Annotated in this window: 53 protein-coding genes, 2 tRNA genes and 1 pseudogene (2 of these 56 cut by a window edge); 29 read left to right on the forward strand and 27 right to left on the reverse strand. The window is 55.4% G+C overall.

Features of this window, described 5'->3' with window-relative positions; genetic code table 11:
- The 5 genes from HKD42_RS00460 to HKD42_RS00480 all read left to right on the forward strand — a co-directional run.
- On the forward strand, window positions 1-3307 hold the 3' portion of the coding sequence (locus HKD42_RS00460) for a TonB-dependent receptor (protein ID WP_170009297.1). It extends 215 nt beyond the left edge of the window; the window shows 3307 of its 3522 coding nt (coding positions 216-3522); its start codon lies beyond the left edge, outside the window; it ends in the stop codon at window positions 3305-3307.
- Between the two features lie 116 nt (window positions 3308-3423).
- Window positions 3424-4149 carry a TonB family protein gene (locus HKD42_RS00465; protein WP_170009299.1) on the forward strand — a complete coding sequence of 242 codons (726 nt, stop codon included), beginning with the start codon at window positions 3424-3426 and terminating at the stop codon, window positions 4147-4149.
- A 60-nt stretch (window positions 4150-4209) separates the two neighbouring features.
- Window positions 4210-5262: a mannose-1-phosphate guanylyltransferase gene (locus HKD42_RS00470; protein WP_170009301.1), complete on the forward strand. Its 1053-nt coding sequence runs from the start codon at window positions 4210-4212 to the stop codon at window positions 5260-5262.
- Window positions 5259-6065: a class I mannose-6-phosphate isomerase gene (locus HKD42_RS00475; RefSeq protein WP_170009303.1), complete on the forward strand. Its 807-nt coding sequence runs from the start codon at window positions 5259-5261 to the stop codon at window positions 6063-6065. Before HKD42_RS00470 ends, HKD42_RS00475 begins: the two co-directional genes overlap by 4 nt.
- Window positions 6066-6072: 7 nt before the next feature.
- The gene (locus tag HKD42_RS00480; protein WP_170009305.1) at window positions 6073-6513 is read left to right on the forward strand and encodes a DUF2721 domain-containing protein; all 441 of its coding nucleotides are present in this window, start codon (window positions 6073-6075) and stop codon (window positions 6511-6513) included.
- A 24-nt stretch (window positions 6514-6537) separates the two neighbouring features.
- Here the strand turns inward: HKD42_RS00480 and HKD42_RS00485 are convergent, their stop codons facing one another.
- The 3 genes from HKD42_RS00485 to HKD42_RS00495 are packed head-to-tail and all read right to left on the reverse strand — an operon-like array spanning window position 6538 to window position 8847.
- The gene (locus HKD42_RS00485) at window positions 6538-6849 is read right to left on the reverse strand and encodes a polyhydroxyalkanoic acid system family protein (RefSeq protein ID WP_170009307.1); all 312 of its coding nucleotides are present in this window, start codon (window positions 6847-6849) and stop codon (window positions 6538-6540) included.
- Window positions 6849-7622, reverse strand: coding sequence for a hypothetical protein (locus HKD42_RS00490; protein ID WP_170009309.1), 774 nt, complete (start codon window positions 7620-7622; stop codon window positions 6849-6851). Before HKD42_RS00490 ends, HKD42_RS00485 begins: the two co-directional genes overlap by 1 nt.
- 16 nt (window positions 7623-7638) lie before the next feature.
- Window positions 7639-8847: a toxic anion resistance protein gene (locus tag HKD42_RS00495; RefSeq protein ID WP_170009311.1), complete on the reverse strand. Its 1209-nt coding sequence runs from the start codon at window positions 8845-8847 to the stop codon at window positions 7639-7641.
- Between the two features lie 129 nt (window positions 8848-8976).
- Between HKD42_RS00495 and HKD42_RS00500 the strand changes: the two genes are divergently transcribed.
- Complete coding sequence (locus HKD42_RS00500; protein ID WP_170009313.1) at window positions 8977-10551, forward strand: TIGR00341 family protein; 1575 nt, start codon at window positions 8977-8979, stop codon at window positions 10549-10551.
- Between the two features lie 39 nt (window positions 10552-10590).
- Here the strand turns inward: HKD42_RS00500 and HKD42_RS00505 are convergent, their stop codons facing one another.
- Window positions 10591-12360 carry a fatty acyl-AMP ligase gene (locus tag HKD42_RS00505; RefSeq protein ID WP_170009315.1) on the reverse strand — a complete coding sequence of 590 codons (1770 nt, stop codon included), beginning with the start codon at window positions 12358-12360 and terminating at the stop codon, window positions 10591-10593.
- A gap of 128 nt (window positions 12361-12488) precedes the next feature.
- Between HKD42_RS00505 and HKD42_RS00510 the strand changes: the two genes are divergently transcribed.
- The 4 genes and pseudogenes from HKD42_RS00510 to HKD42_RS13240 all read left to right on the forward strand — a co-directional run.
- Window positions 12489-13061 carry a regulatory protein RecX gene (locus HKD42_RS00510; RefSeq protein ID WP_170009317.1) on the forward strand — a complete coding sequence of 191 codons (573 nt, stop codon included), beginning with the start codon at window positions 12489-12491 and terminating at the stop codon, window positions 13059-13061.
- Window positions 13062-13140: 79 nt separating this feature from the next.
- The gene (locus tag HKD42_RS00515) at window positions 13141-13545 is read left to right on the forward strand and encodes a DUF192 domain-containing protein (RefSeq protein ID WP_246236574.1); all 405 of its coding nucleotides are present in this window, start codon (window positions 13141-13143) and stop codon (window positions 13543-13545) included.
- Window positions 13546-13625: 80 nt separating this feature from the next.
- Entirely contained in the window at window positions 13626-14024 is a 399-nt protein-coding gene (locus HKD42_RS00520) for an NADH:ubiquinone oxidoreductase subunit NDUFA12 (RefSeq protein ID WP_170011967.1), read from the forward strand.
- Window positions 14025-14266: 242 nt separating this feature from the next.
- Window positions 14267-14452 (forward strand): annotated as a pseudogene (locus HKD42_RS13240) (DUF2155 domain-containing protein); the annotation flags it as partial.
- A 35-nt stretch (window positions 14453-14487) separates the two neighbouring features.
- Here the strand turns inward: HKD42_RS13240 and aat are convergent.
- Window positions 14488-15249 (reverse strand): leucyl/phenylalanyl-tRNA--protein transferase, encoded by a 762-nt coding sequence (gene aat / locus HKD42_RS00530; RefSeq protein WP_170011969.1) that lies wholly within the window; start codon window positions 15247-15249, stop codon window positions 14488-14490.
- A 116-nt stretch (window positions 15250-15365) separates the two neighbouring features.
- Between aat and HKD42_RS00535 the strand changes: the two genes are divergently transcribed.
- Together HKD42_RS00535 and HKD42_RS00540 are read left to right on the forward strand one after the other, a co-directional pair.
- Window positions 15366-15441: transfer RNA gene (locus tag HKD42_RS00535), tRNA-Trp, on the forward strand.
- Window positions 15442-15607: 166 nt separating this feature from the next.
- Entirely contained in the window at window positions 15608-15757 is a 150-nt protein-coding gene (locus HKD42_RS00540; protein WP_170009319.1) for a hypothetical protein, read from the forward strand.
- Between the two features lie 102 nt (window positions 15758-15859).
- Here HKD42_RS00540 and HKD42_RS00545 read toward each other — a convergent pair whose 3' ends face one another.
- Window positions 15860-17395 (reverse strand): alanine/glycine:cation symporter family protein, encoded by a 1536-nt coding sequence (locus HKD42_RS00545; RefSeq protein ID WP_170009321.1) that lies wholly within the window; start codon window positions 17393-17395, stop codon window positions 15860-15862.
- A 251-nt stretch (window positions 17396-17646) separates the two neighbouring features.
- Here HKD42_RS00545 and secE point away from each other — a divergent pair, with 251 nt between their 5' ends.
- On the forward strand, window positions 17647-17853 hold the full coding sequence (gene secE, locus HKD42_RS00550) for a preprotein translocase subunit SecE (RefSeq protein ID WP_170011971.1): 207 nt from the start codon (window positions 17647-17649) through the stop codon (window positions 17851-17853).
- 91 nt (window positions 17854-17944) lie between these two features.
- On the forward strand, window positions 17945-18481 hold the full coding sequence (gene nusG, locus HKD42_RS00555; RefSeq protein ID WP_170009323.1) for a transcription termination/antitermination protein NusG: 537 nt from the start codon (window positions 17945-17947) through the stop codon (window positions 18479-18481).
- Window positions 18482-18526: 45 nt separating this feature from the next.
- Here the strand turns inward: nusG and HKD42_RS00560 are convergent, their stop codons facing one another.
- On the reverse strand, window positions 18527-20020 hold the full coding sequence (locus tag HKD42_RS00560) for a hypothetical protein (protein ID WP_170009325.1): 1494 nt from the start codon (window positions 20018-20020) through the stop codon (window positions 18527-18529).
- 344 nt (window positions 20021-20364) lie between these two features.
- Here HKD42_RS00560 and HKD42_RS00565 point away from each other — a divergent pair, with 344 nt between their 5' ends.
- The 4 genes from HKD42_RS00565 to rplA all read left to right on the forward strand — a co-directional run bounded on the left by HKD42_RS00565 (window position 20365) and on the right by rplA (window position 24281).
- Complete coding sequence (locus HKD42_RS00565; protein ID WP_170009327.1) at window positions 20365-21744, forward strand: vanadium-dependent haloperoxidase; 1380 nt, start codon at window positions 20365-20367, stop codon at window positions 21742-21744.
- Between the two features lie 2 nt (window positions 21745-21746).
- A complete protein-coding gene (locus tag HKD42_RS00570; protein WP_170009329.1) occupies window positions 21747-22775 on the forward strand; it encodes a hypothetical protein in 1029 nt (342 codons plus the stop codon).
- Between the two features lie 374 nt (window positions 22776-23149).
- A complete protein-coding gene (rplK, locus tag HKD42_RS00575) occupies window positions 23150-23581 on the forward strand; it encodes a 50S ribosomal protein L11 (RefSeq protein WP_170009331.1) in 432 nt (143 codons plus the stop codon).
- Window positions 23582-23585: 4 nt separating this feature from the next.
- On the forward strand, window positions 23586-24281 hold the full coding sequence (rplA, locus tag HKD42_RS00580; RefSeq protein WP_170009333.1) for a 50S ribosomal protein L1: 696 nt from the start codon (window positions 23586-23588) through the stop codon (window positions 24279-24281).
- A gap of 70 nt (window positions 24282-24351) precedes the next feature.
- On the opposite strand, the gene HKD42_RS00585 is transcribed toward rplA, so the two are convergent.
- From HKD42_RS00585 to HKD42_RS00605, 5 genes are all read right to left on the reverse strand, one after another.
- Window positions 24352-24897, reverse strand: coding sequence for a lipocalin family protein (locus HKD42_RS00585; RefSeq protein WP_170009335.1), 546 nt, complete (start codon window positions 24895-24897; stop codon window positions 24352-24354).
- 47 nt (window positions 24898-24944) lie between these two features.
- Entirely contained in the window at window positions 24945-25859 is a 915-nt protein-coding gene (locus HKD42_RS00590) for a GNAT family N-acetyltransferase (protein WP_170009337.1), read from the reverse strand.
- Window positions 25856-26830: a polysaccharide deacetylase family protein gene (locus HKD42_RS00595; protein WP_170009339.1), complete on the reverse strand. Its 975-nt coding sequence runs from the start codon at window positions 26828-26830 to the stop codon at window positions 25856-25858. Before HKD42_RS00595 ends, HKD42_RS00590 begins: the two co-directional genes overlap by 4 nt.
- 114 nt (window positions 26831-26944) lie before the next feature.
- Window positions 26945-27700, reverse strand: coding sequence for a competence/damage-inducible protein A (locus tag HKD42_RS00600; protein ID WP_170009341.1), 756 nt, complete (start codon window positions 27698-27700; stop codon window positions 26945-26947).
- Window positions 27701-27745: 45 nt separating this feature from the next.
- Window positions 27746-29251 (reverse strand): flavin-containing monooxygenase, encoded by a 1506-nt coding sequence (locus HKD42_RS00605; RefSeq protein WP_170009343.1) that lies wholly within the window; start codon window positions 29249-29251, stop codon window positions 27746-27748.
- Between the two features lie 106 nt (window positions 29252-29357).
- Between HKD42_RS00605 and HKD42_RS00610 the strand changes: the two genes are divergently transcribed.
- On the forward strand, window positions 29358-31388 hold the full coding sequence (locus HKD42_RS00610) for a TonB-dependent receptor (RefSeq protein WP_170009345.1): 2031 nt from the start codon (window positions 29358-29360) through the stop codon (window positions 31386-31388).
- On the opposite strand, the gene HKD42_RS00615 is transcribed toward HKD42_RS00610, so the two are convergent.
- From HKD42_RS00615 to HKD42_RS00625, 3 genes are all read right to left on the reverse strand, one after another.
- On the reverse strand, window positions 31385-32431 hold the full coding sequence (locus HKD42_RS00615) for an ACP S-malonyltransferase (RefSeq protein WP_170009347.1): 1047 nt from the start codon (window positions 32429-32431) through the stop codon (window positions 31385-31387). The genes HKD42_RS00610 and HKD42_RS00615 overlap by 4 nt on opposite strands.
- Window positions 32428-34629 carry a thiamine pyrophosphate-dependent enzyme gene (locus HKD42_RS00620; RefSeq protein ID WP_170009349.1) on the reverse strand — a complete coding sequence of 734 codons (2202 nt, stop codon included), beginning with the start codon at window positions 34627-34629 and terminating at the stop codon, window positions 32428-32430. The genes HKD42_RS00615 and HKD42_RS00620 overlap by 4 nt, the downstream gene beginning before the upstream one ends.
- A gap of 82 nt (window positions 34630-34711) precedes the next feature.
- Window positions 34712-34802 (reverse strand) — tRNA-Ser (locus HKD42_RS00625).
- Between the two features lie 232 nt (window positions 34803-35034).
- On the opposite strand from HKD42_RS00625, the gene HKD42_RS00630 reads away from it, so the two are divergent.
- Complete coding sequence (locus tag HKD42_RS00630; RefSeq protein WP_170009351.1) at window positions 35035-35883, forward strand: DUF1134 domain-containing protein; 849 nt, start codon at window positions 35035-35037, stop codon at window positions 35881-35883.
- Between the two features lie 103 nt (window positions 35884-35986).
- Window positions 35987-37162 carry an amino acid aminotransferase gene (locus tag HKD42_RS00635; protein WP_170009353.1) on the forward strand — a complete coding sequence of 392 codons (1176 nt, stop codon included), beginning with the start codon at window positions 35987-35989 and terminating at the stop codon, window positions 37160-37162.
- 105 nt (window positions 37163-37267) lie between these two features.
- Here the strand turns inward: HKD42_RS00635 and HKD42_RS00640 are convergent, their stop codons facing one another.
- The 7 genes from HKD42_RS00640 to HKD42_RS00670 form a co-directional block, all read right to left on the reverse strand.
- Window positions 37268-37771: a hypothetical protein gene (locus HKD42_RS00640; RefSeq protein ID WP_170009355.1), complete on the reverse strand. Its 504-nt coding sequence runs from the start codon at window positions 37769-37771 to the stop codon at window positions 37268-37270.
- Between the two features lie 151 nt (window positions 37772-37922).
- Window positions 37923-38540: a riboflavin synthase gene (locus HKD42_RS00645; RefSeq protein WP_170009357.1), complete on the reverse strand. Its 618-nt coding sequence runs from the start codon at window positions 38538-38540 to the stop codon at window positions 37923-37925.
- Window positions 38541-38581: 41 nt separating this feature from the next.
- Window positions 38582-39526 carry a bifunctional diaminohydroxyphosphoribosylaminopyrimidine deaminase/5-amino-6-(5-phosphoribosylamino)uracil reductase RibD gene (gene ribD, locus HKD42_RS00650; protein WP_170009359.1) on the reverse strand — a complete coding sequence of 315 codons (945 nt, stop codon included), beginning with the start codon at window positions 39524-39526 and terminating at the stop codon, window positions 38582-38584.
- Between the two features lie 10 nt (window positions 39527-39536).
- Window positions 39537-40091 carry a tropomyosin gene (locus HKD42_RS00655; protein WP_211483466.1) on the reverse strand — a complete coding sequence of 185 codons (555 nt, stop codon included), beginning with the start codon at window positions 40089-40091 and terminating at the stop codon, window positions 39537-39539.
- 87 nt (window positions 40092-40178) lie between these two features.
- Window positions 40179-40901: a YgjP-like metallopeptidase domain-containing protein gene (locus HKD42_RS00660; protein ID WP_170009361.1), complete on the reverse strand. Its 723-nt coding sequence runs from the start codon at window positions 40899-40901 to the stop codon at window positions 40179-40181.
- The gene (locus tag HKD42_RS00665) at window positions 40898-41341 is read right to left on the reverse strand and encodes a YcgN family cysteine cluster protein (protein ID WP_170009363.1); all 444 of its coding nucleotides are present in this window, start codon (window positions 41339-41341) and stop codon (window positions 40898-40900) included. The genes HKD42_RS00660 and HKD42_RS00665 overlap by 4 nt, the downstream gene beginning before the upstream one ends.
- Window positions 41329-41934: an SCO family protein gene (locus HKD42_RS00670; RefSeq protein WP_170009365.1), complete on the reverse strand. Its 606-nt coding sequence runs from the start codon at window positions 41932-41934 to the stop codon at window positions 41329-41331. The genes HKD42_RS00665 and HKD42_RS00670 overlap by 13 nt, the downstream gene beginning before the upstream one ends.
- 86 nt (window positions 41935-42020) lie before the next feature.
- Between HKD42_RS00670 and HKD42_RS00675 the strand changes: the two genes are divergently transcribed.
- The 3 genes from HKD42_RS00675 to ssb all read left to right on the forward strand — a co-directional run bounded on the left by HKD42_RS00675 (window position 42021) and on the right by ssb (window position 44076).
- On the forward strand, window positions 42021-42638 hold the full coding sequence (locus tag HKD42_RS00675; protein WP_170009367.1) for an ankyrin repeat domain-containing protein: 618 nt from the start codon (window positions 42021-42023) through the stop codon (window positions 42636-42638).
- Window positions 42639-42641: 3 nt separating this feature from the next.
- Window positions 42642-43298 (forward strand): COQ9 family protein, encoded by a 657-nt coding sequence (locus HKD42_RS00680; protein WP_170009369.1) that lies wholly within the window; start codon window positions 42642-42644, stop codon window positions 43296-43298.
- Window positions 43299-43518: 220 nt separating this feature from the next.
- Window positions 43519-44076: a single-stranded DNA-binding protein gene (gene ssb / locus HKD42_RS00685; RefSeq protein ID WP_170009371.1), complete on the forward strand. Its 558-nt coding sequence runs from the start codon at window positions 43519-43521 to the stop codon at window positions 44074-44076.
- A 35-nt stretch (window positions 44077-44111) separates the two neighbouring features.
- Here the strand turns inward: ssb and HKD42_RS00690 are convergent, their stop codons facing one another.
- Window positions 44112-44630 (reverse strand): YceD family protein, encoded by a 519-nt coding sequence (locus HKD42_RS00690; protein ID WP_170009373.1) that lies wholly within the window; start codon window positions 44628-44630, stop codon window positions 44112-44114.
- Window positions 44627-45142, reverse strand: a complete 516-nt coding sequence (locus HKD42_RS00695) for a ubiquinol-cytochrome C chaperone family protein (protein ID WP_170009375.1) — start codon at window positions 45140-45142, stop codon at window positions 44627-44629. The genes HKD42_RS00690 and HKD42_RS00695 overlap by 4 nt, the downstream gene beginning before the upstream one ends.
- 232 nt (window positions 45143-45374) lie before the next feature.
- On the opposite strand from HKD42_RS00695, the gene HKD42_RS00700 reads away from it, so the two are divergent.
- The 5 genes from HKD42_RS00700 (at window position 45375) to HKD42_RS00720 (ending at window position 51155) form a co-directional block, all read left to right on the forward strand.
- Window positions 45375-45839, forward strand: coding sequence for an outer membrane protein assembly factor BamE (locus HKD42_RS00700; RefSeq protein WP_425500375.1), 465 nt, complete (start codon window positions 45375-45377; stop codon window positions 45837-45839).
- Window positions 45840-45935: 96 nt separating this feature from the next.
- Window positions 45936-46496 (forward strand): ATP-dependent protease subunit HslV, encoded by a 561-nt coding sequence (gene hslV, locus HKD42_RS00705; protein WP_170009379.1) that lies wholly within the window; start codon window positions 45936-45938, stop codon window positions 46494-46496.
- 8 nt (window positions 46497-46504) lie between these two features.
- Entirely contained in the window at window positions 46505-47806 is a 1302-nt protein-coding gene (gene hslU, locus HKD42_RS00710) for an ATP-dependent protease ATPase subunit HslU (protein ID WP_170009381.1), read from the forward strand.
- Window positions 47806-48222: an ACT domain-containing protein gene (locus HKD42_RS00715; RefSeq protein ID WP_170009383.1), complete on the forward strand. Its 417-nt coding sequence runs from the start codon at window positions 47806-47808 to the stop codon at window positions 48220-48222. Before hslU ends, HKD42_RS00715 begins: the two co-directional genes overlap by 1 nt.
- A gap of 92 nt (window positions 48223-48314) precedes the next feature.
- Window positions 48315-51155, forward strand: coding sequence for a M16 family metallopeptidase (locus HKD42_RS00720; protein WP_170009385.1), 2841 nt, complete (start codon window positions 48315-48317; stop codon window positions 51153-51155).
- Window positions 51156-51209: 54 nt separating this feature from the next.
- On the opposite strand, the gene HKD42_RS00725 is transcribed toward HKD42_RS00720, so the two are convergent.
- The 3 genes in view from HKD42_RS00725 to HKD42_RS00735 are tightly spaced (at most 53 nt apart) and all read right to left on the reverse strand, a layout consistent with a single transcriptional unit that may run on beyond the window.
- Window positions 51210-53009, reverse strand: coding sequence for an ABCB family ABC transporter ATP-binding protein/permease (locus HKD42_RS00725; protein ID WP_170009387.1), 1800 nt, complete (start codon window positions 53007-53009; stop codon window positions 51210-51212).
- A 53-nt stretch (window positions 53010-53062) separates the two neighbouring features.
- The gene (locus HKD42_RS00730; protein WP_170009389.1) at window positions 53063-54091 is read right to left on the reverse strand and encodes an aspartyl protease family protein; all 1029 of its coding nucleotides are present in this window, start codon (window positions 54089-54091) and stop codon (window positions 53063-53065) included.
- A gap of 11 nt (window positions 54092-54102) precedes the next feature.
- Window positions 54103-54658, reverse strand: partial view of a lipopolysaccharide biosynthesis protein gene (locus HKD42_RS00735; RefSeq protein ID WP_246236594.1) — the 3' portion only. 1004 nt of this gene lie beyond the right edge of the window; 556 of the gene's 1560 nt are visible here — the last part of the coding sequence; its start codon lies off the right edge, out of view — the gene reads right to left on this strand; the stop codon is at window positions 54103-54105.

The raw sequence follows: 54658 nt of genomic DNA on the forward strand, positions 1-54658 counted from the left end.
TATTAGCTCGCTTGTCCCGGGCGGTCCTTACACTGTCACTGTCACGGCAGACGGCTTTGAAGGTCAGTCAGTCGAAGGTCAGTTCATCACGGTTTCCGGCAACACGGACTTTAAGTTTGAACTTGCTGCTGCGACGGCTGGTGGAGAAAACTTCATCGTCGTGACGGGTGAACGCGCTAACGTCCAGCAATTGGCCGTTGGGCCAGGTTCTGCATTTAGCACTGAGACGCTGGAAACATTCCCGAGTCTGACACGCGACGTTCGCGATATTATTCGCCTTGACCCACGAGTTAGTCTAGAGCGGGCAAACGAAGTCGACCGCATTTCCTGCTTGGGCGGTAATGACCGCTCCAACACATTTACTGTCGACGGGATCGTTCAGGCAGACGTATTTGGTTTGAATGGCACCCCATTCGCAGCTCGTAATGCTCTGCCGCTTCCATTTGATGTTGTGCGCGAGACTTCGGTTGAATTTGCGCCGTTCGATGTTGAGTATTCTGACTTCACTGGTTGTTTGGTCAACGTAGTTACCAAATCTGGTACGAACGAATTCCACGGTAGCGCCTTCTATACATTCCGCAGTGACGATATCCGCGGCACATCGCTTGATGGTGTTGACGACATTGTCTCACCGTTTGAAGAAAAGCGTTGGGGCGCGACCCTTGGTGGTCCTATCATTCCGGACCGTTTGTTCTTCTATGCGGGTTATGAAGAAACCGATTTGGGCAATGCCAATGAATTTGGTCCTTTCGGTGGCGGTTTCGCCAACGAAGCAAACTTTGTTACGCAGGCGCAATTCGATCGGTTCGCGCAAATCGCTAACGACGTTTACGGCCAAGATGTTGGCGGTTATCCGGTGACGCTGGCGGAATCTTCCGTTCGTTATTTCGGTCGTATTGATGCCTACATTTCCGACAATCACCGTTTGGAAGCGACGTATCAGCGTCTTGAAGAAACGAACATTGAGTCTGATACTGGCGGGCAAGAACTGACCGGTTTTAACAGCTTCGAAGATGAAGGTACCGTATCAGATTATTATTCGGTCCGTTTGTATTCTGACTGGAGCGATAAGGTTTCGACCGAATTGCGCTTGAGCCGCGCTGAGGTTGCTGACGTTCAAGGCCCCGTCGGATTTGGTGAAGCGCAGTCAGCCAATCCAACAGTTCGTTTGACCGTTGGTGTCGATAATGAAACTAATGGATTGATTCCTGGGGGCCAAAATGGCCGTCTCAGCACCGGTCCTGGTATTTTCCGTTCGGCTAACGCGCTGAACAGCACAGTTGATCAAGCCAAGTTCCAAATGAACATTGATGGCGGTGCGCACCAGATCAAACTGGGTGCTGAAATCAACTCACTCGACGTGTTCAACTTGTTTGCGATTAACGCAACCGGTACTTTGTTCTTCCGTAATTTGGATGACTTTGAAAACGGTTTGGTTGCTTCGGGCGGTTTCTCCAGCGTGTTTGCTGGTGCTGATGATCTAGTGGGCGGTGGTCTCGGCGGCGGTACAATCCGCGCAACACCAACTGGCGACATCAACGAAGCATCCGCAACATTCAAGCGTCAGATCTATTCGGTTTACGCTCAGGATGAATGGCAGGCTACTCCGCAACTTGGCATTACTGCCGGTGTTCGCGTTCAGTGGTTTGCTGGTGATGCACCGCGGCCAAACCCAGCGTTTCAAGCGCGCTATGGTTTCAACAATGCTGTTGGCTTCGGCTCTCTAGACCCGATTTTGTTGCCGCGTTTGTCTGCGACTTATGAGTTGGACAATACTGGCTTCTTCAGTAACTCACGTGTGACTGGTGGCGTCGGTATTTTCTCCGGCGGCGACCCGGTTGTGTATTTCTCCAATGCCTTTTCAAATAATGGCTTCTCCACTGGTGAAGGCGATACATTTGATGGTCCTTGTAATGGTATCCAAGATGCCAACGGTCAGATCAGCGTGCTGAACAACGGTGCGTTCACTGGTATTCCTGCTTGTGCCGTGACTGCAGCATCAGCGCAGGCCGCTGCCGGTCTTGCAGATACACAGTCAACAGACCCGAACTTCAAAACGCCGACAGTCACCCGGGCTAACATCGGTTTCTCGACTGACTTAGGTACAGATAGTGGTTTCTTCAGCGATTGGCGGTTGAATGTGGATTACATCTACAGCCGTTTCAATAACACGCTGAACTTTGTTGATCTGTCACAAACACCAGACATCCGCACAAACGGTGGGTTCACTGTGGATGGTCGTCCGATTTATGCGGCGATTGATCCAACAGCGACCGGGTGTAATGCAGAACTGCAGGGTACTGGAGGCACACCTCCGACATATACCGGCGTAACTGCAGATTGCTTCAACACACGCCGTGATGATGAAATCCAGCTGACTAACGGCCCCGGCTATGAAAGCCACGTTGCATCATTCTTGCTCTCCAAGAACTTTGACCGTGGTATCTTCACCGAGGGCGGCGGTGTATTCCTCCGTCTCGGTTATGCGTTCACAGATTCGAACAATAACCGTAACGTTGGTTCCTCGACAGCCACATCGAGCTTCGACGTATCGGCAGCGTTTGACCGTCAGAACCCAGCTGTTTCGACATCTAACTTTGAAACACGGCATAACTTTACTGCGGCTGTCAGCTTCCGTGAAGAGTTCTTCGGTGATTATGCGACCACATTGGGATTGTTCTTCCGCGCTCGTGAAGGCCGTCCATACAGCCTGACTTTCGACGGCGGTGGCGTATTCAACGACAGTTCGTCAGGTAACGACAATGCGTTACTATACGTGCCTACAGGTACAGGTGATGCAAATCTGACAGACTTTAGCGGCCAAGGCTTCTCTGCAACTCAAATTGCAGCATTGCAGGCAGCTCAAGATTCAGCGGTTCAGTCGCTCACTAACTACGTGGATGCTTCTGGTTGTTCGTTCACTGCTGGCGCTTCGATCGCTCGTAACACATGTCGGAACCCGTGGTCATACGACCTTGACTTGCGGTTCAGTCAGGAATTGCCATTCATCGGTAGCTTGACCGGTATTGCGAACGATAAGTTGGAACTGTTTGTCGACATGGATAACTTCCTGAACTTCATCGATGATAGTGCAAATATTGTCCGTGCACGCGGTCAATTTGTTGACTTGGTCGACACAGGTGTCCGTGTGGACGACCCTGATAATCCAGGTAGCACTATTTCCGTCGGCGGTGTTGATGATCAAGGTCGCTATGCGATTTCGGGCTTCAACCCTGATGATCGTTTGAATGTCAGCACCACATCATCAATCTGGCGCATGCAGGTTGGTGTTCGTTACGAGTTCTAATTCGTAACCAGCATCGCTGAATAGAAGCGGCGGCCCTCTAGCGGGGGTCGCCGTTTTCTGTTGGGTGTCCAGTTGTGCTATCGTATGAGGGCGCTGCATCAATAGAGAAGGAACCGATGGAACACGCTGGCAAGTTCTCGACCATACGGCGTCGTCCTAAACCGGCGACGCTCATCTTAATCGGTTTATTCCATATTCTGGCAATCTACGGTCTGGCGCGTGCATTTGCGCCGGATATGACGCAATCGGTCGAAACGAGCTTTATTGCCGCATTTACCGTCACCATTACCACGCCAGAAGATCCCCCACCTGAAGAGGTAGAGCCGGTACCCGATGAAGGCGGGGCCGGCGAAGCAGGCAAGAAGGCCGTACCCAAGGAGGTGACTGCGCCAAAGCCCAAGATTGTTACAAAGCCAGATAAGCCGATACCGCAAGCCTCGTCGACTGGTGCAGCCGATAGCTCTGGCGCGAAAGAAGCTGGCGATGGAACGGGCGCTGCGGGCCAAGGGGTCGGCACGGGTAGCGGCCGCGGCGGCAGCGGCATGGGCGGCATTGCCGTTACCAAGCCCGTGCATATCTCCGGATCGATCAATAATGCGCGTGATTACCCTATACCGGAAGGCGGCAGACAGGCGCGTCTGGGCAATGAAGTGATTGTGAAAGTGACCGTGGGAATCGATGGCCGTGCACGCAATTGCAGTGTCTTTAGGCCAAGTCCCGACAGCGAAGCCGACCGGATCACCTGCCAGATTGTGGTCGATCGGCTGCGTTTTAAACCGGCGACAGACGGCAATGGGGACCCGGTGGCAGCGCCATTTTATTGGAGGCAGCGCTGGTTTTAACGCATCAAAATTTCCGGCGGTAACTTGATTGCAAGGCTCGCCGGGTATGGTCGCTAGGCAATGCAACTGAAAGGCACAGCTCAAGTGATCCATCCGGTAATACTATGCGGCGGTAGCGGTACACGCCTGTGGCCGCGTAGCCGTGCCGATAAGCCAAAGCCATTTTTGCCGCTGATTGGCGAGACCAGCCTGTTTGAGCAGACGCTGGCCCGCAGCGCGGATGGTGCAGTGTTTGCGCCGCCTTGCATTGTTACCGGGGCGAAGCATCACACGCTGGTTGCTAGCCAGATTGATCCTTCATCCAGCGCGCAAATCATCGTCGAACCAGCCGCCAAGAATACCGCGCCGGCTATTGCTCTGGCGGCTCTCCGTCTGCCCAGAGACGCGGTAATGTTGGTGTGTCCCAGCGACCATCATATCGACAACACGACAGCTTTTGTCGACGCGGTCCAATCTGCCTCTATCCTGGCGGAACAGGGACATCTGGTTGCGTTTGGTATCAAAGCGCTGACGCCGGAAACGGGCTATGGTTATATCAAACGAGGTGACCCGATTGGCGGCGGATATGCCGTTGAACGCTTTGTCGAGAAACCCGATATCGCGACTGCCAAAGCATTTTTGGCAGATGGCGGGTTCAGCTGGAATGGCGGGATCTTTGTTTTCAAAACCGGCGTCTTTCTAGAAGAACTCCGCGCGCACCGGCCAGAGATGATGGCTGCTGTAGAGCGAGCTGTCGCCAATGGCCGATCTGAGGGGCTGGTCTTCTATCCCGATGCAGAGAGCTTCGGCGGCATCGCGGGCGATTCCATCGATTACGCTGTTATGGAACCAACCACGCGCGCCGCGATGGTCCCGGTTGATATGGGCTGGTCCGATATCGGCAATTGGCAGGCGCTACGCGATGCCAGGCCGCGCGACAGCGAGGGTAACAGCCTGACCGGTCCAGTAGATGCTGTCGATTGTACAAATGTGCTGATTGAAAGCGATGGCCCGCGCGTTTCCGCCATTGGCCTGGATAATGTGATTATCGTCGTCGATGGAGACGAAATATTGGTCACAACGGCGGATGGGGCCCAGCGCGTTGGTACGCTCAAGGGGGCCAGCGCCCAATGATAGAACGGCCGATCTTGCCAACCCGTGCGGTTGAAAAAGTATGGGGGCGAGAGCACTTGTCGGCGCCGTTCAGCGCGCCTGATGGCCAGCGGATTGGCGAGATTTGGTTTGAGCCGGCTGAACCGTGTGAAAACCTGTTGGCAAAATATCTGTTCACGAGCGAAAAGCTTTCCGTGCAAGTGCATCCGTCGGATGCGCAGGCCCCCGATGGACAATCGGGTAAAGAGGAATGCTGGTTGGTTTTGGATGCCGAGCCTGATGCAGTACTCGCTATCGGGTTTAAAGAAGCGATCAGTGCAGCAACCATGCGATCCGCTGCTTTGGACGGTTCGATAGAGCATCTGCTGGAATGGCACCCTGCCAAGCGTGGTGATTTCTTCTATCTGCCTGCGGGCACGGTACACGCGATCGGTCCGGGTCTTAGCCTCGCTGAAATTCAGCAGAACAGCGATATCACATACCGGCTGTTTGATTATGGCCGTCCGCGAGAATTGCATCTTGATGCTGCGATTGCTGTCGCCGACCGAACCCCGCATCCGGCCCATTTGCGCCGCAACATCGCGATGGATCAATCGGTGCAATTGGTCGATGGGCCGCACTTCAAACTTGATTTTATCGTCGGGGAGCCTGACCCAGAGACATTAAAGCGATTTGATGGAGGCGTGCTGGTGATGCCTCTGTCGGGTGACGTCACGATTGCTGACGAATGCATTGCCGAAGGGGAATGTGCTGCGCTCACTTCGCTTGCACCAGCGCGTTTTTCCACGCAAGGATCGGTGCTTCTGGCGCAGTCTTTGAGGTAGGTATCCTATGATCGGTGAAATTATTCAGGTGGCTTTGGCACCGGTGTTCCTGCTCGTCGCTATTGGCAGCATGCTCAATTTGCTGACCATTCGATTGGGTAGGGTGGTTGATAGATCGCGCATCCTGCAAGAACGCCACGGCGAAACAGACGGTATGGAACACGACATGGTGGTGTCGGAAATCCGCAATATCGCCAAGCGGATCGATTGTACCAATCGCGCGATTCTTCTGCTGGTTTTGAGCGGCCTCGCAACTGGTCTGACGGTCGTCTTGCTGTTTGTCAGCAGCTTTATCGAACAAAGCCTAGAGGAAGCCTTGGCCGGAACATTCATCGTCTCCATAGGATTGATGATGACTGCTTTGATCTACTTTTTGAGAGAGACGCGGGAAGCCTCTGCAAGCTTGCGGATTCCGGAAACCTATCTGGAACTAGACCGAAAACTTTAGTCGTCAGGAGGCAGCCTTCCGGCGCTAGTCTTGAGACGGGGCTTCGAGCATCTTTTGCCCTTGTTGGCGAACAGCGCTGGAAATAATCGGCTCGACGAAAGAAAGCGCCAGTGGCAGCGCAATTTCAAATACCAATTCGGTATCTTCGACGTTTACTTTGCCGCTTAAATCTTGACCCATCGCGCTGACATTGATCTGCATCGTGTCTTCACCAGTCCAGTCTGTTGCCACTTGGGCCATTCCGCCAGGGATATGGTCAGCAATTTCATGGCTCCGCTCTCTCAAGCGCTTGCGCACTTCTTCGCGACCAAGGTCGTGGGGGATTGCAACGCGCATCAGCTGGGTTCCTTGTCGTTGCGCAAACCGTCGCTGACGCTGGTGTCTTCACCCTCACCATATTTATATTCGAGGTAACGGGTCTTAATCGCCAGATCATCCAGCGATCCCTCGGCCAATTGCCGGGTTACATGATCAATCTCTTTGCTGATCTTGCCCAAACTTTCGGTAACCTGTTGATCAGGTGTAGAGCCAGCGCGTTTTTCGCTGCGCAGATGTGCCGGAATATTGCGGTAGGAATCGACTGTTTCGGGAAGAACTTCACCCACCAGCTTGCGGACCTCGCGGGCAGCGGGATGTTCCTGATCAATTGTTTCCAATTGCAAACCGAGCGAGTCCAGTTGGACTCCCATATCTTCGACGATTTTGGCGGCTGGTGGCGGCAGGGCCGGGCGTTGATGTTCCAGCCATAATTCCGTCTTGCCAACCATTTGCCGCACATCGCCCTTGGTCAGGTCAGCGCGCTTTGGCGTTTTGACTTTGGGATAGTTGGTGAACACAAAAGCGGCTGCCATCACGGCCAGCGCCATCATCATGATGCCGGTAAAGCCAATCCCTTCGAGCAGCAGGCCGGCCACAGACGCGGATATAAAGATCGTCAGAACCGCGCCGGCAAAATACTTGGCGCGTTTGATCCAGTTACGGCGTTTGATCCGTGCTGATCCATTGCCGATGGAGCCAGCACGGCGATGCCGTCCGCCTTCCCGGTTGTCACGGACAAGCATCTTGCCCTCTTGTAGAAGGCGGTCGGCGTCTTTGGTCAGGTCGTTCATTTCTGGCAAGCTGACCTCAATCTTCCACCGTTAGCAAACTGGATTCGCTGATTTGCTGAGAGGCCTGATTTTGCCCCTCGGCACGCGCGATGTAGCCTTTCGACTTTTCAACCTCGCCAGAGAGCGCATCGACCGTCTGCTTCATGGAATCCAGCGCGCGCACTTTGAATGTGTCCACTTCGTCCATCGTATCATAGATATTTTGGAACGCCCGTTGCAGCGTTTCCAGCGGAATGGTGCTGGCCGCGGCCTGTTCATGGATCTTGCCGGTTTGATCGCGCAACAAGGTGGAAGTGCTGTCAATAATGCCTGCGGTTGTTTCATTCAAAGCGGTAATCTGGCCCAATACCAATCGCTGATTGGTCATGGCTTCCGATACGGTCACCGCAGTGCGCAGCGCGCCCACAGTGGTGGTACTGGCGCGATCAACGCCTTTGACCAGCTCGACATTGTTCTTTTTAACCAGATCAAGCGCGAGATAACCCTGCACGCTGACCGCCATTTGCGTGAGCAAATCCTGTGTCCGCTGACGGACGTAGAACAAAGCAGTTTCACGCACGGCTTTGGCTTTTGCGGGGTCGGTTGAATCAAGCTCAACCGCCTTTTCTTCCAACTTTTCATCAAGCGTTTTGGAGATGTGGATCATCTGTTCCAGATCACCCATCGCTTCCCATAATTTTTGCCGTTCGACGTCAATTGCGGCGTTATCCATCAGCAATTCGTCTTTGCCGTTACCCAGCTTGGACAGGATTTCCTGAATGTGTGTCTGCGCGCTTTGATAGCTGCGGAAATAGTTGGTGAGCTTGTTACCCCACGGGATGATACCGAAAATCTTGCGGGTTCCGGTCAGTTTTCCGCGTTTGCCCGGATCGAGATCCTCCACCACATTGCGCAGTTCCTGAAGGTTGGCGCCAACGCCCTCATCCTTATCCATCGCGCGGATCGGACGATCCAGGAAACGGTTGGACATCTGGCTGGCGGCCATAATTTCCTTACGGCCCATATTGGTCAACTGATCGACCTTCTTGCCAAATTCGGGCGAATTCGCGTCTGACGAAATCAAATCGGTCACGAAGCCATCGACTTTGGCGGCAAGTTTGGACTGAATTTCATCTGAAACCGGGACCAGACCTGCGGCATTGGCCGGTTTAACCTCGGGCACCGGGTCAGGCGGTGTCAGTTCAAGGCCAATATCGGTTGCGGTTTTCGTCTCTGTTGCGCTCATGGCGGGCTGCCGGCTCCTTTATGTCCGCATCCCGTTTGGAAACAGGCCTGCGGAAAATGATATTTCTACTGTATTAAGGTCATAAGACACGAAGTTCAAGATTTGTGCCTGATACAAAGCAATACGTCTATGCTTTCTTATGTGTCTGCAGCAAGCTATGCCGAGGCAGAGCATCAAAAGGACTGCCCGCTTATGGCGAGCGAAGCATCGCAAAAGAACAATCTGAGTTTGGCCAGAGCCGTCTATAATTGGCGGCAATGGTGGCGTGAATCTGTCGTGGGTACCATCGACCAGCAATCGGTGATCGAAAAACGCCGCGCCGAATGCACCATGTCGGCGCGCTATATGTTTATGACAGCTATGTCAGGCGGGATCGCGATCCTCGGCCTTTTGCTGTCTTCCCCGGCGGTTGTCATTGGCGCGATGTTGCTCTCGCCTTTGATGGACCCGATTATGGGCCTTGGTTTTGCACTCGCGACCGGGGATTATAAATGGCTCAGACAGTCAGCCGTGTCGCTCGCATGGGGCTCTTTAATGGCGGTTGGCTTGTGTTCCGTGATTGTATTCTTGTCGCCTTTGCAGGAACTCACACCTGAAATTGCGTCGCGTACACGGCCAAACCTGTTTGATCTTTTGGTGGCCCTATTCTCTGCTCTGGCGGGCGCTTATGCCATGATACGGGGGCGTGAGGGCACAATTGTTGGTGTGGCGATCGCGACTGCATTGATGCCTCCTTTGGCGGTGGTCGGATATGGTCTGGCGACATTTAACTGGACTGTGTTTTCCGGCGCGCTGCTGCTCTATATTACCAACTTGATGGCAATCGCGCTGACTGCCGCTTTGATGGCGCGGTTATACGGTTTCCGGACCGCGCTGTCGGATCGCCAAACCCAGTTACAGAACGTGGTTATTGTGGTGGTGTTTGTGGCCTTGGCGGTGCCGTTGGCGATTTCGCTGCGCCAGATTGCTTGGGAGGCCAATTCATCCCGCCAAGTGCGGACCGTACTGGTCGATACGTTTGATGGCGATTTGCGTTTATCAGATGTCACGATCAATTGGGATGCGCGGCCGATAACTATCGATGCCACTGTCATGACCCCGATCAATCGCCAAAACGCCGAAGCACAAGCGGCGCGGGTTTTGACCCGGCAATTGGGACAGAGCGTCGATTTGCGGATCAACCAATATTTGGTGGGCACTGGCACTGCCGCTGCTGAACAGGCACAATTGAGCGCCGCCCGCGCGAGCGAGGAGGCGGCTGCGGCTGAACGCGTTGCCGATCTGACGAGCCGCTTGGCACTGGTCGCCGGAGTGAAAGAAGAAGAACTGCTGATCGACCGAGAGCGGCGCCGTGCAGTCGTGAAAGCACGTGAGCTGGATGGTGCAACTTTGGCCGCTTATGCTGATTTGGAAAGGCGTATCAAAGCGACTGAACCGGACTGGCGTATCGAATTGATCCCACCTGCAAAAGCGCTGCCATCAATTCCTTTCGCCGATGGTGAGCCGACCGAGGGTGGAGTGGCCGCGATCAAACTGATTGCATGGGCAGGTGGCCGGGTGGGCGCGCCAATCGTGCTCACCGGGCCTGCTACAGATGCGGAAACAGCCGCAGAATTGCTGCGTGCAGAGGGGCTGCAAACCGTGGCTGTCGAAACCGGTAGCGGCCCCGCTATCACAGCGGCCTGGGGCGATATCGCCCGCTAGGTTTCGCCGCGTTTAGAGATGCTGCAGAGTTGCAGCCAGTTAAGCTGCAACGGGCAGTTCAATGGCTTGGATCTCGCCTGCCAGATATAATCGTTTGGCTTTGGCGCGGCTCAGCTTGCCCGAACTGGTGCGCGGCAATGTCCGCGGCGGAACCAATTCAACCACGCAATTCATGCCGGTGATCGACCGGACCTTATCACGGATTTGCTCGTGCAGTCTTACCCGCTCTTCCGGATCGGATACGCGGCAATGCACCAGTACCGCCGGTGCTTCTTCACCGTCGTCTTTGTCGATGGAAAAGGCGGCGATATCGCCGTGATTAAAGCCGGGCAATTGTTCAACCGCCCATTCAATATCTTGCGGCCACAGGTTTTTGCCATTGATAATGATCATATCTTTGGCGCGGCCAACGATGAACAGATACCCGTCGGTCATATATCCCATGTCGCCAGTGTCGAGCCAGCCATCGACCAAACATTCATTGGTCGCTTCTTCATTGCGGAAGTAGGAGTGCATAACGCTGGTACCTTGGCACCAGACCTTGCCGATTTGATGATCCCCCTTGATTGCGCCGTTCTCGCCGCGAATTTCCACTTTCATACCGCGCACAGCTTTACCGCAATTGACGATGGCGCGGTAGCGAGCAGGACGTGACAGATCGCGCGGCGTGCCCGACAGGCGCTCTTCTTCGACCAGCTCCACGCGGATGCCCTCGCGCGGCGGCATTACTGTGACAGCCAAAGTGGCTTCGGCCAGACCATAGCTGGGGGTGAACGCATTGGCTTTGAAGCCCGCATCAGCAAAGGCATTGACGAAATTTTGCATCACGTCAGGCCGGATCATATCCGCGCCGTTGCCCGCAGTGCGCCACCGTGACAGGTCGAACCGGTCCGCCACATTGCTTTGGCTGGAAATGCGCCGCGCGCAAATATCATAGCCGAATGTAGGCGAGTAGCTAAGTGTATTGCCTTTGTTACGGCTGATAAGATCAAGCCACGCCAATGGACGGCGCGCAAAATGTTCAGTTTTCAGATAATCGATCGACACCTGATTGGCGATGACCGACAGGAAGCAGCCGACCAGCCCCATATCGTGATACCACGGCAGCCAGCTGACTACACGGTCATTGGCGCCGACATCCATTGAAATGGAATGCCCGGCTAGATTGTCGAGCAAAGCACGGTGCGTTACTGCGACGCCGGTTGGGAAACGGGTCGATCCGCTGGAATATTGCAGATAGCAAATATCATCCGGTTCCGGCGGTGTCAGTTCGCATTCTGGCGCAGGGCGGGTGGCAAAGCTTTCCCAATCCGAGCCTTCGCAGCCTTGCCGTTCTGCCGCTGCGGCGCCCATTTCGCTGATCTCTGCCGGATACAGCAAAATCACCGGGTCGGAGCTGTCGAGCTGTACTGCCAACTGGTCGATATAGCCTTCTTTGCCGCCAAACCCGGTCGGCAGCGGCAAGGGCACTGGCCACGCGCCGGCATAGACTGCACCGCAGAACAGTGCCGCAAATTCGGCGCCGGTTTCTGCGATCAGAGCGACACGGTCTTCCTTGCCGATCCCAGCCGCCCGAAAACGCTGCGCCATTTCGACTGCATCTTTGTGCAGATCGATATAGGTGTACACATTTTCGAGCGTACCCCGCATATCGTGGAAGTTCATTCCCTTCGCGCTTTTGGCGGCATATTCCACCGCCTCTGTAAATGTCGCGAAATCAGACCGTCGGCGCGGCAGGGGGCAATCATTGGGTGTGGGCTGCAATGCGTGATCCCCGGAAGAGGCGTTATCGGAAGTGACGTTCGTCATAAAGTCAGTCGTAACCTGTCAATTGCACGCCTTCTGGGCGCTTCCTATTATTCGTTTCGGTGTTTGTCACAGAGTCACACCGCTGTAATCTTTCCCATTTCCCTTAGACTGTGGCACCAATATGGCCAATGAATGATCGACAATCCGGGCAAAAGCAGGGCCGTAAGCCCCCAAAACCGCTGAATTCTGCGCGTTTGCGTGATTTGGCGCTTGCTTATGTGGCGCGGTTTTCCACCAGTTCGGGGAAGTTTGAAGCCTATCTTGCGCGCAAATTGCGCGAAAAAGGGTGGGAAGAAGACGGTACAGAACCTGATATTCCAGGCCTGGTCGCCCGTTATGTGGAGCTGGGTTATATTGATGATGCCACCTACGCCCAGTCCCGCGCCGGGGGCTTATTGCGCCGTGGTTACGGGCCGCGCCGGGTGTCACAGGATTTAACTGCAGCAGGCATTGATGAACATTTGCGCGAAGACGTAGCGCCTGACGAGTTGGGCAAGCGGCAGGCGGCATTTAATCTGGCCAAGAAACGGCGGTTCGGCCCGTTTTACCGCGAGGAGCTTGATCCAAAGCGACGCGACAAACAGATTGCCGCCATGTTAAGGGCGGGGCATAGCTTTGATATTGTCCGGCGGGTAATGGACGCGGCCAGCGAAGAAGCGCTTGAGCATTGGATGTCAGAAGCGCGCGACGAGGATTATTGAGATGAGACTGGTTCATATTCTGGCTTTTGTTACGCTTTCAATGACGGCGTGCGCGCCCCAAAATGCGCAGGAGCCGGCGATGTCCGCTGAACAGCCTGCCACCCATCCCGAATCTGGTTTGGCGGTTATTCCGCTTACGGTTACCAGCGGTGCCACCCGGCATGAATTTCAAGTGGAAGTGGCGCAGACTGAGGCAGAGCAGGCGAAAGGGCTGATGTTCCGAACAAAGCTTGGCCCGACCGAGGGGATGATCTTTCCGCGGCAACCTGCCGATATCGCCAGTTTTTGGATGAAGAACACGCCGCTGCCGCTCGATATTATTTTTGTCGGCACCGACGGACGCATTCTGAATATTGCGGCCAATACGGAACCCTATTCCCTAGAGCCGGTAAGCGCGATCGGGCTAACGGAAACTGTCTTTGAGATTCGGGGCGGCCGCGCGGAGGAACTGGGGATCAAAGCTGGCGATCTTGTGGAATATTGAGCCTGTATAAACGCAGGGTGCTAGATACAGGTTGGAAGCGCGGCACGAAACCGCTAAGCGGCGCGCAAAGAGGTTAGATGATGAACTTTCTCGGCAAGATTTTTACATGGTGGAACGGTGCAACCATCGGCACGCTGCTGAACAGCTGGCGTACTGGTGAGAAGGTTGGCACGGATGCGCAAGGCAACACCTATTACCGTGCCAAGAAGGCCAAAGATGGCGCACGTGAACGCCGCTGGGTAATCTATGACGGTGCGAATGATGCCAGCCGCGTTCCGGCTGAATGGCATGGTTGGCTGCATGGTTCTTTCGACGGTGTGCCGGAAAGCAATCTGCCGCCCGCCAAGATTTGGGAAGTGGATTACACACCCAATGCGACCGGAACGGCCGCCGCTTACCGTCCTAAAGGGGCGCTTGAGCAAGGCGGGAAGCGGGCGAAGGCGAGCGGTGATTACGAAGCGTGGACACCGGACGCCTGATCATGAGGCACTGCGTAACAACTGTGTTGTGTGCCGCTGCGATCAACGGCCTGGCTGCATGCAGCGAGGCTGCACCGACTTTACCAGAAGCGCAGGAAACTGCCGTCCCTGAAGAGCTGCAATCGAGCAATACAGTTAGCGAAACGCCCACGGATGAGGAGCAGATCGGCACGCCGATGGCAGAGCGCGTGGCCACGATTGGGGTGCTGAACAAGCGCAACAACGTATCGCAGGATCTGAAAATGAAGCCGGGCGAATCGCGCCGTTTGGGCGATGTGATCATTCGGCTGTCTGCCTGTGAACGCACTCCGTCGTGGGAAATGCCAAAGGAAACGGGTGCGTTTGTACAAGTTTTGACATTGGCGGATGATCAAGAGGACGCTGAGACCCTGCAGTGGAAGCGGGTGTTTTCCGGCTGGCTGTTCAAAAACTCGCCTTCCCTTAATGTGGTTGAAGATCCAGTCTACGATGTGTGGGTAAAAGACTGCGCGATGAGCTTTCCAGGCGAAGTGGACCCGGAACCCGCCACGCCAGCACCATCTGAGCCTGCTGAACAAGCGGCACCAGCGCCTGAACCATCCGCTGAAGCCCCGGCTACTAACGAAACGTAGGCTTCGTCCAAGGTATGGCGGGCTGGTTGGGCTGCAGCTGCAACCAGCTGGCAATAGTCACTTTGCGGTATCTCAATCGCACCCAAAGTTGCCAAGTGATCGGTCATAAATTGGCAGTCCAGCACTTCAAAGCCGGCGTGTTTGAGCATCGCCACCAGCCATACTAAGGCAATTTTTGATGCGTTGTCCGCACGGCTGAACATGCTTTCGCCGCAAAAAACACGATCAAAGCTGACCCCGTACAGGCCGCCAACAAGTTTTCCGCCGTCCCAACATTCGATTGAATGGGCATGGCCATTATCGTGCAGCACAGCGTAACTTGCGGCGATTCTGTGGCTGATCCAGCTACCCGAATGATCCGCGCGCGGTGCAGCGCAAGCAGCCATCACATCATTGAATGCGGTATTGCATGTCACTGTGTAGCGATCTTGGCGGACCATCTTGCGCAGCGATTTTGACGGGCGGAATTTGTCTAGCGGGAAGATGGCCCTTTCGCGCGGTTCAACCCAGAAAATTTCAGGGTCATCGCGCGAATCAGACATCGGAAATATACCGCTGCGATAGGCCAGCAGCAGCATATCCTGCGGGATCAAAGGTGGTGCGGGCGCGTGCATCGGGCCGTGTTCTAGCGGTCTGTCAGGGGCTCGCATAGCTTACAAAATAGTCAGTCATGGTACGTTTGCCATCTTGCCATGCCGTCCCCATCGCTTTAGAGGCGCTGCTTGCCTGCAGGGGCGTAGCTCAGTTGGTAGAGCGTCGGTCTCCAAAACCGAAGGTCCAGAGTTCGAGTCTCTGTGCCCCTGCCAGGCGATTTTTTCAAAACCATTATAAAATCTTCTCCGCCGATGTGACCAGGCTGAATGCAACGTATGGGCTTGCCTGAACGAATAGCAACAAGATCGTTCAGGGAACGCCCAGACCAGTTGTGCATTATCAAGGTCAGAACGAAGCAACGAAAAGAGGAGATCCACTATGTCTAACCTGACCTATCGCAGCAGTCGCCCAGACGCATGGGTCCAGCCGCGTGCTTACCGTGACGCCTCCCAGCGCCTTAAACAGCACGGGAAAATCATCCCGATGGATGAACCCGGTTTTTTTGCAAGATTGTTCGGGGCGCGCTGAGCACCTGATCTGCCAGATAACAAAGCCAGAAACAAAAAAGGGCCGGTGCGATCACCGGCCCTTTCTATTTGGCTATTCTGCACCATTTGAATGGTGCTCAAGTCAGTATTCGTTGGGTTCTTCCGGTGTTTCCGCATGGAAATCCTTGCCGGCCTTCTTGTCGCCTTGCGCGAGTTTGAAGACGACGCCGGAAAGCAATGCCAGCGCGAGCAAGTTTGGCAGCGCCATCGCAGCGTTGGAAATATCGCCCATACGCCACACCAATGTCAGATCGAGCGTGCTGCCAAGGTAAATCACCACGCACCACAAGACACGCCAGATCATATGCAGCACCTTCTCGCCGCCGCGAGTCGAGCCCGGGATACGGTCATAGATGAATGTGATTGCCCGCTCGCCGTAATAGGACCACGTGAGCAAGGTCGTGAACACGAACAGGATCAGGGCAGTCGACGCGATCAATGTGCCGATTGGAATGCTTGCAATCTCAAGCGGGAAAGCCGCAGCAAACGCGCCCGATGTCATGGCGAAGCCTTCCAGATCGGAGTTCCAGGCGTGCGGTACAGCTTGCCCGCCGCCTGTGAAATCACCCTGAACCGTTAGAATGACCAAAGCCGTCATCGTACAAATGACAATCGTATCGATGAACGTGCCCAGCATGGCCATCCGGCCTTGCTGTTCAGGATCATTAGTTTGCGCGACAGCGTGCGCAATCGGGGTCGAACCCTGACCCGCCTCGTTAGAGAACAAGCCGCGGGCCACACCGGCGCGGATGGCCAACATGATCGCAGCACCGACAAAGCCGCCAGTGGCTGCCTGCGGGTTGAACGCCCCGTGGAAAATCAATCCGAATGTTGCAGGAATATCGCTGATGTTCAGCGCCAGGGCGATAATCGCCATCACGATGTAAGCGCCGGCCATGAACGGAATGATCTTCTCTGCCACACCGCCAATGGATTTGATGCCGCCAATAATCACGACAAACACAGCCACGGCTACGATCAATCCGCCAAGCCATTCTTCAATACCGAACAGTTCATTCAAACCATCCGCGACAGCGTTGGCCTGGATTGAGTTGCCGGTCACCAGCGCGGAAAACAGCGTGCCGATGCAGAAGAATATCGCCAGCCATGTGTATTTGGGGCCGAGGCCCATCATGATGTAGCTCATCGGGCCGCCGCGATAGACGCCGTCAGACGTTTTCTCACGGTAGCGAATCGCCAATGACCCCTCCGCGAAGGCCAGTGCCATTCCGATCAGCGCTGTGACCCACATCCAGAAGATCGCACCGGGTCCGCCCAGTGCAATTGCGGTGGCGACCCCGGCCAGATTACCTGTACCGACTTGTCCGGAAAGGGCTGTCGACAGAGCGGCGAAGGGAGAAATCTCTCCGTCACCATCGCCTTTGCGGCTTTTGAACAGCCCTTTAAAAGCGCTGCCGAGTTGGCGGATGGGGTAGAATTTCAGCCCGAACATGATCCACAGACCGATGCCCAGCAGGATAATGGTCATTGGCGGAACAGGTTGCCCCGCAATTTGCAGGATTTGTTCGCCATTCCATGTTCCGCCCCAGATGAAATCTGAAACGTTGGTTACGCGGTCTATAAATTGTTCCATCGCACCGGTGTCGCTTGCGGCCATTCTTGGCTCCCCCTCTAGCGGAATTTCCTGGCGCGCACGCTAGAGCCGAGTTCGCAGCAAGGCTAGCGTTAATGCACGGTGCGCTGAAACTAGACTATTCCTGTCCTTGCTTTTGCCGGTCGGTCGCCCTAAATGATCATTGTCTTCCTACATTGGAGCAAGCATAGCCCCTCCCGATCTTGATCGGGGCGGCGATGAGCCCATCCCGGAAGAGACAAGATTTGAACATTTTACGGCGAGAGCTGGAGATTATGGCGGAAAAGAAAAGCAGAACGACACCGGGCGAATTCATCCGTCAGGTCCGTACAGAGGCCAGCAAGGTTGTTTGGCCGACCCGGCAAGAAACCATCACGACCGCGATTTTCGTTGGGATTATGATGGTTGTATTGTCGCTGTTCTTCCTCGCGATTGATTCGATGTTTGGCGGTGTTGTCGGCTGGTTGCTGACCCTCGCTTAAATTTTAGACGCTGAGTTGGCCCGGCTGCCGGGCAAGGGCCGAATGGCTCTGACACGATTGAACTGACACTTTCTGATTACAGGGATTACACATGGCTCGCTGGTATATCATCCACGCCTATTCGGGTTTTGAAAACAAGGTCCGCGATGCGATCATTTCCGAAGCAGAGCGTTTGGGCCTGTCGGACGGTGTTGAAGAGGTTGAGGTTCCGACGGAAACCATCACCGAGGTCAAGCGCGGTAAGAAGGTTCAGGTAGAGCGTAAATTTATGCCGGGTTATGTTCTGGCCAAGCTGCAAATGACAGATGATGTCTACCACTTGGTCAAGAACACACCGAAAGTGACCGGCTTCCTCGGTTCTAATAACAAGCCGCAGCCGATTACTGAAAAAGAAGCTGCACGCTATTTCGGCGGTGTCGAAGAAGCCAAGGCTGCACCCAAGGCGCAGATCAATGTCGATTACGAAATCGGCGATTCGGTCAAAGTTCTGGATGGTCCGTTCGCAAGCTTCAACGGTGTCGTGGAAGAACTCGATTTCGACAAAGCCAAGGTCAAGGTTTCGGTCTCTATCTTCGGCCGTGCTACTCCGGTTGAGCTGGAGTTTGAACAGGTCGAACTGGTCAAGTAATTTTGATGCACGAGGAGAGGGCGCAAGGCACCTCTCCCGCATTCCTCAATTTAGACGCACATCATATTGAATGGTGAAAGCAGGGGTTCCGCCGCCTGTTGTGCCATTCATAGTTCCGGTCATGCGTATGGCAAAGCTGCGCACAGCAGAGTCAAAGTCGATCACTGGTGTGATGCTCGAACTGCTCGCGTCGAGGAAGATGACACCGTCAGAAGCACTGCCGAGGCTCGCAAAATCGATCGACAGGCTGGTCGCATTGCTGCCCGTACCGTCGGTAAAGATAAACGGCGATCCGCCGCCGCCCAGATTGCCGACAAACATTGCGGTGTCAGCGGGCAATTCATCCGTCACCACCAACGATCCGCCGTCGGGTACACCCAAGCCGGTATTTTCGACCGTCAGCGTGTAGCGGATGATGGCGCCGGGAATCGCTTTCGGGTTAGTGGTGCCATTCACAGGGTCGGATACAATCACAGAGCTTTTGTCCACGCCTATGTTGGGTGGCGCGCTGCTGAAGCATAAATCATCCACGTGCCAATAATCGAAATCGCTGCCGGATCCGCTGGTCTGGCGCATCCGGAACCGGAAATTGGCGTGCCGCATATCCGCTGTTGCCGTGTAGGTGCGGTTGAAAATCTCACCCTGCGTGCCCGCACCTGTGAATGTTTCAAGCGTAACCCAAACGCCGCTACTGTTGAAGTATTCCAGAACAAGATTTTCTGTCCCTTCAGGGTTTTCACTAAAGGCATCGGATCCGCGCCGGACCCAAATCGTGATTTCGTTCAATGTAGGGGTGTTGATTGCGACAGAGGTCACAGTGACTGTATTGTGGCGGAGGAACAGGGAGTTACCCGGCGAATTGGCTGTTTGAGAACCAATTCCGGAACGGGTCGTATCGGTCGTGGTGAAGTTGCCAAAGCCGTTCTCAAAATCTTCGCAGCTATTGGCGTTCAAAACCGTTGATGGGGGTGGAAGACCGGTATTCTCGGTCAGCACCACATCATCGACGTGCCAATAATCGAAGTCAGAACCGCTACCGCCTGTTTGCCGCCACCGCATTTGAAAGGTCGAATGTAAGGCCGCGACGGGTAGGGTTGTGTTCACAGTTGTAATGCCGCCATCAGCGATTGTTGTGGCTGAAAACGTCTGCAGTGCGATCCAAGTGCCGCCGGCATCGCGATATTCCAGCACCAAATCTTCGTTACCATCTGGATCTTCGCTGAAACTATCGTCGCCCTTGCGGACCCATGCTTCCAAAGTGGCAAATGACGCGCCGGACAAATCGACGGTGCCGCTGGTCACGGTCACAACATTGTGCCGCGTAAATAGTGAGCAATTGCCGGAATTAGATGTATCGGTGTTAACACCGGCCCGCGTACCGTCGCTTGCGGTCCAATTGGGGGAAAGCGTGCCGCATCCTGCGCCGCTATCGAAATCATCTGAAAAGACGACAGTGGACGTTTGGGCTGCACTGTTTTCCGGCATCATCAGAATGAATGCCATTGCCAGCGCAATGAAGAGTTTTGAGAGTTCGTTCATATAGACGTTCTCAGGTGATGTACTACCTTCTGCTATTACTTGGTACCGTAATACACATCACGGGATAAGCATACCTACACCAAGAGAGTAAATGAGCTATTAACCATGCTCTGGCGAGGTTTTCAGGCGATTGTGCCGGGCGCAGGCCGCCATATTCTTGTGACCACCCAAAGAAGGGCACACCTTCGCCGCCGCCTTCCGGCCCATCTGTATTATTCTACCAATACACTCGAGGGGCGTTCCATCGGATTGAACGCCAACGGTTGTTGGTTGACCGAGTTTTAACCTGATCCCGCTATCCGCAGTCCAAACGTTCCCGTAATTGGCTTTAAGGACCCGGATTAATGACGCTTACTCGCCGGAGGTTTATCTCTTCCAGTGCCGCCACCATTGGCTTGGCCGGTCTTACTGCAGGGTGCAGCACGGCCAGCTTTGGCAGTCAGTCGTCCTATTTGACGCCGATCCTTGCTCCGCAACGCCAGAACACGGTCTTCCACTGGGTTGATGTGGTATTGCAGCAAACGCGTGACCAGCGCGTGCCGCCGCCACGCGCAGCCTATAATTATGCTGGTCCAATGCTCGCGGGCTTCCTTGCCGCTAATGCAATCATGAAGCGTTATGACGAACCCTACGGCATTGGCGAAGCACCTGCAGGTGCTGACCCGGAAGTAGCCTACGGTGTGGCGTTTGCGACAGTAGCAGCCCAGTGCTTCGGCCAACCCTTTATGCTGGAACGAGCGGCGTTCAAGCGGCGTTTTCCTGACAGTGAAGCAAAGTCGCTTGGTGTTGCGTGGGGCCGTAAAGTCGGCATGGCAATCAACAAAATGCGGACCCGCGACGGTGCGCAGCCTAGCCAGGTGAACTATTATCACGGCCGCTATGACCGTCGTAAAGATGCACTCAACTGGAATCCCACGGGCGCAACCTATGGCGATAGTATGGGGCCAAGCGTGGGCCATTATGAGCGGGGCCTCTTTCCCGGGCTTGGTAAAGTCAAACCATGGACCATGACTCATTCCGAGCAGTTCCAGCCAGCTGAGTTTTATGATCCCGCCAGCCCGGAATTTGCCAAACAATATGAGTATGTCCGCAAGATTGGCTGTGTCGGCAGCACAATGCGAACTGAAGATGAAGCGGAGATAGCGATTTTCTGGGAAGATGGCCCGTGGGGCATCACGCCGCCGGGGCATTTCCTGTTGATCGCGGTTCAAGTTATGCAGGATCGCGGGTTTGACTTCCTCGATCTGGCGCGCGCCTTTGCCCTCCTTGGCATGACTCAGGGTGATGCCGCGATCAATTCGTGGAACAGCAAATATCAGTATGATGTGCTGCGCCCTGAGACAGCGATCCGCTACCGCGCCAATCAATTCAGCAATCCCGCGCTTAGTCAGGAAAAAGGCTGGAAAAGCTATATCCCGACACCGAATTTCCCGGCCTATACTTCCGGCCACTCTACCTTCGGAGCGGCAGGTAGCGAGCTGACAGCGTTGCTGATCGGCACAGATAAGGTGAATTTCGATCACCAATCGCCCGATTTGAACGGCTTCCCGCAATTGGACGGTAAACGACGGTATTGGACGTCTTTGTCTCAGGCTGCCGAAGAAAACGGGATGAGCCGGCTTTACGGCGGCGTGCATTGGGATGTCGATCATACCGCAGGCATGACTGCCGGGCGGGCGATCGCACGTCAGGCATTTTCCAACTGGTTCAAACCTAAGGCGTGATCATGAGAGCGAGCAATTTCTCCATCAGTGACACACTGTGCGCTGGTATATTGGCCGTATGCGTAGCTGCACCTGCTTCAGCGCAGGATTTCTCTATCAGCAGCGAAAGATTGGCCAATATCGAAGAACCGTTGGCGACAGAAATCGCCGGCGTGACGATCGAAGCAGCCGGTGTGGTCGATGCGCGGCTCGATTATGATCTGGAAGGCATGTTCGACGATGAAGATGTGATTGATCCGGGCGTTATCGGTAATTTCAGCGTCAATGCATCCACCCAGCTTGGCAATCGCTGGGATGTCGGTGTCGCCTATTTTGGTCAGTATGAGAATGGCCGCGGCGTATCAGGTTACACAGACAATATCGCCGGTTTCATTTCCGGCGCATACGGCACTGTTTTGGCGGGTGAGGTGATGAACCTTGTCCGTGAGGAAACTCGCCGTGTGCGCGGCATCGGTAACGCCGATCTGAGATTTGACGATGCATTGGGTGCCGCCCAAAATTGGGGCGGGGGCTATGTCGGTCAGTTCGGTCCATCACGCCTCAGCGCGTTGGTGGATGAGGACGGCAATTATGATGTCGGCTTCGTCTATGAACGGCCTTCGGGCAAAGCCGGTTACCGCTATGCCGCGCGGTTTACGGATGCTCCATTTGTGGCCGCCGACGGGATTACACAATTTGATTCCAATGCTCTGACCGGCACGTTTGAATATATGTATTCGCGCAGCATCCTGAATGTTGGCGCTGGATATGAATTGCTTCAAGCCGGACCCATCGATGCGCAGCGTTGGTTTGTGTCGGGCGGCTGGCAACGCCAATGGGGTGCATTCACCACTTCTGTCGAAGGGCATTTCGGTGAAATTGAAGGGCAGGCAGAGAAATCTGGTGCTTTCGGCCTCAGCTATGGTTTTGCGCGTGGGTTGTCGCTTAATCTGGGCGTCAATCACTCCGATGCGCAAGTGGAAGTCGGCGGGGTGCAAATACTCGACGAAGCCGAAACATCAGCGACGACATCTGTCCGTTTCGGGTTTTAAGCTGACCGGCATTGCTGCCGCCACGTAGCGTTTCCTACTTGAGAATGGCCCTTTATGCTGCAGCATGGCCTGCGGCCCAGACAGGGTTCAAAAGCTGGTGCATTACTGTGGGTTCGCGCCATGCCTGTGGCTGTCGTTTTTCTCGGTCAGGACTGTGTCCCATGTGTCCCTTTCCTACAAACGTAAACAGACGGACACACGCGGCGGAATTGCTTGCATTTCCTCTCCGAAACGCTATCAGCGCCGCTTCCCGAAAGGGATTCCCGATTTTGGGAGATGTGGGAGGCAGTTTTACTGCCGTTGACCACTTAACATGATCCTTCGGCAAGCTCAGGACGAGCGGGCCGTGGGAGACAGTGTGAAAGGAAGCCATTATGGCGAAGAAGATTGAAGGCTATATCAAGCTGCAAGTGCCCGCTGGCACTGCAAACCCATCACCGCCAATCGGCCCTGCATTGGGTCAGCGCGGCGTTAACATCATGGAATTCTGTAAGGCGTTTAACGCGGCGACACAGGAACTTGAGAAGAACGCACCGATCCCAACAGTGATTACTGTTTATGCGGACCGTTCATTCACTTTCGTGACCAAGACACCGCCGGCAAGCTATTACATCAAGAAAGCTGCCAAGCTGAAGTCCGGTTCATCTGAGCCAGGCAAAATTATCGCTGGTTCGGTCAAGAAGAGCCAAGTGAAAGAGATCGCAGAAGCCAAAATGGTTGATCTCAACGCAAACGATATCGATCAGGCTATGAAAATCATCGAAGGCTCTGTCCGTTCGATGGGCCTCGAAGTGGTGGAGGGCTGATCTGATGGCTAAACTGACAAAAATTCAAAAAGTCCGTGCTGAAATGGACCGTGAAAAGCTCTACAGTGTTGACGATGCGATCGCGACATTGCGCGAGCACTCCAGAAAAGGCTTCGACGAAACCGTTGAAGTCGCCATCAACCTGGGTGTTGACCCGCGTCACGCAGACCAAATGGTTCGTGGCATGGTCGCGCTGCCTTCCGGCACTGGTAAAGACGTCAAAGTCGCTGTGTTCGCACGCGGTGACAATGCCGATAAAGCTACTGCTGCTGGTGCTGACAAGGTCGGTGCGGAAGACCTGATGGAAGACATGCAGGCCGGTAACCTCGATTATGACCGTGTGATTGCGTCGCCCGACATGATGGGTGTTGTGGGCCGTCTTGGTAAGGTTCTGGGTCCGAAAGGCCTCATGCCTAACCCGAAGCTGGGCACTGTCACACCGAATGTGGAACAAGCCGTGAAAGACGCCAAGGGCGGTCAGGTTGAATTCCGGGTTGAGAAGATGGGCATCATCCACACCGGCATCGGCAAAATGTCGTTCAAAGATGCGGATATTAAAACCAACTTTGAAGCGATTACCAAAGCTATCGTGAAAGCGAAGCCAGCCGGTGCGAAGGGCAAATATGTAAAGAAGGTCTCGCTGACCTCTACAATGGGCCCGGGTCTGAAAATCGATCTGTCGGAAATCGAAGGCGCATAAGCGACTTTCCTACATAATCCGAATTTGAGAAGGGCCGGGGGAGTAATCCTCTGGCCCTTTTTCTTTCGGGTTACGGATGCTTGGTGGGGCGTAAATACGACGTGTCATATCCCATCTCAGCGGCACGGTTATACAAAGCTGCTTCTTCTGCAGCCGTCAGATCAGGGGTTCGTGACAACAACCACAAGTACCGGCCAGCCGGCTCACCAACGATCGCCCAACTGTAATCATCTGCACGGTCAAGAACCCAATAGTCGCCGTAGAAAGGCCCGAAGAAACTGACTTTCAATTTTGCGCCGGTCGGGTCATCGACGATTTTGGCACGCCCGTTGGCCGTAGTAATTTTCCCGTCTTCTTTGCGGCAGGAATTAATCACCGAGATTTTGCCATCCTCTCGCAAGGCGTACTCCGCCGTTACCCCTTCGCAGCCCTTTTGGAATCCTTGTTCGTACCGGGCGATTTCATACCACTTACCCAGATAGCGATTGATCTCGATGCTTTTGGCGGGTTCAGGGACGGCTGTATTACCGACAGGGTGCTTATCGAATATGGCGGCACAACCGCCTAACATCAGCACAGCGGCGGCGGTAAGACAGGGTTTAAGAAGATGCTTCATGGCCGTGTTCTTACACAAAGAGTGATGAACTGGCGATGATGGTGCTTCTAAGCGCGTAGCAATTGGCGGGCTTTTGCCAGTGTTCCGCTTTGCGTTGTGGCAGCTTTGATGTGGGCCACGCCTGCATCGAATGCATCCACTGACGATAGCAGCATACGATTGGTAAGACCTTTCTTCATCATGAAGAAGGAACACGCATTGACCGCATCCGTGCCAAACATTGCCTTGTGAGCGCCTTCGCCTTCGGTGAAATCAAAATAGCGATAACGACCTTCGGCAAATAAGCGTTCCAACGCTTCCAATTGTAGCACTGTCCCGGGTGAGAATTTTGCATGGTCGGGATCATACCCCAGAAAGGCATAGACGATGGTGTCGTCAATGACCGGCAAGTATAAATAGCTGATTGGCTGGCCATCTACGCAGAGCAAATATGCACGCACTTTGTCTGCAGAGGCCAAGTGCCGGCGCTCCTCATGCGCTTCATCGCTTTCGGGCAGGCCAGCATCCAGTGATTTGGCCTGATAGGTCCGGCGCGATAGAGGCAGCGCCAGATCGCGAAATTCGTCCATCTCGTCAGGCGTCCGATATTCGCGAAATTCGACTTCACCGCCAATATCTTTGATCAACTTGCGATGCTTGCGCCGCAAAGTGGAGCGTGTTTTTGAAGAGAAGCGCGCTAAATATTCGTCAAACGACCCCGCCATGTCGATGTAGTGGCGTTCATACTGTTGGACCCCGCCGATCACGAAATCCGGGTGTTGCTTGCCCAGAGTGCTAAGCGTCCCGGCTGGGGCTGACAAAACACGGAAGCCGTCTTGGTCGTCCGTCAGTTCCGGCAGGGTGAGCTGTTTCCCGCCGACGACATCCGCCAAGCTAAAGGACAGCGTGGTTAGATCTTTGGGCACAGAAAGCAGCACCCGTGAACCGACGACAAATTTAACAGACGTTTTGGTGCTGCTCATGATCCACCATACAGAATATTGGCGACCGCCTGTTCGGCCACACGGTAACCGGACCGGACGGGGTCCAAGGGTACCACTGAAGCTGGCGTGCATGACGCAGAAACAGAAGGCGGATTGGCGGCATATGTAGCTGTGCCGACCCCATTCATGGCAGCAATGGTCTTGCACAGCGCCTCAAATCGGCGGCGCACGATCCAATTGATTTTCTCGCGCTGGCGGCAAAGCAGTTCAAAGCTGTGGGAGACCAATGTGAGGGCATCGACCCCGTTGGCTCTTGAGTGCTTCATTGCAGCTTTGAGTTCGGCGGAAGACAACGCGGTGATTTGGGCATGGCGCAGTTCACCGCCGAATGTTTCGACGCAGCCAATCGGTACTTCGATGAGGCCGCAATGCTGCAAAGGTTGGCGGTCGGTAGAAGTCAAGCTGATGTCACAGGCTGATACTGCAATACCCGGACAATGGCTGGTTTCATGCGTAAAACCGAGCGCCGCCAGAGCGCGGCAAGTGTCATCATTGGCGCCATAATTACCCGCACGAAAAGCGGTTGGACGCGGAGCGCCCGCGGCGATCAAGGTCGTGCGAGCATAATCGAGCAGCGTACATTGATCATCAAAGGTAAAGTCTTTGATGTTGCGGCCAGTTCTTCCATTTACCGGTGTCGCATCGCCAGCAAATTCCAGCCATTCGCTATGCAGGTGAAGCTGAACATCATGGCCAGCTTCGACAATCGGCTCGACAATATCTGTGATCGCTTCAGTGCCCCAGATAAGGGCAGGCATCGGATCGACGAAGAACACACCTTTCAGGCCGTAGCGGTTCATGAAATCGATTTGATACGCGATGCCGACATCACCTTCTGGCGTTGTCGCGGATATGGATCGAGCATAATTTTCGGCGCGGCAATCCTTGCCCATCCTTTGGACAATGCTTGCCGAGTATTCGGTATCAACCGTGATATAGACCTGCGTCATTACTCACCAATTGGCCACTCAAAATGGCCGGTTGCTCCTCCGAGAAATATTCTCAGGCGGGGGTGTACAACGGGTCGGTTAAAGCACTGTTAGGAAACGGTCCGGAATTCGCGGCTAAATACCGCCTGGGGTGAAGTCAAAACCAGACGTACCAAGGCCGTCGCACAGAGTATCAACGCAGCTTTGCAAATCATCCGCATCGGTCGAACGGATCACGAAGTTGGACCCAACCTTGCCGTCCCTGAAAAAGGGATAGCTGCCGATCTGGCAATTCTCATGGGCTTGCTCAGTTTCACGAAGCAAATCAGAGACTTCACTTTCGGGAATCCAACCACCGATGGTCTCGCTCAGTAGCGGCGCACCGCCTTCCAGTGTTCCAGTAAGCGCATCCAGCATCCCGGCAGTGATATGCGGGACCCCCGCCATCAGGTAAATATTACCTATCTGGATGCCCGGCGCGCCTGATTTCTTGTTCGGGATCAGCTCTGCACCCTCTGGTACGCGCGCCATCCGCAAACGCCCTTCGTTGATCCCGCCTTTGTCCGCATAATAGCGTTCCAGAATAGCGCGGGCCTCCGGGTGAATGACCACGCTAACGCCCAATGCCGCAGCAATCGCATCGACGGTGATGTCATCATGCGTTGGCCCGATACCGCCGGTCGTAAAAAGATAGTCGTTGCGTTCACGCAGAGCGTTGACCGCTTCAACGATCCGCTCCTGAACATCTGCGACTACCCGGACTTCATCCAGACGAATGCCTTGAACTTGCAGCCAACTGGCCACTTGCGCGATATTCTTGTCATGCGTGCGGCCTGACAGAATTTCGTCACCAATGACGACCAAACCAGCGGTGTATATCTTTTCACTCATTGGCGCTGCCTAGGCGATGCAATGAAGAAGGTGAAGCGCCGTTTGCTATTCAGCGGCTTCTAACTGTTCCTCGCTGGTTTGCGCATTGGCGCCTGCGGCATGAATGGACAAAATTCCATCCTCTACAGGTCCATCCTGCATAATTTTGCGATCAGTCACATATTCCTGATTGAGCCGCCAAGGATAGGCAATGGCGCTTTTGGGCATGATGTCCAAAGCCCGTTGAATATAGCCGCTGGAGAAGTCGAAAATATCATCCTCTTCTAACGCATGGTCAGCTGCGAGCACCGGCACTGCGACGTCTGCACCCTTGCTTTTCATGGTGTTGATCACACGGCAGACATATTCTGAATTAACGTCCGACCGCAGCGTCCAACTTGCATTGAGATAGCCAAATACCACCGCCAGGTTGGGCAGGTTGGAGAACATGCAGCCCTTGTAGTAAAACCGTTCACTGAAATCGACGGGCTTACCATCTTGGCTCACAGCGATCTTGCCGCATACTGCCAGTTTCAAACCGGTTGCTGTTACAATTATATCTGCATCAAGCTTTTCACCATTGTCGAGCGCAATGCCAGTTTCCGTAAAGCTGGAAATTTTGGCGGTTACAACCTGAGCCTTGCCCGATTTCATAGCTTCAAAAAGATCGGCGTCCGGGACCAAGCACAAACGTTGATCCCATGGATCGTATGGCGGGGTGAATGTTGGCTCGTCGTAATTGTCTTTGCCGAGCGCTTTGACGATGCGCTTCTTCAGCATCTTTTTGACTTTTTCAGGCTTCTTGCGTGCTTGCTTGAAGGCAAAGTCTTGCAAGGTGATATTCTTCCAGCGGGTGATTTTATAGGCGGTCTCTTCCGGCAGGATTTTGCGCAAGAAATTGGCCAGCCCGTCTTTTGCAGGACGGGAGAACATCCATGTCGGCGTGCGCTGCAACATGGTTACTTTGGCGGCTTTTTTGGCCATTGAAGGCACGATCGTTACCGCCGTTGCGCCTGAACCGATGACCACAACATTCTTGTTCGTGTAATCAAGATCGTCTGGCCAAAATTGCGGATGGATCACTTGCCCCTTGAAATCGCCGAACGCAAACCCGGGATCATAGGCTTGATCATAATCATAATAGCCAGAACCCAAATACAGGAAATTGGCGGTGACGCGGGTTTCCGACCCATCGGCTTGTTCAATCGTGACGTGCCAGCGCGCCTCATCGCTGCGCCAGTCAGCAGAAACGACCTTTCGTTGATAACGGATATGTTTGCGGATGCCGCGCTCATCAACGATTGTGTTCAGGTACTCCAGAATGGCTGGCGCATCTGCAATCGACTTTTCGTGCTTCCACGGTTCAAAAACGAAACCCAACGTATGCATATCGCTATCGGATCGGATGCCGGGGTAGCGGAACAAATCCCAAGTGCCGCCCAGATTCTCACGCCGTTCAACAATCGCGTAGGATGTTCCGGGGCATTGCATTTCCATATGGGCAGCCATTCCGATGCCGGAAATACCGGCACCGACGATCAAGACGTCGAAATCAGGGGCGGTCGCGAGCATTGTGTTCTCTCCTATGTTGGCATTGTAAGCACAGCTTGATGATAAATGCGAGTCTGGTTGCAATTCGGTACTGACGTGCACGTAAACCACGGCTAGGCCGCCAATTATGCAAAACTCCAAGACACTAGCCTGTGCAGCGATCCCTGGTCTGATCGCCGCTGTGATGACATCTCCGGCTTTGGCTCAAGAGCCCGAAGGCAAAGAGGACGTCGAAATCGTTGTTACGGGGGAGGGTTTGCCAGATACCCCTGCGGTGCCCGCCTATGGGGCCATAGAACTGGACCGGGATATTCTGGTCACATCTGGGTCCGGCCGGATTGAAGATGTTTTGTCATCTGTCGCGGGCTTCCAGCAGTTCCGCCGATCCGACAGCCGAAGTTCCAACCCCAGTGCGCAAGGTGTAACGTTGAGAGGGCTCGGAGGGAACGCCACCAGTCGGGCTTTGGTATTGCTTGACGGTGTGCCCATGTCCGATCCGTTCTTTGGCTACATCCCGCTCAGCGCCATCGCACCGGAGCGGCTTGAGTCTGTTCGCGTAACTCGCGGCGGTGGGGCTGGCCCATTTGGTTCAGGGGCGCTTGCCGGGACGATAGAATTGACCAGCGCCAATGCTGACACGCTTGGGGCATTTGATGGCTCGTTACTGGTCAATGATCGCGGTGATACAGAGGCCAGTGCCAGCGTCGCGCAAAATCTAGGCAGCGGCTTTGCGGTGCTCAGCGGGCGGTGGGACCGTGGGGATGGTTTCTTCACCACGCCTGACAATCAACGTGTTCCGGCAACGGCCAAGGCGGGCTTCGACAGTTACTCAATAAGCGCACGGGCGGTTGCTCCGCTTACGAGCGATATCGAACTGCAAGCGCGCGCTTTGGTATTTGGCGATGAACGCACCCTTCGTTTCGAAGGCGCCGACAGTTCGAGTGAGGGCGCCGATGCCAGCATTCGCTTGGTAGGGCGCGGCAAGTGGGAATTTGACGCGCTGGCGTATCTCCAGTCACGCAATTTTTCCAATGTCGTCATCAGCTCCACCAGATTTGTGCGAGTGCTTGATCAGAGGAACACGCCATCCACCGGGATCGGCGGCAAGTTGGAAATACGCCCGCCGGTAGGCCCGGATCATGTTGTGCGGATCGGCGCGGATTACCGGCGCTCATCGGGAGAACTGCAGGAGGAGGCCTATAGCGCTTTCACAGGTAATTTGCGGGAGCGCCGCCGGGCAGGGGGCCGCAATAGCGATTTGGGTGTGTTCATCGAAAACGATTGGTCACTTGGTAAGCTGGTCCTGACCGGCGGTTTGCGCGCCGATCGGACCGTGATTGAAAACGGCTTCTTCCGGGCAGTGAATGCCAACGGGGTGGAGGTTAGTTCCACGGTGGCACCGGATCGGTCCGACTGGAGCATTTCCTATCGTGCGGGGGCGGCGTTGCAGGCCAATAATGCCGTTCGGTTAAGAGCCGCAGCCTATCGCGGGTTGCGCTTGCCCACTCTCAACGAACTCTACCGCCCATTTGTCATCTTCCCTGTGGTGACACAGGCTAACGCCGCGTTGGAAAATGAAGTGCTCGAAGGCTTTGAAGCAGGCATCGATCTCACCCCTGCTGACGGCGTGAAATTCGCGGTGACGGCATTTGATAACCGGCTGAAGAATGCCATCGCAAATGTGACGCTGACGCCAACCTTGCGGCAACGCCAAAACTTGCCTGCCATTGATGCACGCGGGGTCGAGGCGAGTGCTTCGATTACCCGGGGCACTGTCAGCTTCAATGGCAGTATGGTGTATACTGACGCTGAGGTTGACGGCACCGGTGCGTCGGCCACGCTCAACGGCAATCGCCCACCGCAAACACCGGAATTCTCCGCCAGCGGAACCCTAGCGTGGAAACCTGCGGCAGGGTGGCATTTCTCAGCAACTTTGCGTCATGTTGGTGCACAGTTTGAAAGCGATCAGGAAACCAATGTTCTGCCCGCCGCGACAACCGTCAACGCCTTTGCCGAGGTTCCCGTCACACGGGGCCTTTCGGTGGTCTTCCGCGGAGAAAACCTGTTCGATGAAACGATCGTAACGCGTAATGCCAACGGTGTTCTCGACCTGGGTGTGCCGCGCACGGTGTGGGGCGGTGTTCGCGCCAAGTTTTAGCGCTTGGCCACTATGCCGCGCTGCTGTGCCATGCCCATGGCAACGAGCAATTGAGTACTGGTTTGTTCGGCTTTGAAAGCCGCCTTGCTATTCATGCCGCGCCAATCAGCGAGGATTAGCGACTGCGCCACGGCGCCGCCTAGCGTTGTTCCCGGGCCAGTGACGATGAACATATCGGGCGCGAATTCGCGTGCAGCCACCTCTACAGCGCGGCTGAAATCGTACGCCTCCGTCACTTGATGACCCAGAGTGTAGTCATGCAACGCGTGAATGTTGGTGGCGTGCGGCCACCATATGGAACCCCGGCCATCAATCAGCGGAAGATCAGGTTGCCTGAATAGGCCGCTATCAAGTGCCCGTGCCCCTTTATCGGCGACCGGGCGCTGCATATGCGTATGAAATGCAGCGTGATTACCAAGCCGCATGGGGAAACGCCCGTCAACCGGTTCTACGGCACTTTCAAAAGCGGACAAACCCGCCTCATTTCCCGCCAGAACCAGCATACCGCCAAGATGGATAGAGGGTAGCAGAATGTGATCTGCCCGCGTATCAATCTGGGTGACAAGGCCCAGCAAGGCGTCCCGTTTTGCTAGATCAGGCTGCCAATGATCGCCCATAAATGGGTACACCAGTTGGCCTCCGATCAAGGTCTCTTGCATCAACGTGCCCATTGTATTGGCGACCTTGAAGCCGTTCAGCGGGGATGTGGCACCAGCGCAGGCGAGTGCGGAATACCAGCCCATCGAATTGCCGGTCACTGCGACGACTTCAATCCCGGTATCATCAATCGATAGAAAATCGCCCAGCGTGGCTGCAAAGATCAGGCCCGATGCATTATCCCCGCGTGTGTGTTTGGCGAGGCTGAACCGTTCTGCATTGTCCAGATCGGAAAGCGTTTCTTGCCCGTTGCTGGCGCGCTGGCAATCAAATTCTGCCAGCAGGGCGGGGTCGGGAAAATGCTCCTTCAAATAGCCAAGCTCGGTCTTGTTATAAGTGCCGCGTCCCGGACAGATAACAACCGCTGTTTTGCGCGCCGTGTTCAAGACGCTGTCCGTGCAATGGTGCGTGCTGCGGCAACGATGCTATCTGCTGATGGCATAGTGGCGGCATAGGCCGGGCCGGTGGGTATGAAGCTGTCTTCTGCGCAAAGGCGCGAATGCGGAATATCGGTTTGCTCGCTGAACATAGCCATCAATGCCTCTGCCAATCCGCCAGTCCGCCGTGTTTCGTCCACGATCAGAATATTGGTGCACCCCCTTACCGCCTCCAGCAATGACGCCTCTGGTAATGGGGATAGCCAACCCAAATCGATGATTCTGGTGTTTATACCGTCAGCCCCAAGCTGTTTTTGGGCCTGCATAGACAGGTAGGTACCGTTGCCGAAAGTAACGATGGCCAGGTCTGTGCCGGTCCCATGCGTGGTTACTTGGCCAAAGGGTAAGCGCTCCGATGGATCGGGATAAGGATACATCCATTCACCATCACCGGCCTCGTGCAGATCACGCATAGGGTAGAGAGCAATCGGCTCCAGAAAAATGACCAGCCGCTGCTCTTCGCGGGCGAGCCTGACCGCTTCACGGAGCATTCTTGCGGCGGCGGCACCGTTGGACGGGCACGCCAAGATCACCCCAGGCACATCGCGGATCGCCGCAAAGCTATTGTCGTTATGGAAGTGCCCGCCAAAACCTTTTTGATACCCAAGCCCGGCAATCCGCACGACCATGGGGTTGGTATACTGACCATTGGAGAAGAACGGCAGCGTGGCACCTTCACCGCGAATCTGATCTTCAGCATTGTGATAATAAGCGAGGAACTGAATCTCGGGAATTGGCAGAAATCCGTTTTGGGCCATGCCGAGCCCCAGGCCCAAAATTGATTGTTCATCCAGCAGAGTATCAATCATACGGGCGCGGCCAAACCGCGCCGCCAGTTTTTGTGTTACGCCATATACGCCGCCTTTGCGGCCGATATCTTCGCCCATCATGGCTATTTCGCCATGTTCCAGCATCAAATCTGTTAGCGCCCAATTGATCAGCCGTGACATGATTTGCGGGCTGTCCATTTGTTTCAGATCGCCGCCAAAGGTAGCCTGTCGCTCCTCGGCAGAGGGGCCGTTTGATGGCGGCTGTTTGCGTTTCGGCGGTACAATACTGGCCATCACCTCATCGGCGGTTTGCAGCCTTGGCCTTTTGATCGCCTCTCCTGCAATGCGGTCGACCCGCTTCGCCGTTTGCTCATATATTTCAATGGCCGCGCTTGGGGGCAGCGCATCTGCCTCGCTCAATAAACGGACAGAATGCAGTAGCGGATCGTTCGCTTCGTCCGATTCGACTTCCGATTTCGCCAGATAGGTGGTTGGGACATCGGCACCGGCATGGCCATATAGCCGCACAGTTCGGATATGGAGGAAGGCAGGCTTGCGCCGTTTGCGAACATAGGCCGCCGCTTCGGAAGCTGCGCGGAATGTGTCGTAAATGTCTAAACCGTCGCAGTAGAAATATTTGATCCCCGGCTTGGTGCTAAAATTGGCGGCGATCCAGCCGGTGGGCGTTTTTGTGGAAATTCCGATACCGTTATCTTCGCACACCCAAAGCAGCGGCATCGGAATATTTTGGTAAGCCGTCCACGCCGATGTGTTGATGGCACCTTGCGCGGTCGAGTGGTTGGCGGAGGCATCGCCAAAGCTGCACATGACAATGGCATCATCGGGCAGCTGTTTATGTTCAGGCGGTTGCCGCTTCGCCAGACCGATAGAATATGCTGCACCAACCGCTTTGGGAAGGTGGCTGGCAATGGTTGAGGTCTGCGGGGGAATGGTGAGGGCCTTTGATCCCAGCACCTTGTGCCGCCCGCCAGAAATGGGGTCGTCACTCGAACAGGCGAAGGACAGCAGCATATCCCAAGTGATTGTCTGGGCCGCGCCGGCTTCTGACATCTGCTCCGCCCGTTGAATTTGGAACGCCGCATCGCGGTAGTGCAGAAATGCCATATCGCTGGGCCGCAGCGCTGCCGCTATGGCTGCCATCCCCTCATGCCCTGAGGAACCGATAGTATAGAACCCCTGGCCCTGTGCTTGCATCGCCCGGCTGGTACGGTCGAGCGCGCGCGTCAGACAGCCGGAGCGATAGATTGATACCGCCCCCTCCGGCGTAAGCGGGCCAGCCGGTGCGTTGCCTTCAGGAAAGTCGGCCGCAGCGCAGCGCCGCAGAAAATTGTCGTGAACGATTTGAGCCCGGTCCATGCGCAGTCTCTAAGCGTGTTCGAGCATCTGGCCAAGGTGGCTCTGCGCAACATTCAAGGATAATTTGGGGGCTTTGGGGCAATGGAGGAGACGGAGGGATTCGAACCCTCGATAGGATTTACTCCTATGGTTCCTTAGCAGGGAACTGGTTTCAGCCACTCACCCACGTCTCCGGATTGCAGTAGCAAAGTGGAGCGCCGTATAACGGGGGCAGCGTGAGCCTGCAAGTCTGCATTCTGACGAAAAGCAGATTCCGTAAAAACACCCAGTTCTCGCCATCGTCTGCTCGTTTCGCCGTAAAAGAGATTCGTTTCGCCGCGCGTTCATTGCTGCTTCAGCCGCAAAGGATTCTGATAAGGGTCCAGAATTGAACGACTGCGCCCAATGACCGCGCTTGGAGACAGCATGAGTATCGCCAGTATAGCCCGCCGCAAGTTCCGCAATGCCTGCATCGTTGCATTCGGAGCCGCTGCGATTGCCGCCGCGCCATCCTACGCTCAGACAATCGAGACGATTGATCCCAGCGATGTCATCGACGGTGATCTGGTTGAAGCACCGGGCGATGGACCCGTCTATGCTGACGAGCAAAGCGCGCAGGTTGAGCAAAGCTTCGAAGACGCCATGAGTGTGGCTCAAGATCAGGCCGGTGCAGCGGCCAGCAATGCAGCAGATGCCAGTTCGAGTGCCGGGGCTGATGTTGCCCCGACATGGGCGAACCCTGATAGTGGGGACAGTGCCTACGCTGTAAACAATAACACTGGTGTGAGTGCAGATACCTACCAAGAAGACGACCTGATTGGCGCGGCGGAAGGTGTGTTTGGCAAAGGCGCAAAAGGCGTCGCTAAAATGATTCAAGATCTTCTGAAAAAGCAGGGTGAACCCAACGGATATATCGTTGGTCGCGAGGCCGGCGGGGCATTTATTGTCGGCGCGCGCTATGGTTCGGGTACGCTGTTCCATAAGGTTGAAGGTGAACAGAAAGTCTATTGGACAGGGCCATCGATCGGGTTTGATGCCGGGGCAAATGCTGGCAACACCTTTGTCCTCATTTACAATCTCTACGACACCCAGGACATTTTCAAACGCTTTCCCGCAGGGGAAGGGCAGGCCTATCTGGTCGGGGGGCTTCATGCTTCGTATCTGCGGCGCGGCGACATTGTGATGATCCCGATCCGCGTTGGTGCGGGGCTGCGGCTGGGTGTCAATGCAGGCTATATGCGCTTCTCTAAAAAGCAGCGCTGGCTGCCATTCTGAGACCAGTCGGCGCGTACCTTTTCTGAAATAAAGAAAAGATGCACCGGGCAACTGCCACAAAGCGGTTGCAGCGGAGCGCGGGTCTGGGCATGGGGAATGCATCATGCTCGACAGATTACAACCCCAATCGCCCGATGCGCTTCTTGCGCTGATCAAGCTTTACGCAGCCGACGACCGTTCGGATAAAATCGACCTTGGTGTCGGTGTCTATCGAACGAATGATGGCGATACGCCGGTTTTCGCGGCGATTAAGCAGGCAGAACAAAAGCTGGTCGAAGAACAAGACAGCAAAAGCTATCTTGGGCCAGAGGGGGATCTGGGCTTTGTCCATGCATTGATGCCCTACATTTTCGGCAAAGACGCTACCAAAGGTGGCCGGATCGAGGGGATGCAAACCCCTGGCGGTACCGGCGCTGTGCGGCTGGCGGTTGCAGTGGCCAAGCAGGCTGGTGTGCATACCGTTCATATGGGCGTGCCCAGCTGGCCCAATCACGCGCAAATCCTGAATGATGTGGACATTGCTTTCACGCCGTTTGATCATGCCAATGCAGACGGCACTGCGAATGTTGATGCCGTCTTGGATGTGATCCGCAATGCGCAGGATGGTGATGCGGTGCTGCTTCATGGCTGTTGTCACAACCCGACCGGTATCGATTATTCGAACGCTGATTGGGAAGCGATTGCGGAGGCTTTGGCGGGTAGCGCAGCATTGCCGATTTTGGATATCGCATATCAGGGTCTTGGCCATGGAATGGACGAAGACGCTTATGGTATTCGCAAGGTGTTGGATGCTGTTCCCGAAGCGCTGATTGCCTATAGCTGTGACAAGAATTTTGGCATGTACCGCGACCGTGTGGGTGCGCTGTACGTGATGGCGCAAACCAGCGACCAGCTGCCTCCTGTCTTGTCTAACCTCAATGCTCTGGCCCGTGCCAGCTGGTCGATGCCGCCGGATCACGGCGCCGCCGCCGTCCGGTTGATCTTGCGCGATAGCGATATGACGCAGGTTTGGCTGGACGAACTGGAAACCATGCGTAACCGGATGCGCGAAGTGCGCGACGCACTTGCAAAAGCAGGCGATGTTGGCTCCCTTGATCTGCGCCCATTGGGTCAGCAAAATGGCTTGTTCTCCGTATTACCGCTCAGCAAAGATCAAATCCAGGCGCTCCGCGGCGATCATGGCATTTACATGGCCGGGTCCGGCCGGATTAATATTGCCGGATTGCATATGGGCAATATTGAGAAGTTCATTGGCGCGTTGGAGGCCGTGACTGGGTAGGTTTCAGACTATGCTCTGACGTCCCCCCGGTATGAATGCGTCCTGCGGCTGTTGCTTGGTTTGTAAATCCTGTTCTGTGTAGGAAAGATACGGTCCGGCGGTTTTTCAAGACTGTGACTTTCCCGCCGGGGCAGCGCTTTGGATTCCTCGGCGGGAGGCTATTCCTGACATTTTGGCCCATTGCAAAAGCGCAGAATTATCAGCTTTCCGGCGCACTCCGGCATAACGACGATACTTCATAATCACAGACCATATCCCGCTAGCCACGCGCCATTCCAGCTCTGCGACTGTGACCTTTGCAGGCGTTGCAGTGTGACTTTTGCCGCCTTTGGCCGGGCGCATACGATCGCCCATTGCCGCATCCCAAGCCGCGCAAAAGCTGTCCGACCATTTGCGCCGCCGCAGCCGATAGGCTGTCTCACGCGCCATGCCGACACGCAGCGCGGCAGAGCTGACACAGCGCGTTTCCGCCAAATGTCCGATAAATTCCGCCTGCCTCAGCGGTGTCCACCCATCAGCCCGCGCCTTGCCCGGCACAGCGTGGAATGGCGGAATACGCTTTTGTCGGGGTGGGGGAGGCGGAGGATGGTGTACCGGTGGCTGCTTCATCCTGAATGCTAAGGCAGATTGCGGCGAAGTAGGAAAGGTTGGCCGGGGCCGTCATCGGGAGTAACGGCATATTTTCGGATAGTGCTTTCAGGCTGCCGAACCACAGACATTCTAACAGTTGGCGGGCCAAGAGTTTGCGCGCCGGCTAGGCTTACCCCCGCAGGCTTTCCATCCGTTTCAGATACCGGGCAAGCACGTCAATCTCCAGGTTGACGGTGCTTCCGGCTGCCAGCTTGCCCAATGTTGTCACCTCCCATGTGTGGGGTATGATGTTGAGAGCGAAGGTGCAGGATTTGTCCGCGTGATCGGTCACTTCGTTGACCGTCAGCGATACGCCGTCGACTGTGATGGAGCCTTTGGGCGCAATATAGGGGGCGAGTTCAGCAGGGGCGCGGATTTTCACTTGATGGGATCCGCCAATCTCGGTGGTGCTTTCCACTTCGCCAACCGCATCGACATGGCCGGTAACGATGTGACCGCCCAATTCATCGCCCAATTTCAAGGCGCTTTCCAGATTGAGTGATGCACCTGTTTCCCACATTCCGGGGGATGTTTTGGAAACGCTTTCGCCTGAGATATCGACTGCAAACCACGCATCGCCCGCTGTTCCGCCGCGTTCGACCACTGTCATGCACGCACCGGAACAGGCTATCGAGGCACCGATAGCCATATCGGCCGGGTCAAACGGACAGCTGACGCGCACGCGCAAATCACCGCGGTTTTCGGTGCTTTCAATCGTGCCAATGGCGGTGACGATACCTGTGAACATGTGACTTCCCTTTGAAGGCTGATCAGCCTGTTATCGCTCTCTTATCTTTGGCGCCCATAGGCTTCGAATGTATCGCTGCCAAGTTGCAGCCGCTGTTCCAGCGCCCACTGATTATGGGCATCACCCAGCGCGCTAAGGCCGATATCGCCCAACGCTGCCATGCCTTCACCCAGAATGATGGGTGCGCGGTACAGCTCGATCCGGTCCACCAGATCTTCGCGAAGGAAAGAGGCTGCCGTTTGGCTGCCGCCTTCTACATACAGATATTGCACATCGGCCAAGTCTGCGATTTGTGCCGGTGTATTGATAATGGTCACCCCGTCAATCGGAACGCCGCGCGTGAGGACAACGCGTTTCGGGCTGCGGCTTTCCAGACCGGGCAAGCGGACATCAAGACGGGGGCGATCGGATCGCCATGTACCGCCGCCGACCAAAATGGCATCAGCCATGGCCCGGCGGGAATGGACATGCGCGCGCGCGATTTCACCGGTGATCCACTGGCTTTCGCCTGATGGCATGGCAATAAAGCCGTCTAGCGAAAGGGCGAGTTTCAACGTCACATGGGGGCGGCCCAGCCGCTGCTTTGTCAGATATCCGGCCAATCCGGTTGCGGCCACTGCATGGCTAATCTGGTCTACGATTACCCCGGCGCTTCGCAGTATTTCCACTCCATTCCCGGCCGTTCGGGCATCGGGGTCAAGGCACGCGAATACAACGCGGGCAATACCCGCTTCCGCGATCAAATGGCTGCATGTTGGCCCTCGCTGCGACGGGTGGGCACAGGGTTCCAAAGTGGTGTAAAGTGTCGCCCCGCGTGCATCATCGCCAGCCTGATAGAGCGCCATTGCTTCGCCATGCGGGCGACCGCCGGGCTGGGTCCATCCCCGCCCAACCACAATGTTGTTACGGATAATGACAGCGCCGACGCTGGGGTTCGGGCTGCTGAGCGGGCGTCCTCGCAGGCCCAAATGGGCTGCGGCGGCCATCCAGTCGGAATCATTCGGCAGCTTCGGGTGCCTCAATTTCAGCAGCAGTTTCAGCCGCAGCTTCTGTACTGGTACCAGCTTCCGCTGCGGCAATTTGTTCCTCGGCCTGACGCAGCACATCTTCAGGAATGTCCGAGACCCGTCCGCGCATCACATCCCGCACGCGCTGGCGTTCTTCAGCTTCGGCTTGGCGTTCAAGCGCTGCCTGACGTTCGATTTCTTCGACATCCATGCCGCTCACTTCGCCCAGCGTCCGGTACAATTCGCGCTTGCGCTCTTCCCGTTCTGCCAAAATCTGTTCCAGCTGATCATTGCGGCGCTGGTTTTCGATATTGGAGGCGAGAATTTCTGCATCAGTGCGGCCCGGAGCGAAGCTGACAATGTAATCAACCTCTGGCCGGGGAGGCGGGCCTTTGGCACCTTCCCGCGTGAACATGAACAGCAGGGTAAATGTCATCAACATAGAGATCGCCAGAATATGCCAGCGATAGGGGTTGGGGCGGCTGAATTCGTGAACGAAATCCGATACGCCTGCCTTGGGGTTGAATCTGCTAAAAAATCCCATGCTGGGAAGATAGTGCCATAGCGCCGCTTTCGCCAGCGATTTTGCCGGTTACCCAGTTATCTTCCGGCGATCTTACTGTGATTGGGCCTATCCGAAATACTGATACAGTGTGCGGCCATCGGTTTTTAGCCAGCGGTTTGCTGTCTCGATCGGTTCTTCAAAGATATCACCGAGCAATGCGTGAAACGCCGGGCTGTGGTCGAAATGGACCAGATGCGCGACTTCATGTGCGACGACCGAACGGCGCACAAAATCAGGTGCCATGATCAGCCGCCAGTTAATCCGGACAGTGCCGGATGAAGAACAGCTGCCCCAACGGCGCTGGGCTCGCGACAATCGAATAGGCGGCGTGCCGACACCCGCAACACAGCAATAATGGGCGAGGTCCGCTGCCATCAGCGGTTGAGCCTCCGTTCGTAGCCATTTCTCCAGCCGGGGTTTCAGGCTTTCCTGCGCGCCGCCAATAATGATCTGTCCATCATCCACCACGGGTGTACGGCGGGCGGTTTCATCCCAGACAATCTCCAGCTCTGATCCGCGAAATGGCAATATCGTGCCATGTTCTGGCTGGGCGGCGTCTGCAACATTGCCCAATTGCCGTTCAAGCCAGCCCATCCGGGATTGTGCAAATGCAAGCGCATCCCGCGATTGCCCCCATCGCGGCATGGTTATGCGTATTTCGCTGCCATCAGGGGCCAGCCGCATAACGAGTTTTTTGGCCGTCGGATGCCGTTTGATCGCCAGTGGCAAGGTCTTGCCCGCGACATCAATCACCGGATCGGCAACATTAGGGCGAAGCCAACTGGTCACACATCGTCCCAATCGACCAGATGATGTTCTAAGGGCCCCGCATCGGTTTCACTGATCACTCTGCCAGCGACGGATATGCCGGCCCGGACCACGCTGTCGCGGTCACCGGATAGCAAATAGTGCCAGTCCTCCAGCGGTTTACCTTCCGAGCGAAGCCTGTACGCGCAGCTGCCCGGCAACCACGCGACACTTTCCACGATGCGCAATGTCAGCCGCATACAATCAGGCACAAAGGCTTTGCGGTTGCGATAGTCTTTGCACTGCGCCGTTTGTGTATCGAGCAGCTTGCACGACACATTGGTGCCATCGATGGCGCCTGTCTCTTCATCTTCAATCTTGTGCAGGCAGCACTTGCCGCATCCGTCGCACAATGCCTCCCACTCGGCGCGGTCCAATTGCGCAAGCGGTAGTTCCCAGAATTTGTCCCTCACCGCACCCACTTTGCAAGTTCAGCTGCGACGGCTTCCGGCCCCTGATCTGTCGGCAGAGTGGCGAGTGGATCGCCGGTTGGACCAAACAAATATACAATATTGGAATGATCCATCAGATATCCGCCGCCAGGCTGATCTTCGCCGCGGGAATAAAACACTTTGAAATGGTCTGCGGCCTGTTTGATTTGTTCCGGCGTACCGGTCAGGCCGATAATGTCATCGGAAAAGGCGCTGGTGAACTGGCCCAAAACTTCTGGCGTATCGCGTTCTGGATCGATCGAGATGAACATCGGTTGGATCGTTTTGGCGAGTTCAGGATGTGTTTTCTGGTATTGCGCCAAGCCACCGGCGATCCGGCTCATATCGGTCGGGCAGATATCGGGGCAGTAGGCAAAGCCGAAATACACAATCCGGAATTTCCCGCTAAAGTCTGCCCACCGGACCGTTTCGCCTGCGCTGCTTGTTAATTCAAACGGGCCGCCAATGTCAGCGCCCGCCAGCGGTGCTTCGGTAAGCGGTGGTTGCGGTGCCCCAGCGGCAAAATTACAGCTTGCGAGCAAGGTGGCTGCGGCGAAGGCAAATAGGGTGGATCGGATCATCATAGCGCTCAGGTTCATGCTCTGCTAATTGGGGTTCTGCAAGGGGATGATTCCCTCAGTGTCACATAGTTATGTATTGGAGAATGAAAATGGCCAGTGCCGTTTTCCCGAAGTTTGTTCTGGCGCTTGGGTTGGCGTTCAGCGTTGCTGCGCCTGTGAGTGCACAGTTTTATTCAGATGGATATAATTTCCTCAAGGCAATTCGTGACCGTGATGGTGAGGCAGTAACCAAAGTACTGAATGAGCCCGGTACCGTTGTCGTGAATACCCGGGATATTACTACGGGTGAGACGGCGTTGCACATCGTGACGGCGCGGCGCGACGTAGCCTGGGTCAAGTTTCTTGCGCAAAAAGGGGCCAACCCGAATATTCGCGATAAGGAAGGCAATACACCGCTGCAAATCGCGGCGTCACTCGGTTTCATTGATGGCGTGGAGGCGTTGCTGAAGGCCGGGGCCAATGTTGATGACAACAATATTGCCGGTGAAACGCCGCTGATATCGGCGGTTCATAAGCGCGATGTTGGAATGGTGCGGTTGCTGTTGGCGAATAATGCCAATCCGGACCGTAATGACAATTCCGGACGCTCGGCGCGCGATTACGTTGAACTGCTGAGCGGGAACGGCTTGCTGTTGAGCGAGTTTACCAAAGCAGACGAGGAACGTGCCGCGTCAGACTCCGGAGTGACTTATGGGCCGAGTTTCTAAGTAATGGATGCGAATGATTTGACGCTGGACGAGCTGCGGATCGCTTTGGCACCCTCATTGGCAGATGCTGCCATCTTTGACGGATGGACCGATGAAGCGGTTATCCAAGCAGCCGAAATGTTCGGCGCTGACCCGGATGTAGCGCGGCTTGCCTATCCCGGCGGCGCAATGGATATGATTGGCGCCTGGATAGAATCAGTCGATGTTAAAATGGCTGAGGAACTAACCGCGCAGCAGCTAGCGGCCATGCCCATTCGCGAACGAATTCGCGTGTTGGTACAGTTCCGTCTTGACGCGATTGATGGACAGGAAGAAGCGCTGAAACGGGCAACGGCGATCATGGCAATGCCGCAGAATGCAGCCGCATCTATGAAGCGCGCATGGACGACAGCCGATCTGATGTGGCGGCTGGCTGGTGATACAGCAACGGATTACAACCATTACACCAAACGGACTATTCTGGCTGGGCTATACGCGGCTACGCTGGCGTCATTTGCTGATGATATGAGCGAGGATAAAGAGCAGACGAAAGCGTTTCTGGCCCGCCGTATCGAAGGCGTGATGAAGTTTGAAAAAGTGAAAGCCAAATGGCTTAATCCGGATCGAGAGAGTTTCAGCGTCACACGCTTTCTGGGAAGATTGCGTTACTCTGCACGATAAAGCGCAAGATAGTCCGCACACCAGCAATTCGCAGCATTGCCAAGATGGTCCCTGCCTTACAAATTCAAAGAGTTCCAACTCCCCTGAACGGCCAATACTGCCGCGATTCAGGCAGATCTTTGGGTCTATGATCTGAGGATATGTGGAAAGGGCGGGGTAGGGCTAGCGACTCTTCTGCGCATTCGATAAGCCCGCTGCATAATCAAAAGGGATTCGAGACATGGCTGGCAGCCTCAATAAAGTAATGATCATCGGCAATTTGGGTGCTGATCCAGAAGTGCGCAGCTTCCAAAATGGCGGCAAAGTCTGCAATTTGCGGATCGCCACATCTGAACAATGGAAAGATCGCAATTCGGGCGAACGCCAAGAGCGCACCGAATGGCACACCGTCGCCATTTTTTCGGAAGGTCTGGTCAATGTCGCGGAACGCTTCCTGCGCAAAGGCAGCAAAGTGTTTATTGAAGGCCAGCTGCAAACGCGCAAATGGCAGGATCAGCAAGGCAATGACCGCTATTCAACCGAAGTCGTTCTGCGCGGCTATAACGGCACGTTGACCATGCTGGATGGTCCCGGTGGTCAGGGCGGTGGTCAAGGTGGGGGCCAAGGCGGTGGTGGTGGCCAAGGTGGCGGCTGGAACCAAGGCGGCGGCAGCTCTGGTGGCAGTTCATCGGGCGGTGGCTGGAATCAGGGCGGTGGCGGCCAAGGCGGCGGTTCTGGCGGCGGGACGTCAGGCGGCGGCTCCAACTATGATGATCTGGATGATGATATTCCGTTTTGATCAATAAGGGGCTGGAAAATGCCCCGGCTGGTTGATCAGCCGCGTTTCAACCCGGCCAGCAATTCTGCCAATGGCCCGTCTTGCTGGCCTTCGGTCTGGATATTCTTCGATTTTCGCGCTGCATTGGCATTTGGACCAGTGGCGTAAGGATCAATCGCTAGGCCAAGGCTCTGTGCGATTGCTTCGCCCAAATCGAATGTATCGCCTTCATATTCCAATTCATCACAATCCTCGGCTGTGAGTTCCACTTCATCGTCCGGTTGCCAATCGGTGCGGGTGGGTACGAAGCGCAGTTCGATAGGTTCTTGATGCAATACCGGAAAGTCGTCGCCCGATAATGCGCAGCTTTGTGTCCACTCCGCGTCAAGCGTACCCTGTGCCGATATGATGTCTCCATCGCGGATCAAATCGACAATGGCGTGGACTTTCTCCACGCTGGAAAGGTCAAATCGCTTGGCCAATGCGCTGCACTCATCGGGTGAAGCGGTTACCGTATAGGGTTCGCTGGCAATCGATTTAATTTTGATTGGCCGGGGCAACTCACTGTCGATCATGTGCCGAATTTCCCGCTTAGCAAGGCATCGTTTGATACGGTGCTGAGGCTGTTGTTCAGCGCAATCAATTTGCGGGCCATCGCTTGCCCGTCAGCGTCATCCGTCAAGTTTGCATTTCGATTCACCGCGTCCGTGGTGGCTTCCTGTCCGTTCGGGAATGCAGTTCTGAATGCGCCCAATCTGCCGCCCATAGCCTCCATCATCTCGCCCATTTTCTTGCCAAGGGTCGGGTCGCCAAAGCCAAGCTCTCTCAGCTGACCTTCCATATCTTCGACGAATAGTTCGGTCAGCCGGGCTGAAGCGGGGACCAATTGCTCGTCCTGTTCAAGCCTCAACATGGCCACGGCCAATATGTTGGTAATCATGTCGAACCGGCCATCAACCGTGTCCACTGCTCCGCATTCGCGGTACCACGCTGGATTGCGGGCCTCGCTCACAACCCACAACCATAAGGGGCGCAGCTCCTCTTTGGGATCCGGGGCAGTTCCAAGCAATTTGGCAAAAAATGACATGCATTCAGCCCTTCATAAGCGGGGGTTGTTCATCAGTAATTCAAACGATCAAGGCCAGTTGGACCATGACCATTCCTTAAATGGGTGGAGCACAATGCAGCTGTGTGTTGCACAGTCCGCTTCGCCGCCTTAAGGGATACCAACAATATAGGGCTTGGTTCCGCTTGTCCAAGATACGGTCGTATCTGCACATCAGGACCATCAGATGCCTTTGACAGTAATTAGGATGACCATGTTCTCACGCAAAATACTCGTTGGTTTGGCATTGGCCGTGGGCGCAACTGCAATCAGCGGCTGTGCCTCCATCCGTGAGACGCGTGGTTACATTGTCGACCAAACACTGACCAGCTCGGTACAGCCGGGCATTGATAACCAACAATCTGTGGCAGCAGTTTTGGGCCGGCCGACCTTCACCAGTCAATATGGCGATCCTGTTTGGTATTATGTATCCAGTACAACTGGACGAAAGCCCTTTGTCCGCCCGCGTATCCGGGGGCACAGTGTATTGGCGGTAAAGTTTGACGCATCAGGAAACGTGATCGCTACTGATCGCTCCGGTTTGGAGAAGGTGGCGTATTTTACGCCTGACGGTGATGAGACGCCGACATTGGGCCGCGAACGGGGGTTCTTTGAAGATCTGTTCGGTAATATTGGCACAGTTGGTGCACCCGGTGGCGGCGCTCCGGGCGGGCCCTAGTTTTCTCCGCGTTTCCCCGGCGTTTTCGCAGCTCTTTCCAGTTCATCGACTGGCCACAGTTCTTGATCGGTCGTTGGTGCACCCCATATCCGTTTCATGAGTGATACAAACAATCCGCACGGCCTTGTCCAATGGCATGGTACCACCATTATCGGCGTAAAGAAGGACGGAAAAACCGTCATCGCTGGGGATGGTCAGGTGTCGATGGGCAACACCGTGATGAAACCCAACGCACGCAAAGTCCGCCGCATCGGCAAAGATGAAAATGTGATAGCTGGCTTTGCCGGTGCAACAGCAGACGCATTTACCCTGTTTGAGCGGCTGGAGAAAAAGCTGGAACAGCATCGCGGGCAATTGCTGCGCGCGGCGGTTGAACTTGCCAAAGATTGGCGGACCGACAAATATCTCCGCAATCTGGAAGCCCTGATGATCGTGGCCGATAAGGAAAGCTTGCTGGTGCTGACCGGCAATGGCGATGTGCTGGAACCCGAAGGCGGCGTGACCGCGATTGGATCCGGCGGCAATTACGCGCTGGCTGCTGGACGGGCCTTGGCCGATTACGAGAAAGATGCAGAGCAGATTGCCCGCAAGGCAATGGCTGTGGCTGCGGATATTTGTGTATTCACGAACGGCAATGTGACCGTCGAGACTATCTGAGACAATTCATGACTGAAGCCCTTACCCCCAAAGCCATCGTTGCTGCGCTGGACGAGCATATTATTGGCCAGAAAGACGCCAAGCGCGCGGTGGCTGTGGCATTGCGCAATCGCTGGCGCCGCCAACAATTGGATGCCGACCTGCGCGATGAAGTGACGCCGAAAAACATCTTGATGATTGGCCCCACTGGTTGCGGTAAGACCGAAATCAGCCGCCGCTTGGCCAAATTGGCGCAAGCCCCCTTCGTGAAAATTGAGGCGACCAAGTTCACAGAGGTCGGCTATGTCGGGCGTGATGTTGAACAGATCGCCCGCGATTTGGCGGAAGAGGCCATTCGTCTTGAGAAGGAACGCCGGCGCGAAGCGGTTCGCGAAGCCGCCAGCAAAGCGGCGATGGATCGCCTGCTGAACGCTTTGGTCGGCGAAAATGCTTCCGAAGCCACCCGTGAAAGCTTTCGCCAGCGGATCGTCGATAATTCGATGAATGACACCGAAGTAGAAATCGATGTCGTCGATGCACCGTCTGCCCCGATGGAAATCCCGGGTATGGGCGGCGGCATGGGGATGATCGATCTGTCCGATATGATGGGCAAGGCGCTGGGTAAAACCAACACCAAGCGCCGCAAACTCAAAGTGCCAGAGGCATGGGACAAGCTGGTCGACGAAGAAGCTGAAAAGCGGATGGACCAAGATGATGTGGCCCGCGTTGCACTGGAAAATGCAGAGACCAACGGGATCGTTTTCCTGGACGAGATTGACAAGATTGCGGTCAGCGATGTGCGCGGCGGGTCAGTCAGCCGTGAAGGCGTGCAGCGCGATTTGCTGCCGCTGATCGAGGGAACAACTGTGTCCACCAAATATGGGCCGATGAAAACTGATCACATCCTGTTCATCGCGAGCGGGGCGTTCCACGTTTCCAAACCGTCTGATATGCTGCCTGAATTGCAGGGCCGCTTGCCGATCCGGGTTGAGCTGCGGGCGCTGACAGAAGAAGATTTTGTCCGTATTCTGGGTGAAACCCGCGCCAATCTGGTCGCGCAATATAAGGCGCTGCTTGCCACAGAAGAGGTCACCATTGAGATGGGCGAGGACGGTATCGCCGAGGTCGCCAAGATCGCAGCGCAAGTTAATGAGAGCGTCGAAAACATCGGGGCCCGCCGCTTGCAGACGGTGATGGAAAAACTGCTTGAAGACCTCAGCTTTGAAGCGGAAGACCATAAAGGCGCAACCATCACAATCGATGCCGCCTATGTGCGTGGCCGGCTGACTGATCTGGCGAGCGATACGGATCTCAGTAAATATATCCTTTGATGACACATAAGACTGTGGTCGAACGCGATGCGATGGTGGCCAATATGGCGCCTTCGCTCGTCACAGGCATATGGCGAATTGTGCGGATTGAGCCTGCCAATGCGGCGACGCTGCTCGGCGAGGCGATTGCAACCTTTCGGGAAACAGAAGGGGTATCGGCCATCGTTCCTGCCGGCTTGGCAGACGAATGCGGGCAAACAGGCCCTGATTTCTGCCAGATCACCTTGCAAGTCCATTCCGATTTGGAAGGGGTCGGCCTCACAGCCGCAGTATCGGGCGCGCTTGCAGATCAAGGAATTGCCTGCAATGTCGTCGCCGCGTTTTATCACGATCATATTTTTGTGCCGGCCAGTGACGCCGACCGCGCGATGGAGGTCTTGAACCAGCTATCAAGCACCGCTGGTGGGCGTAGCTGAGCCGTTGGTAGAATTAGCTTCCCCGTCACTTGTTATTACCACTCAGTTTTGGTCTATTCATCCTCAGACGAGTTTTGTCAGGGGACCCTTAGATGCTTCGATCACTTCTTACCGCCAGTACGGCTGCTTTTGCGCTGGCTGCTGCCCAGCCGGTTTCGGCAGACGACCACGCATTGGCAGATGCGCCGGCGATCTCTGCGCCTGAAATCGAATACACCGAATGGATGTTGGATAATGGCATGCGTGTCATCGCGATTGAAGATGACACAACTTCTACTGTGACTACCTCCATGTGGTATGACATCGGATCAAAGCTTGATCCGGAGGGCCGGAGCGGATTTGCGCATTTGTTTGAACATATTCTGAGCCGCAAAACCGAGAATATGCCCTATAATATGATCTACGGTCTGACTGCTGATGTGGGCGGCACGCGCAATGCATCAAACAGTCCCGACCGGACCAATTATTACGAGCAGGTGCCCGCCGAATATCTGGAAACGATGCTGTGGACGCATAAAGAGCGGATGGCTCTGCCTGTCGTAGATCAGGACGTGTTCGATAAGGAGCGTGATGTGGTGAAAGAGGAGCTGCGCCAGCGCGTTCTTGCGCCGCCCTATGGCCGTTTCAGCCGCTTTGTTCTGCCCGAAAACGCCTATGACGTTCTGCCGCAGCGGCGCCCGGGTATCGGTAGCATTGAAGAATTGGATTCCGCCACTCTCGCCGATGCGCGGTCTTTCTTCCAAGCCTATTACGGACCCGATACCGCGACGCTGATTGTTGCAGGTAACTTTGAAATGGATAATCTCCGCGCGCTGGTGGACCAGTATTTCGCCGACATTCCGCGCCGCGCCAATCCGGTTGATCTGACCATTACAGAGCGTGAGCCGGAGCGGACGGAGCCGCGCTTTGTCACGGCAACTGCGCCCAATGTGCCGCTGCCGCTAGTCGGGGCGACATGGAAAGTGCCAGGCGTTGCGCACCCCGACTCTGCGGCTCTTGAAGTGCTCGACATGATTATGTCAGCGGGTGAGAACAGCCGTTTGCACAAGGCGCTGGTTCGCAGCGGCAAAGCGGTTCAGGCCCAGCAATTCGTCAATCAAAGCGAGGAGGGAGGCTTCTTCGCCCAATTCGCCGTGATAAACCCGGCCGCTGATGCCGACGAAGTGAATGCATTGATGGCTGCAGAGCGCGTGAAAGTGCGCGAGGAGCTGGTTACAGAAGCAGAGCTTTCCGAAGCCAAGAACGAAATTTTCTCCTCCAGCCTGCGCCGCCGTGAAACCGCGCGTGGGCGGGCATTCGAAATCGGTGAGGCGCTGATGCTGACTGGCGAGCCCAAAGCCGCCGATATTCGCCTTGAACGGATCGCGGCGGTCACCGCTGAGGATGTGCAGCGTGTCGCGCAAACCTATCTGAAGCCGGAAGGCCGTGTGGAATTTCGCTACATTGCAGGCGAGGATAATAAGGAGACTTATGCCAACCCTGCGCCGTTCCCGACATTCCGCACTTTGGCTGCTGCGACGGGTAAGCCGCGCCAAGTAAAGCCGGAAGGCGAGCGCCAAGCCCCGCCTGGACCGGGCGCGAAGCCGGAAGTCACCGCGCCAACAATTGTCGAAACCACTCTCGATAACGGCATTTCTGTGGTTGCAACGCAAACCGGCGAAGTACCGATTGCAACGATCACAGTTGTCCTGCCGGGCGGCACTGTTACCGACAGCAAAGCCAAAGCCGGCGTGGCAGAACTTGCCGCATCGCTTGCGGATAAGGGCACGGCGGATATGTCTGCCACCGAAATCGCAGCGCGGCTGGAAAGTCTGGGCGCAAGGTTCGGTGGGTCAGGTGGGGCCGATGGCACCTATTTCAGCTTGACCGCGCCTGTCGCCACTATCGAAGAAGCGGGCGCGGTTATGGCCAGTGTTCTGTCCAGCGCGAGCTATCCTGATGCTGAATTCCAACGTGAACGCAAACGTACAGTCGATGGCTTGCAGGTCTCACTCAAAGATCCCGGCGCATTGGCGCGTTTCGTCGCTGCACCGGTCATGTATGGTGAGGCACCCTATGGGACCATCGCCACTACGGACAGCATCAATGCGATCACCGCCAGTGATCTGGTCGCGCACCGCGAGACCTATTGGCACCCGTCATTGACCAAAGTCATTGTCAGCGGCGGCATTGCGCCCGACGCGGCGAGCAGCTTGGTCGAACGGATGCTAGGCGACTGGACGGTCGACCGCGATCCGCCAACTCTCGTGGCTGAACCTGATGGAGCAACACCGGCACCGCGAACAGTTGTGATCGATATGCCCGATGCGGGCCAAGCAGCAGTGATCGCCGGTGTTCGGGCCATCTCGCGTTCGGATGAGCGGTACTATGATCTGATGCTGGCCAATGCTGTGCTAGGCGGCGGGTCAAGCGGGCGTTTGTTTGACGAAGTGCGCACCAAGCGCGCGCTGAGCTACGGCGCGTATAGCGGTTTCGGGTCGCGTGCGGGCGAATCCGTCCTGACCGCGAGCGCGCAAACTAAGAATGAAACCGCCACCGAAGTGGCCGAGATTTTCCTCAATGAATTTGAGCGTCTGGGTAGCGAACCTCTGACAGAAGATCTGCTGGAGAAACGGCGTCTGTACCTCGGCGGAAGCTATGCGCGCTCGCTCGAAACCAGTTCAGGCTTCAACGGCATCGTGGCAGGTTTGATGCAGCAAGGAATTGAACCTGCGGAGGCTGCGAAACTGGCAGAGCGCCTCTCCAGCGTGACCGCCGAAGAAGCCTCCGCAATCGCTTCCGATCTTGTCGATCCGGCGAAAGCATCGGTCATTATCGTGGGCGATGCCGAGCAGTTCGTGGATAAATTACGCGAACTGCGTCCCGATGTAGAAGTGATTTCTGCTGATGACCTTGACCTGTCACGAGAAGATTTGACCAAACCGGCCGAGTAACGAAGAGGCTGAAATGAAAAAGGGGGTGCGCTGTTTGGTCGGTGCGCCCCTTTTCTATCCGTCCGCCTCACTCGCTTGCCGTTGCCACATTTCGGCATAGAGGCCGTCTTTGCGCAAGAGCTGGTTGTGTTTGCCGCGTTCTGCCAGTTTCCCTTGATCGAGCACCAAAATCTCGTCTGCATCGGCAATGGTCGATAGGCGGTGCGCGATTGATAGCGTGGTTCGGTCGCGTGAAATCCTGTCCAGCGTCGCCAGAATGTCTTGCTCTGTCCGGCTGTCGAGCGCGCTTGTTGCCTCATCCAGCATCAGGATCGGCGGGTTTTTGACCAGCGTCCGCGCAATTGCGACGCGCTGTTTCTCCCCGCCTGACAGTTTCAGCCCGCGTTCGCCAACCTGCGTGTCAAAGCCCTGCGGCAGTTTTTCGATGAAGGGCAGGATCGCGGCATCGCGTGCTGCAGCCTGTACCGTGCGGTCATCCGTATCGGCTTTGCCATAGGCGATATTGTAGCCGATGGTGTCATTGAACAGCACGCTATCTTGCGGGACGATGCCAATGGCGCCGCGCACTGTTGCTTGCTGCAGTTGGGCAATATCTTGACCGTCGATTAAAATACGGCCTGACCAGGGATCGTAGAAGCGGAACAGCAATCGCGCGATGGTCGACTTACCTGCGCCAGAAGGACCAACAATGGCGATATTGTCACCGGCAGGCACTTCAAAGCTGAGCCCCTGCAGGATTGTTCGGTCGGGGTCATAGCCGAACACCACATTGTCAAACGTCACAGTCGGTTTGCGGATGATCAGGGCAGGGGCGCCGGGCACGTCTTCGACTTCTACCGATGTATCCATCAGCTTGAACATTTCTGCCATGTCGATCATCCCTTGGCGGATGGTGCGATACACAAAGCCGAGCAGATCAAGCGGGCGGAACAGCTGCATCAGATAGGTATTGACGAATACCAGATCACCGACGGTCAGCTCGCCCTTGCTCCACCCCCAAACAGTATAGGCCATGGCGCCAGCCATCAGCGCATTGGTAATCAGGGACTGGGTTATATTGAGCAGACCCAGTGAGTTATCGCTTTTCACCGCTGCATCGGCATAGGACCTTGCGGCTTGGCCATAGCGTTCTTCTTCGCGGGATTCCGCGCCGAAATATTTGACGGTTTCGTAATTGAGCAGCGAATCCACAGCGCGGCCCAGCGCGTGCCCGTCCATATCATTCATTTCTTTGCGCAATTGGGTGCGCCATTCGGTGATCCAGCGGGTAACGGCAATATATGTGATCACGGTAAAGGCAGTTCCGGCGACCAGTTCCCAGCCAAAATTGATGTAGAAGATGATCCCGACCGCAATCAGCTCGATAATGGTCGGCGCGATGTTGAACAGCATGAAATACAGCATCGAATCGATGGTCTTGGTGCCGCGTTCGATTGTTTTGGTAATCTCGCCCGTCCGGCGTGACAGGTGGAAACGCAAGCTCAACCGGTGGAGCCGGTGAAACACATCTTCGGCAAATTGCCGCGTGGCATCTTGGCCGACCCGTTCAAACACGATGTTGCGCAGATTATCGAATCCGACACTGGCAAATCGGCCAAGCCCATAGGCAAGAACCATCGCCATTGCGGCCATGAATGCCTCGTTTGACACTGTGGTCATACTGTCCACGGCAGCGCGGTAGGCAAACGGCAGCGAAAGGATTGTGGCCTTGGCCGCGATCACCAGCATGACGGCAATCACGATCCGGCGCTTTAGGGATGGATTATCCTTGGGCCACAGATAGGGCAGAAAGCGCTTGAGGGTCGCCCAGCTATCGTGATCGGGCGGGGTGGGTGAGGCTGGATCTGGCGGCATAGGTGTGCATGTGGTGCAGCGAAGCCGTCAGCACAATGGGTTTGCCTTTTTGGTTAAAGCCCGCTGCCGTCGAAATTAAGCGGTATTCTAGAGCGGCGCTTGCCGTTTTTGGGAATATCAAAAAGGACCTGCCGCTTTTCAAAATCGATGGCGATACGGTTCAGCAGGCGCAGGTCCCGCATACCCAGGATCAAGGCGGGCCGTTTGTTAAGGTTCAACGCTGCAAATGCCGGACTGTCGGTGAATGTAATGGGCATATTTTCAAGTTGCATAGTTTGAATGCGGACCGAACGGGCAATGCTGCGATTGCCAGTAAGCTGCACCCCTAACACATCAGTGGATGTGACTATGTCATCATTGCGGGTTCGCATTTTGCGCTTCAGTGCCAGGTTTCCGAAGCTGTTCTGCGCTCCGGTGTCGATCACCACTGCGGTTTTAACGCCATCTATTTTGGCATCAGTAATGATCAAACGGCCAAGCTTGTGGCGGGCGCGGACAATGATTTCATACCCTCTATTGCCGCCCAATTCCCGCGCATCGTTTACGGCGATGGTATTATCCCGGAAATCTATCATGACACGTAAGTCTTGCAGGCTATCCAAGCCCAATATGCCGTCCGCGCCGATATTGCGGGCTTCCAGCATGGGGGCTTCGATATTATCAAACACACGTTCGGCAAATTCCAGCCCGTTCAATGCAAACAGATCGACTGCCTTGCGGCCCGCCATGCCAACAACAGTGGCACGGCCGGCCGGAGCTAGGGCAAGCCTTTCTGCCAAACGGCGTGTGACCACAGTGGCCTGAGCGCCAGTGTCGATCATAAAATTGAACGGCCCTTCACCCTCGATAGTCACCGGGATGGTCATGCGTTTATGATGATCAGCCTGTCCTTCAACAACATCGGGGGCAATCGTTTGGGCCGCGGCGTCGGCATTGGTTGCTGAGACGGCATCGCTTTCCACCGCAGTAGATTCGGCGAGAGATGGTACCGTAGGTTGCGAAGCGAGAGCAGCGGCTGCAAGCGTTGCGATGATCGACATGATAGTCTCCGGTTTGGTTGGCCAGACTATCACGTAGTTCATGTCTTACCTAATTATCCCGGCTGTGCTGCTGATTGGCCCGGGTCGCTTGTTGTTGGCATTGCATCTCGTTGACGCAGCATGGCCCATGTTTCTTTGACCACGTTTGGCCATAGGAACCACATCACTACGGTATAGGTTACACCGCCCGTCGCAGCCAAAATCAGTAGCTCTATTGGTGCCAAGAGATTAGCTGTCAGCAGCTTTGCCGATGTGACAGTTGCGGCCATGATCGCGCAGCCGACCACTGCCGGCAGCAATTCGCGGACAAGATCGGTGAATTTCACTTTGATAGCGGGCAGCGTCAGCAGCAGTGTCGCAGCGAGTAATCCGGGCGCAGCAATCCACCATGCATGGACAAGCCCGATGGGGCCGCTGGAAATGCCGTAAAGGAAAGCCGCAGGGAAAATCACCGCACCGACTATGCTGCTCATAACATATATGCGGGGCCGGCCGATGGCGTTGGTCGCCGGGGAACAGACGATTTGTAGTGCGAAGAACGGCATCGCCAGCGCCAGCCCAGCGGCGATAGGCGCCATCTCTGTCCATTTCGGCCCGAACAATGTCAGA

This window comes from Pontixanthobacter rizhaonensis (assembly GCF_012972675.1).
In the GTDB taxonomy this organism is placed as follows: domain Bacteria; phylum Pseudomonadota; class Alphaproteobacteria; order Sphingomonadales; family Sphingomonadaceae; genus Pontixanthobacter; species Pontixanthobacter rizhaonensis.

Bases quoted from the DNA above. Each gene is read 5' to 3' on its own strand.
- hslV (WP_170009379.1), top strand. From the start codon at position 45,936: ATGAGTGATACAAACAATCCGCACGGCCTTGTCCAATGGCATGGTACC.
- HKD42_RS00505 (WP_170009315.1), bottom strand. From the start codon at position 12,360: ATGACGAACGTCACTTCCGATAACGCCTCTTCCGGGGATCACGCATTG.
- HKD42_RS00545 (WP_170009321.1), bottom strand. From the start codon at position 17,395: ATGGCCGCAAGCGACACCGGTGCGATGGAACAATTTATAGACCGCGTA.
- HKD42_RS00610 (WP_170009345.1), top strand. From the start codon at position 29,358: ATGCAAAACTCCAAGACACTAGCCTGTGCAGCGATCCCTGGTCTGATC.
- HKD42_RS00715 (WP_170009383.1), top strand. From the start codon at position 47,806: ATGACACATAAGACTGTGGTCGAACGCGATGCGATGGTGGCCAATATG.
- HKD42_RS00475 (WP_170009303.1), top strand. From the start codon at position 5,259: ATGATAGAACGGCCGATCTTGCCAACCCGTGCGGTTGAAAAAGTATGG.
- HKD42_RS00585 (WP_170009335.1), bottom strand. From the start codon at position 24,897: ATGAAGCATCTTCTTAAACCCTGTCTTACCGCCGCCGCTGTGCTGATG.
- HKD42_RS00630 (WP_170009351.1), top strand. From the start codon at position 35,035: ATGAGTATCGCCAGTATAGCCCGCCGCAAGTTCCGCAATGCCTGCATC.
- HKD42_RS00590 (WP_170009337.1), bottom strand. From the start codon at position 25,859: ATGAGCAGCACCAAAACGTCTGTTAAATTTGTCGTCGGTTCACGGGTG.
- HKD42_RS00605 (WP_170009343.1), bottom strand. From the start codon at position 29,251: ATGCTCGCGACCGCCCCTGATTTCGACGTCTTGATCGTCGGTGCCGGT.
- HKD42_RS00480 (WP_170009305.1), top strand. From the start codon at position 6,073: ATGATCGGTGAAATTATTCAGGTGGCTTTGGCACCGGTGTTCCTGCTC.
- HKD42_RS00635 (WP_170009353.1), top strand. From the start codon at position 35,987: ATGCTCGACAGATTACAACCCCAATCGCCCGATGCGCTTCTTGCGCTG.
- HKD42_RS00730 (WP_170009389.1), bottom strand. From the start codon at position 54,091: ATGAACTACGTGATAGTCTGGCCAACCAAACCGGAGACTATCATGTCG.
- aat (WP_170011969.1), bottom strand. From the start codon at position 15,249: ATGCACGCGCCCGCACCACCTTTGATCCCGCAGGATATGCTGCTGCTG.
- HKD42_RS00570 (WP_170009329.1), top strand. From the start codon at position 21,747: ATGAGAGCGAGCAATTTCTCCATCAGTGACACACTGTGCGCTGGTATA.
- HKD42_RS00540 (WP_170009319.1), top strand. From the start codon at position 15,608: ATGTCTAACCTGACCTATCGCAGCAGTCGCCCAGACGCATGGGTCCAG.
- ribD (WP_170009359.1), bottom strand. From the start codon at position 39,526: ATGGCCGCCGCAGCCCATTTGGGCCTGCGAGGACGCCCGCTCAGCAGC.
- nusG (WP_170009323.1), top strand. From the start codon at position 17,945: ATGGCTCGCTGGTATATCATCCACGCCTATTCGGGTTTTGAAAACAAG.
- HKD42_RS00565 (WP_170009327.1), top strand. From the start codon at position 20,365: ATGACGCTTACTCGCCGGAGGTTTATCTCTTCCAGTGCCGCCACCATT.
- HKD42_RS00465 (WP_170009299.1), top strand. From the start codon at position 3,424: ATGGAACACGCTGGCAAGTTCTCGACCATACGGCGTCGTCCTAAACCG.
- HKD42_RS00620 (WP_170009349.1), bottom strand. From the start codon at position 34,629: ATGGACCGGGCTCAAATCGTTCACGACAATTTTCTGCGGCGCTGCGCT.
- rplK (WP_170009331.1), top strand. From the start codon at position 23,150: ATGGCGAAGAAGATTGAAGGCTATATCAAGCTGCAAGTGCCCGCTGGC.
- HKD42_RS00720 (WP_170009385.1), top strand. From the start codon at position 48,315: ATGCTTCGATCACTTCTTACCGCCAGTACGGCTGCTTTTGCGCTGGCT.
- HKD42_RS00680 (WP_170009369.1), top strand. From the start codon at position 42,642: ATGGATGCGAATGATTTGACGCTGGACGAGCTGCGGATCGCTTTGGCA.
- HKD42_RS00690 (WP_170009373.1), bottom strand. From the start codon at position 44,630: ATGATCGACAGTGAGTTGCCCCGGCCAATCAAAATTAAATCGATTGCC.
- HKD42_RS00500 (WP_170009313.1), top strand. From the start codon at position 8,977: ATGCTTTCTTATGTGTCTGCAGCAAGCTATGCCGAGGCAGAGCATCAA.
- HKD42_RS00520 (WP_170011967.1), top strand. From the start codon at position 13,626: ATGAACTTTCTCGGCAAGATTTTTACATGGTGGAACGGTGCAACCATC.
- HKD42_RS00515 (WP_246236574.1), top strand. From the start codon at position 13,141: ATGTCCGCTGAACAGCCTGCCACCCATCCCGAATCTGGTTTGGCGGTT.
- hslU (WP_170009381.1), top strand. From the start codon at position 46,505: ATGACTGAAGCCCTTACCCCCAAAGCCATCGTTGCTGCGCTGGACGAG.
- HKD42_RS00645 (WP_170009357.1), bottom strand. From the start codon at position 38,540: ATGTTCACAGGTATCGTCACCGCCATTGGCACGATTGAAAGCACCGAA.
- ssb (WP_170009371.1), top strand. From the start codon at position 43,519: ATGGCTGGCAGCCTCAATAAAGTAATGATCATCGGCAATTTGGGTGCT.
- HKD42_RS00655 (WP_211483466.1), bottom strand. From the start codon at position 40,091: ATGGGATTTTTTAGCAGATTCAACCCCAAGGCAGGCGTATCGGATTTC.
- HKD42_RS00670 (WP_170009365.1), bottom strand. From the start codon at position 41,934: ATGATGATCCGATCCACCCTATTTGCCTTCGCCGCAGCCACCTTGCTC.
- HKD42_RS00510 (WP_170009317.1), top strand. From the start codon at position 12,489: ATGAATGATCGACAATCCGGGCAAAAGCAGGGCCGTAAGCCCCCAAAA.
- rplA (WP_170009333.1), top strand. From the start codon at position 23,586: ATGGCTAAACTGACAAAAATTCAAAAAGTCCGTGCTGAAATGGACCGT.
- HKD42_RS00675 (WP_170009367.1), top strand. From the start codon at position 42,021: ATGGCCAGTGCCGTTTTCCCGAAGTTTGTTCTGGCGCTTGGGTTGGCG.
- HKD42_RS00560 (WP_170009325.1), bottom strand. From the start codon at position 20,020: ATGAACGAACTCTCAAAACTCTTCATTGCGCTGGCAATGGCATTCATT.
- secE (WP_170011971.1), top strand. From the start codon at position 17,647: ATGGCGGAAAAGAAAAGCAGAACGACACCGGGCGAATTCATCCGTCAG.
- HKD42_RS00595 (WP_170009339.1), bottom strand. From the start codon at position 26,830: ATGACGCAGGTCTATATCACGGTTGATACCGAATACTCGGCAAGCATT.
- HKD42_RS00600 (WP_170009341.1), bottom strand. From the start codon at position 27,700: ATGAGTGAAAAGATATACACCGCTGGTTTGGTCGTCATTGGTGACGAA.
- HKD42_RS00490 (WP_170009309.1), bottom strand. From the start codon at position 7,622: ATGAACGACCTGACCAAAGACGCCGACCGCCTTCTACAAGAGGGCAAG.
- HKD42_RS00700 (WP_425500375.1), top strand. From the start codon at position 45,375: ATGTTCTCACGCAAAATACTCGTTGGTTTGGCATTGGCCGTGGGCGCA.
- HKD42_RS00695 (WP_170009375.1), bottom strand. From the start codon at position 45,142: ATGTCATTTTTTGCCAAATTGCTTGGAACTGCCCCGGATCCCAAAGAG.
- HKD42_RS00470 (WP_170009301.1), top strand. From the start codon at position 4,210: ATGCAACTGAAAGGCACAGCTCAAGTGATCCATCCGGTAATACTATGC.
- HKD42_RS00725 (WP_170009387.1), bottom strand. From the start codon at position 53,009: ATGCCGCCAGATCCAGCCTCACCCACCCCGCCCGATCACGATAGCTGG.
- HKD42_RS00495 (WP_170009311.1), bottom strand. From the start codon at position 8,847: ATGAGCGCAACAGAGACGAAAACCGCAACCGATATTGGCCTTGAACTG.
- HKD42_RS00640 (WP_170009355.1), bottom strand. From the start codon at position 37,771: ATGAAGCAGCCACCGGTACACCATCCTCCGCCTCCCCCACCCCGACAA.
- HKD42_RS00485 (WP_170009307.1), bottom strand. From the start codon at position 6,849: ATGCGCGTTGCAATCCCCCACGACCTTGGTCGCGAAGAAGTGCGCAAG.